Raw genomic sequence first — 51,099 nt, forward strand, 5'->3', positions numbered from 1 at the left:
TAAGAATCCTTTCTTTCCGGTTTGAATCTGCGTATTACCTCAAGTCGCATCGTGGGGTAAGGGGATGGTGGCTACATATTGATGTTGTGCTGTTGCTTTTTACTGAAAGCTACTACTAACGACTCATAAATCTACCCTTAATCGTGTATTGAATGATAGTTGCGGATTTGAGGAAAACCTTCTCTACTCAGGTGAAGAAGGTAAAGGGTGTTCATGATCTCTACTTCGTCTTTAAGGGAGGCGACATCCAGAAGCAGAACCTCTTCTTCCTGGACTGGTGGAAGTTTGGGGAGTAAGATAAACTTAATAAAGTTTTTGAAACATTCGATAAAGTCATTATGATTGTTTTTTCGTAATTTTGCAGCGTTAAACGAATAAACAATCATAATGATGAATACAAAGAAAATTTGGACTAGCAAAAAGCCGTTACTGATAAGCGCATGGCTGCTTGCCATGCAGGGGGCTACCTATGCACAGAACCCAATCGTGCAAACACAGTTAACTTCCGACCCAGCACCTCTGGTTGTCGGAGACCGCCTCTATGTATATACCGGTCATGATGAAGATAAGGCTGACTTCTTCTGGATGAACGAATGGCGTGTGTATTCCACCAAGGATATGGTGAACTGGACAGACCATGGTTCTCCGCTCGACCTCAGTTCTTTTTCCTGGGCAGACGACCGTGCCTGGGCAGCACAGACCATCGAACGTAATGGTAAGTATTACTGGTATATCTGTGCGCACTCTAAACTGACGGGCGGAATGGCTATCGGCGTAGCTGTGGCAGATTCTCCTACCGGTCCGTTCAAGGATGCGCTGGGCAAACCGCTTTTCGATAATGGAAGTTGGGACAATATCGACCCAACGGTTTGGATGGATGAGGATGGTCAGGCTTATCTCTATTGGGGTAATCCGCATCTTTACTATGCCAAACTGAATGAAGATATGATCAGCTTCAAGGGTGGTATAGATGCTAAGTCAGCTGTTGATGAAAAGCGTGAAGTGGGCAGAATCGTGATGACTGAGGAGGGATTCGGTTCGCCTGACGTGGAGAAGCGTGATTCTACCCGAAAATATAAGGATTGCTACACAGAGGGACCTTGGTTCATGAAGCGTGGCAAGAACTATTATATGCTTTATGCTGCAGGTGGAGTGCCTGAGCATATTGCTTATTCCATGAGCAAGAAGCCTTTCGGACCATGGAAGTATATGGGCGAAATCATGCCATTGGAAGATACGGGTTCCTTTACTAACCATTGCGGTGTGACCGACTTCAAGGGCAAGTCTTATTTCTTCTATCATACGGGTAAACTGGGTGGCGGTTTCGGACGCAGTGTGGCTGTGGAAGAATTCAAATACAATGCCGACGGCACTTTCCCTATCATCCATCATACCCAGGAAGGAGTGTCTCCTATCGCAACCCTCAATCCTTACAAGCGCCAGGAAGCAGAAACCATCGCTTTCTCTAAGGGAGTGAAGTCGGAGCAGACCGACGAGACGGGTGTTTATATCTCAGAAATTCATACAGGTGATTATATTAAGGTACGTGAGGTGGATTTTGGTGATGAAGGTCCAGATGTATTTGCCATCTCAGCAGCGTGCTCTTCGCTTGGAGGTTCGCTGGAGGTTCATCTTGATAAGGAAGATGGCGAACTGGTGGCAAAACTTGATGTTACCAAGACGGGTGGCTGGGAAAAGTGGAAGACTTTCTCGGCACAAATGCTAAAGAAAGTGACAGGAAAGCATGATATATACTTCGTGTTCAAGGGATTGAAGGGAAGCAAACTCTTCAATTTCGACTGGTGGAAGTTTGAGAAGAATTTCGCCAATCCTGTGGTTTGGGCTGATGTGCCTGATGTGGATGTAATCCGTGTGGGTGACAGCTTCTATATGGTAAGCACCACCATGCATCTGATGCCGGGTGCGCCTATCATGAAATCGAAGGATCTGGTGAACTGGGAAACCGTGAACTATATCTTCCCTAAACTTACCGATTCGCCTAAGTATGACATGAAGGAGGGTACGGTGTATGGTCGTGGTCAGTGGGCCACTTCGCTGCAGTATCATCGTGGCAAGTTCTATGCGCTCTTTGCTCCGAATGATAATCCTGGTGGAGAGACTTATATCTGTACAGCCGATGATATCGAGGGCAAATGGACTATCCACAGCCGTTTGCAGCATTTCCATGATGCCGCTCTCTTCTTTGATGATGATGACAAGGCGTATGTGGTTTATGGTACAGGAGAGATGGTGCAGCTGAATGCAGACTTAACTAATGTAGTGCCTGGCAGCCATCGTAAACTCTTTGAGCGTGATGCTGATGAAACGGGTTTGCTCGAAGGCTCCCGCATGATCAAGCACAACGGCAAGTATTATCTCCTGATGATTTCGTGGCCACAGGGACATCCTCGTCGTGAGGTTTGTTATCGTGCTGATAAGATAACGGGTCCTTACGAAAAGAAGGTAATTCTGGAAACGGAGTTTGCCGGATTCAACGGCGTGGGACAAGGTACGATTGTAGATGATAAGGATGGCAACTGGTATGGCATCGTATTCCAAGACCGTGGTGGTGTGGGCAGAGTGCTCACGCTGGAGCCATGTACCTGGAAGGACGGATGGCCTATGCTGACCGATGAGAAGGGCAATATTCCTGCCGAGATGCAGAAGCCTGTGCTGGGCTACGATGGCAAGGGACTCGTGTATAGTGACGATTTCTCGAAGGATAAACTGGAACTGCAGTGGCAGTGGAACCACAATCCTGTGGATAATGCCTGGTCGCTCACAGAGCGTAAGGGCTGGCTCCGCCTGAAGACATCCCGTATCGTTCCTAATATTTTCCTGGCTCCAAATACCATCAGTACCCGTACCGAAGGACCTGCTTGCGAGGGAATCATCAAGATGGATGTAAGCAAGATGAAGGATGGCGATGTGGCTGGTCTGTCAGCCTTCCAGGGTGATGCAGCCCTGCTTTCTATCGTAAGGGAAGGCAAGAAACTCTTTGTGGTAGGTACCAAGGAGAGTGTAGCTTTGACTGAAAAGGAAAAGGCTGTGACCGATGTGAAGCGTGAGGAGGTGTATCGCCAGCCTTTGAATCTGAAGCAGGATAAGGCAACGAAATCAAGCATCATCTATCTGAAGATGAGTTGTGATTTCCGTCTTCATCAGGATCTCGCCACCTTATTATATAGTATAGACGGCAAGACCTGGATTCCTGCCATCAAGGATTTCAAGATGCAGTATGATTATCGCCGCTTCTTCATGGGCACCCGTATTGCCATCTATAACTATGCCACAAAGGCTGCTGGCGGATATATAGATGTTGATTCTTTTGAGTATTCTAAAAGAAAATAGGTTTAAAGTTTGAGCTTTTTTAAATTTTAACGGCACAAAGTGAAGGAAAATCAAAAAGTTTCCTTATCTTTGTGCCGTTTTTAATAACTAATCAATGCTGATTTTATGAACAGAAATAAGATGATTTTGGGGGCTTGGGTCTTGGGACTCTTGTTTCCAATAGAGATGATGGCTAAGACAAGTTGCACAGATAATAGTACTCGACTTTGGTATAACGCCCCAGCCCAGCAGTGGCTGGAGGCTCTGCCTATCGGAAACTCACATCTGGGAGGTATGGTGTATGGCGGAACCACGGATGAGAATATCCAGTTGAATGAGGAGACTTTCTGGAGTGGCGGTCCCCATAACAACAATAGCAGGAAATCCCTGGAGAATCTGCCAAAGGTGAGGGAACTCATCTTCAATGGCAGGGAAGAGGAGGCAGCGGCTCTCATCAACCAGACTTTCATCCCAGGTCCTCATGGCATGCGCTTCCTGCCGATGGCAAATCTGCATATCAGCATGAAGAATCAGGGAAAGGCTGAGCAGTTTGTGCGCAACCTGGATTTGAAGAAGGCGATTGCCACGACTTCTTTCGTGATGGATGGCGTAAGATATACCCGCACCACCTTTGCTTCGCTGGCTGATGGCGTTATCGTTTGCCACATCAAGGCGAGCAGAAAGGGGGCTTTGAATATCGATGTTACCCTGGATTCGCCTTTTGAATATCAGACTCAGAAAACGTCTTCAGGGGTTATGCTGAAGGTGAAGGGACAAGATCAGGAAGGCATCAAGGCAGCTCTCGCTGCCGAATGTGTGGCAGATGTAAGGGCGGATGGCACCGAGGCAACCATCATCGTGAGTGCTGCCACCAATTTTGTGAACTATCACGATGTGTCGGGCAATGCAGCCCAGCGCAATGCTGACTATATAAATAAGGTGAAACTGATGAGCTATGCACAGTTGGAGAAACGCCATGTGGAGGCTTACCAGAAGCAGTTCGCTACTTCTTCCCTGGTTCTGCCAACCGATGCCAATGCTTCGTTGCCTACCAATCAGCGCCTGGAGAAATTTGCAGGCAGCAAGGATATGGCGATGGTAGCGCTGATGTATAATTACGGTCGCTATCTGCTCATTTCTTCTTCACAGCCTGGTGGACAGGCGGCAAACCTGCAGGGTGTTTGGAACAACAGCAAAAATGCGCCTTGGGACAGCAAATATACCATCAACATCAATACGGAGATGAACTACTGGCCTGCCGAGGTAACGAATCTCAGTAACACCACGGAGCCTCTGTATTCGCTGATTAAGGATTTGAGTGTAACGGGAGCACAGACGGCTAGGGAAATGTATGGTTGCCGTGGCTGGATGGCACATCATAACACCGATATCTGGCGCATAGCGGGTCCGGTGGATGGTGCGCAGTGGGGCATGTTCCCGAATGGTGGAGCCTGGCTCACCACCCATCTCTGGCAGCATTATCTCTATACGGGCGACAAGGCTTTCCTCAAGCAGTGGTATCCGGTAATAAAAGGTGCCGCTGAGTTCTATCTCGACTATATGCAGAAGTTGCCGGGCACCGAATGGAAGGTAACTGTGCCGTCGGTGAGTCCGGAACAGGGACCTATGGGTAAGAGAACTGCCGTAACGGCAGGTTGCACGATGGATAACCAGATAGCTTTCGATGCCCTGACCAGTGCCGTGAAGGCTTCTGAAATATTGGGTGTTGATGAGGCTGAACGCAAGGCGATGCAGCAGCTGATTTCTCAGATTCCGCCAATGCAGATAGGAAAGTACGGACAGTTGCAGGAGTGGCTTGTGGATGCGGATGATCCGAAGAATGAGCATCGCCATATTTCGCATCTCTATGGATTGTATCCATCCAATCAGATTTCTCCTTTTTCTCATCCGGAACTGTTCCATGCCGCAGCTACCACTCTGAAGCATCGTGGTGACCAGGCTACGGGCTGGAGTCTAGGTTGGAAGACGAACTTCTGGGCACGCATGCTAGATGGCAATCATGCTTTCAGAATCATCAGCAATATGCTTCGCCTGTTGCCATCTGATGCGCAGGCAAAGGAGTATCCTGATGGCAGAACCTATCCGAATCTCTTCGATGCCCATCCACCATTCCAGATTGATGGTAACTTCGGAGTAACAGCCGGCATCGCAGAGATGCTCCTGCAGAGCCATGATGGAGCCGTGCATCTCTTGCCTGCCTTGCCTGATGCCTGGAAAGAGGGATGCGTAAAAGGACTTCGTGCCCGTGGCGGTTTTGTGGTAGACATGGAATGGAAGAATGGAAAACTGAAGCAGGCGAAGATTCGCTCCACCATTGGAGGCATCCTGCGTCTTCGCTCATACGTACCGCTGAAGGCGAAAAAACTGAAGAAGGCAGAAGGAAAATGTCCAAATATCCTTTTTGCATCTGCAGAAGTGAAGCCTGTAATGGAACAGCATCGGATAGCAGAGGGAGTGAAGGTCCCTATTCCTGACGTATATGAATATGACTTGGAAACAGAACCAGGAAAGGCTTATCTGATTAAATAATGTCCTAAAATCACATTTGTTGCCATAAAAGTATCATTTTGTCCACCTCTGGTTGGATAATTATTCGTACTTTTGTGGCAATATTTTTTATAATAATCTTTTAGACCTATAAATGAGAATGAAGAAATTATTATTTGCAACCTGTTGCATCGCTTTTTTGAGCGGTTCTTTGGGAGCTGCGGCGCAGAAAAAATCTGCAGCCAAGAATGTTCTGACACAGACTTTGAAAGGGAAGTCTTGGTCGGCTGATAATGGTAATGGTACCTTTACAAACCCTTTGTTTTATGATGAGTTTTCTGACCCTGATATTATCAGAGTTGGGGAGGATTACTATCTGGCGGGTACCACGATGCACAGTGTTCCGGGACTGGTGGTTCTCCATTCCAAGGATCTTGTGAATTGGGAATTTTCTTCCTACTGTTTCGACCGATTCGATGATTCTGATGATTTCAATCTCAGAAACGGCAAGGAGGCTTACGGACAGGGTATCTGGGCGCCTGCCATCCGATATCATAACGGCAAGTTCTATATCTTCTCTAACATCAACGGACATGGTTTGCAGGTGTATATTTCGGACAGTGCCAAGGGACCTTGGACGCATCATAAAGTTAATGGTGATATCTACGACCTCTCTGTGCTCTTCGATGAGGATGGCAAGATTTATGCCGTGCACAAGTATGGCAACGTGACCGTTACGGAGTTGAAGCCCGATTTGAGTGGTCCGGTAGAGGGCAGCAGCAAGGTGGTGATTCCGGAAGGCAATGCGATGGGTGAGGGACATCATGTTTATAAAATCAATGGTATGTACTACATCCTCTCTGCCGATTATTCGCCGATGGGTCGTATGCAGTGTGCCCGAAGCAAGAGTATCTGGGGACCTTACGAAACCTGTGTAATCAGCGAGAGAGAATCGTATGGTTATGCTGCGGGATGGAGCGTAGGTAACATGGGCATCGGTCGTCCTTTGCCGGAAGATGGCTTCAAATTCCAAAACAACCAACCAAATGGCTTGAACCTGGGCTGTGCTACGATTCACCAGGGTGGCATCGTGCAGGCTCCTGACGGGAAATGGTGGGGCGTTTCGATGCAAGACTTCAATGCCGTGGGCAGAACCGTATGCCTGTCGCCTATCACTTGGGTTGACGGCTGGCCTTATTTCGGATTGGAGAAGAACCTGGGACGTTCGCCTCGTACCTGGTTCAAACCGAATGATGCGGTAAAAGCACCTCAGGCACCATACGAAAGATGTGATGATTTCTCTGGCAAGACTTTCAAGCCGGTTTGGCAGTGGAATCATAATCCGAACGACAAGATGTGGTCGCTGAATAAGGAGCGAAAGGGATGGCTCCGTTTGCATTCCATGCCTGCCAAGCAACTGCTTTGGGCAAAGAATACATTGACGCAGCGTGCCATCGGACCTGTTTCTTATACTTCTGTTAAATTAGATGCATCCCGCTTGAAGGTAGGTGATGAGGCTGGTTTGGGTGCCATCAATACGCCATACGCTTCATTGGGCGTTGTCAAGACGGATAAGGGGTTGAACTTGAGATGTTATGACCAGAATACCAACAAGGAAGTGTTGAAACCGTTGGCTAAAAGCAAGGTAGTTTGGTTGCGCCTTTGGGGTGATTATGACAAGAGCCAGTTGCAATATTCCTATTCTCTGGATGGCAAGACCTGGGAGAATATCGGCGAGCAGATGCTTTCGCCTTATCAGTTGAAGACCTTCCAGGGGGTACGTGTGGCACTTTATGCTTTCAATAAGAAGGATGTGAATGGCGGTGTGGCTGATTTCGATGATTTCAAGGTAGAGGAGCCGATGGCTGACAGAACAGACAATCTGCCTATAGGCAAGACCATAAGATTCTTTAATCTCGCTGATGCCAGTCTGATGGATGCTACCGGACATGGATTGATGCATAGTTCCGGTAACCGAAAGGACATGAGAAATCAGGTGAAGTTTGTTGTGGAGGATAGAGGTAAGGGAAAGATTGCTTTGAAGACGGCTGACGGACGATATGTTTATATTGCTGGTGCTGGTTTGTCTGGTGATGTTCGTCTGACTTCCGACTCTTCCAAGGCAGAGGAGTTTTTATGGCAGGATATGCTTTATAACCGCTGCATGCTTCTTTCTCTGAAAACGCAACGCTATGTGGGCAAGAATCCTGTGGATGGTAGTCCTTACTCTGCTGATTTTCAGGGTGCTGATGCAGGAATGAAAAATGGGTGTGTCTTCTCGTGGGAGATTGTAGAGTAATCTGTTCTTGAAAATATATAAAAAGAGCTTGACTCGTTTGGGTAGGAGTCAAGCTCTTCTTGTTTATCTTTTGTTTTATTTTTCTTACGTTCTATTCAAAATAGAAAGTCAATGCAATCATCTTGCTATGAGCACTTTTTGCCGCCTTCGTATAAGGCAACATGCTTTTGTCTTTCACTTTATTGATATAATTCTTGTCGTATGAGTCTGTTAATCCATACATAAACTTAAGTTCTGGTCTGAGCTTAAAGAATGGTAGGTAGAAATCGCATCCGGCACCAATTTCGAGGAACATTTCAGACTTCTTCAGTTTGATGTAATCATCGTTGTTTCCGCTAAGATTGATCATCGGATTCAATCCAGCCATGATGTAAGGTCGATGATTGTTAAATCTCTGTGCGCCAAAAATGAGGTTAAAAGCTGAAGAAATATATGCCGTTTTCATTTCCTGCTTTTCTTCTATGGGATTTCCTATACCATCTTTTTCCATCAGATTATGGAATGTGAGATGTCTCGTACCGAAGTACATGGCCGGAGCAATACGAAACTGGAAGTGGCTGTTTAGGCGGAATTCTCCCAAAACTCCTACCGTAAATCCCGCATCCCATCTGTCTTGATCTACCGTAACATTGGATTCCTTCTCATTACCATCTGCATCTATATAAGAAGTTAGTCCTGTATTCGTAAATTCTAAATCTTGGAAGTGGGTTCCAACCATAACGCCAAAATGGAATGGGCGCAAATCAGTATAAGGACGGTTTTCTACAGTCCTTTCTTGTGCCATGATTACTATGCTTATAGTCATGACTGCTAATATGGTCATTATCAATCTTTTCATATTATTATTAACGGATAAGTAGTCTACTTATTGCTTTGTTCTCTATTTCGATTATGTATAAATTGAAGTTTTCTCTTAAAAAACTTATACCTATTTGTAGGTATTCCGGAAAATATTATTATCTTTGCACCATCAAAATTAGGTATTAAACTATTGATGCGAATACATATTATTAACATTATAAAACATTAAGAATTATGGCATACGTAATTGGTGACGATTGTATCGCTTGCGGTACATGTATCGATGAGTGCCCATCAGGTGCAATCTCTGAGGGCGAGAAGTATTCTATCAACCCAGACCTCTGCACAGAGTGTGGTACTTGCGCAGATGTTTGCCCTAATGAGGCAATTAGTCTTCCTTAATTTTTAAGGATAGATACTTTTAGTTACATAAAACATTGAGAGCGGTTCCTCTGGAATCGCTCTTTTCTTTTATATGGACTTTGATTCACCCTTTATCCTTGCTTTGTGTAGAAAAACGGCTGTTTCTCGTTCTTATAGAGGTATATACAATTATATGTTGCAGTTTAATGTACGTAAAAAGGCGATGAAGCTAAGTACTTCACCGCCTTATATTTTTTCTAATCAAGATTTCTGTTAAAGAATTCTCTTGAGAAATTTCATATTACTGAGCTGCTTCCTCTTCAAGACCCAAAGCCTTCTTTGCAAGAGAGTTGTTAGGATCAAGCTTAATCAACTTCTCGAAGTATGGTCTAGCAGTGTCTAAGTCATTCTTAGAACCCCAGTAGATGTAACCAGCATTCTTGTATGCCTGCATCAAGTAACCCTTTTCATCCTCATCATACTGCTTGCTTTCGAGTTCCTTGATTACCTTTTCATAGTTCTCAAGAGCCTTGTCGTCCAACTCATTCTGGAATGCGATGTTAGCAGCCTGCAAGTCAGCGTATGCCTTAATCTGTGGATACTTTTCAGCGAAGATGTTGTAAACACCGATAGCCTTGTCTACCCATACAGCCTTATCTGCGCCACCCTTCTGAGCTTTAGCATTGTAAATCTCAGCCATCTTAACGAAGTCAGAAGGAGCAGCGTTAGGGTTCTTCTCCATATAAGTCTGAGCGAACTCGATAGCCTTATCTTCGTTGCCCATAGCCTTGTATGTTTCAGAAATGTACTGGTAAGGCTTAACGTCTTCCTTATTCATTTCCAATGCCTTGTTGTACTGCTCCAAAGCCTGATCATACTGCTTGTTGCCAGCAAGGGCCAAACCGTAGTATGAATAGATGCTAGAGTTCTTCTTTACATCAGCGTTGTTGATGATAGCTGTTGCATAATTCAATGCATCCTCGAAGTTCTGTGTATCTACAGCTGCACGCATTGCCAAAATCTGGAATGCTGTATCCTTTGGATATTTCTGCATACCTTCTTTGCACAACTGAAGTGCCTCATCCTTCTTGTTCAAAATGTAAGCAGTGAAGCAGTATTCATAGAAGATATACTCTTCCATGGTGCTATGTTTTGCTTTTGAGAAATTCTCATAAGCCTTCTCATAGTTACCATTAGCATAGAATGTATGACCAGTCTCTGCCTCTACAGGATAGTCAGGATTGATTGTCTTCAATTTTTGCAAAGCTTCTGCGCTACCATTTGGGTCAATCTTCTGGTATACACGAGCATAGCTGATATAACCCTGAGGATTCTTTGGATCCATAATCATACACTGCTTGTACCAGCTAGCAGCCTCACCACCGTTGTCCTGCATAGCGAAGATATCACCTTTCAAGATATATGCATCACCATAATTCTTGAATTTAGCGATAACAGCATCTGCTACTGCATTGCCTTCAGTATACTTCTTGTTGATAACAAGGGCATTACCTAATGCAACAAGAGCCTTAGGATCTTTTTTGAAGGTCTTCTGATAGGCCTTAACTTCCTTAGCAAATTCTTTAGCATCAACGTTGCCTGCTTTCAATGTAGTCTCAATTGGCTTAAGTGCATCCTTATAGTTCACTTCCTGAGCCATTGCAGGAGCTGCCAAACCCATGACGAGCAAACCTGCTACTAAATATTTAACTGCTTTCATAATTCTATTTTTAAATACTTTCCTTTATCAAAACATGCTTTGACTCCAGTTAGTAAGTTTTTATTTTAATTTTATCGTATATTTTCTTCGCTTTCTTTATCTTGTCTTGTTACCGTTTTACGTTAACAGTTCTTATAGTGATGTCACCTCTGTATGGCAGTAAACCCGACTTGAACACAATAAGCTGTCCTTTAGGGTTGGAAATGTAGTTGGCAAAACTCCAAGGCAAAGCCTTATGAGGGTCTACTACAATAGCATATATAGTTCTGACGAACGGATATCTTCCATCCAACAAGTATGCCTGATAAGGTTGCCAGCTATTTGAAGGCTTTGCCTCATCTTTCACGGATACTCTCATGACATGAATATTCTTTTTGAATGTGGTATTGGTTGAATCTCTACGATCATTTAACCAATTAGAACCAATCACACCAATAGACCCAGGATTTTGATCAACAAAGTCAATCACCTGTTTACTGGTTTTGGCAGCCATGATTTTGGCTCCCATTTTAGCTCCATGTAATACAGAATCTACCACGTAGTTAGTAGTAGCTGATCGGGTGTTGTCGAAAATGACTTCGATATCACCTCTTTTAGAGCCTGGTCTAATATCACTCCATTTTGTAACCTTTCCCGTTAAGATGTTCTTGATTTCATTTACCGTAATACAAGTATCCGTATTGTTCTTGTTTACAATGAATGCCAAACCATCGTAACCGATAGGGAATACAGAAGGAATAACATTACTTTTTGATTTCAAGTATGCTATTTCACTATCTTTCAAATTTCTTGTTGTGAATAATAGGGCTGTTTTGAAATCTTTAATCATCTGAAGTCCTGTGACTTCATCAGTATATTTTGCTTTGAGTTTGGCTTTTGGAAATTCAAACTCAAATTGACTCCTTTCTTCCTCAATGATAGGACTCAAACTTTCGTCAGCCACAAATTGTATTGTGCCTGAAGTAGGAGTGTCAGTTCTACCATCTTTGGCTTTCTTCTCGCCGCAAGACGAGAAGAAAGCCATTGATAGTACTGTTAATCCTATATAAATATAAGATATTCTTTTCATTCTATTACTGCAATCTAAATACAACTGGTACAGTATACTTAACACGTACAGTCTGACCATTCTGCTTACCAGGAGTCCATCTAGGCATGCTCTTAACAACACGCTGTGCCTCGCGGTCGAGTGAAGGGTCAACTGAGCGTGCAACCTTAACATCAGAGATAGAACCATCACGCTCTACCACGAATGATATGATTACACGACCCTGTACGCCATTTTCCTGTGCTACAACAGGATACTTTGTATTGCTATTGAGGTAAGACATCAAAGCTGCATTTCCACCAGGGAATGAAGGCATCTCCTCTACAACATCGAAGACCTTAGTTGCAACCTCAGGTTTTGGAGCTGGTGGTGGAGGTGGGGCTGCTACTGCAATCTCACTTCTTACAGCTTCCACTGTACGGTCCTTCACACCTTCCTTGTCTTCAGAACCTACAGCTACCTTATCGTCCAGTTTATCCATCTGCTTAACCTGGTTTTCCTCTTTTACGAGTTCATCCTTCTTGATGACAGGTGCAGTAAACTTCTGAGTTTCGCGAGCCACAGGTATCTCCTTCTTTGGTTCAATCTTTGGCTTCACTTGCTCCTTCTTCTTTTCTTCCTTCTTAGCCTGCTGCTGGAGTTTAGCCAACTCCATAGCTTCCATATATGCCTGCTGTTCTTCGGCCTGTTTCTGTTCGATGACTTTCCAAGCCAAGAATCCACCCACGAGAGCTGCAGCAATGACCAAGATCAGAAGAGCCTTGATGTTTCGACCAGAAGTACCCTTACGGAGCTGGTATGCACCATACTCCTTGTTCTTTCCGGCGAAAACCATATCGACCCATTTAGGATCGTAAAGATCTATTTTTGCCATTTCTTTCTTGTTTAAAATTGTTTGTTACTCATCTTACATCTTAACGTTTCTAGACTTGAGAAGTTTCTCGTCGTCTGCGTTAATCTTATCGATGACGTAAGTACCAATGTTTGAAATCTGCATTTCGTCGAGAGCGTCAACCATATTCTTGTAAGAAGCGTTGTCGGTAGGCTTGATGACGATGGTAAGAGTAGGAATCTTGCCATCCTTCAAAATACCTGCCTTCAAATCACTAAGTTTCTTCTGATAGATGCTATCAGGATACTGCTTAGGATTCTTCTGACGATCCATGTTCAACTCCTTAACAGCGAGCGAAATTCTTTCTACTGGTCTTGTACCATTCTCTGTAGCGTGCTCTCTCAAGACCTTACGGATTCCCTGGCTGCCCCATGTTGTTTCCTTGATCCATGTAGGATCATTGTATTGAGGGATACCAGCACCGTAGTAAATCTTGTTGTCAGCTGTTACATAGAGGGTAATAGTCTCAGAAGCTTTCGCCTCGTTCCTCTTGTCCTCTGGTTGCTGGTCATCATTACTTGGCATAGTCAGCTCCATTGTCTGAGGTTTGCTCAATGATGTACACAGCATGAAGAACGTGATAAGAAGCATGAGCATATCCACCATAGGCGTAAAGTCTACGCGGACATTCATTTTCTTTTGTTTGCTTTCTTTCTTTGCCATTTATTCGTCCCCCTGTTGTTTTAACTGTGTAATCATATAGTAATGACTCTCATCCATGTCCTGGAGTTCGTTCATCACTCTCTTCACTGTTTTATAAGGTGTAGAAGCATCTGCCTTGAGGGCTATCTTGATGTCCTCGTTTACGTTACGAGCAGCGTCTACCCACTGCTGGAATTCGCTCATACCACCCTTGATACTGTCGAGAGGAATACCCTTAGTCTGGAGATACTGTGGACGCTTTGCAGCGTTCATAGACAAGTAAGTGCTCATGTCACTCATAGAAACACCGAACATACCCTCGCTCTTGAAAGTTTCAATCTGCTTAGGAGTCAATGATACGCCGAAGTTGCCTGTCATTGTGCTCAGTGTTGCTCCCAACTGATCGGTATTATCAATACTCATAAATACTTGGCCCTCGCCGGTTGGTTTACCAGCCTTGTCCTTTTCAGGACTTACCAAGATAGTCAAGACGCCGTTCTCTGGCACCTTAATCTCAGACACAGATCCTGGTGTGTTAACCTTTACAGGCTCATTCTTTACGAATGTAGAAGTGAGCATGAAGAAGGTAAGCAACAGGGTCATAACGTCTGACATAGGAGTCATATCGATCCAGACGTCACTCTTCTTAATTTTTACTTTACCCATAGCGATAAAATTTTAAAGGGTTAGCAAAAATTAAGCCTCTTCTGCGTGGTTAGCTTCGTATGTCTGAGCAATTGAGTAACCTACCTCGTCGAGTGCGTATGTCAACTTATCAACCTTGTTTGTAAATGTGTTGTAAGATACTACAGCACACCAAGATGTCAAAATACCGAATGCGGTGTTGATCAACGCCTCAGAAATACCTACAGAAAGTGCTGCTGAGTCAGCGCCACCACCTTCACCCATGGCCTGGAATGACTTGATCATACCGGTTACAGTACCGAGAAGACCTGTCAATGTACCGAGAGTTACGATTGTAGCGATGATAGGCAAGTTCATTGTCAAAGTTGGCATCTCCAACTGAGTTGCCTCCTCGTGAGCCTGCTGGATCTTAGCTACCTTCTGAGCCTTCTTCAAAGATGCGTTAGCACCAGACTCCATAGACTTGTAAGCGTTCAAAGAAGCCAAAACAACGTTAGCTACTGTACCGCGCTGCTTGTTGCAGAGCTGCTCAGCCTTAGCGAAATCGTTAGCGCTCAAAGCTGCCTTGATGTTTGCAACGAACTTAGGAAGAGCACCTGTACCTGTAGCGGTCTTAAGAGCCAACCAACGCTCGATTGTCATAGCCAACACTGTGAGCAACAAAGTGTGGATAACTGGTACGATAACACCACCCTTGTAAATTGTACCCCAAATGTCTGCTGGGTGATCCTGGATGCCTGGATCCTGGAAGTGCATGTCGTTTCCGAACCATGTGAAGAACAATGTGAATGCGATGATAGCACAAACCACGATGATCCAGAATGCGCCTCTTACTCCCTGAAAGCCCTCAGACTTCTTAGCTGGGGCTGCTTGTTTTGTAGTTGCCATAATTTTACTTTTTTAAATTATTAGTTAATAAATTATTAATATTTTCTTGTTTCCTTGGTTGCTTTGTAGACCTTGTATGTGTTGTTGTCACGAAACACAGTCGGTTATTCAAATTCCAATGGCAAAGATAATAATTATTGGTTAACTATCACCCTAATTAAGAAGTTTTAACGAGATATTGACGCATTTTTTGTCAATATCTCGCTTTTTTCTTACAAAATTGCCAATATTTGGACGTTTTTTGCACTTCTTACTTGAGCTTAGCCAAAGCCTCCTTGATGCGTCGGATTGCTTCAACGATGTTCTCATCGCTAGTAGCATAACTCATGCGGAAACAGTCTGGGTCTCCAAATGCATCACCGCCTACAGTAGCAACATGTGCCTCTTCCAAGAGATACATGGCGAAGTCTGTAGAATTATTGATGGTGTGAGTACCGTTGCTCTTGCCGAAATAGCTGTTGCACTTAGGGAAGAGATAGAACGCTCCCTGTGGCATGTTGACTTCGAGTCCTGGTACTTCCTTTGCCAATTTTACAATCAGATTGCGACGGCGCTCAAATGCCTGGCGCATTTCTTCTACTGCACTCTGGTCGAGTGTATAGGCAGCCTCTGCAGCCTTCTGGCTAACAGAACATGTGCCACTGGTGTATTGACCCTGGAGCTTGTTGCAGCCCTTGATGATCCATTCAGGACCAGCCAGGAAACCGATTCTCCATCCTGTCATGGCGTATGCTTTAGATACACCGTTGGCAATGATGACCTGTTCCTTCATGCCTGGTTCCTGAGCAATGCTGTGGTGCTTGCCTATATAATTAATGTGTTCGTAGATTTCATCTGCCAACACGAAAACCTCAGGGTGCTTTCTGAGAACTTCTGCCAATGCAGCCAATTCTTCCTTGGAATATACGCTACCAGTAGGATTGCTTGGAGAGCAGAGGATGAGCATCTTGGTCTTGTCTGTGATGGCATTTTCCAATTGTTCCGCTGTCATCTTGAAGTCCTGGTCGAATCCTGCGTTTACGATAACAGGTGTACCACCTGCCAATTTTACCATCTGTGGGTAGCTTACCCAATAAGGAGCAGGGATGATAACCTCGTCGCCTGGATTAACGAGAGCAAGGACAGCGTTGCAGACACACTGCTTGCCGCCGGTACCTACAATTACCTCATTGGTTGTATATTCTAAGCCGTTCTCGTTTTTCAATTTGGCAACAATCGCTTTTCGCAAGTCTGGATAACCAGGGACTGGTGAGTAACGGGAGAAATTCTCGTCAATAGCTTTCTTTGCTGCCTGTTTAATGTTGTCAGGAGTGTTGAAGTCTGGTTCACCTACGCTCATGTTGATAACATCAATACCTTGAGCTTTCATTTCACTACTCTTCTGTGACATCGCCAGCGTTGCTGATGGTGCCAATCTGTTTAAACGATCAGATAATTGTGCCATAATTCTTTTTTACTATTTGTTTATCGTTTGCAAAATTAAGCAAATTATTTCTTTTTCGGAAGAAAATTGAGCATTATTTTACGTATTGTACCGAAATAATAACATAATTTTCATTATCCGAGGTGCAGAGTGTGCCCCATGCGGTCTCTCTTGGTCTTGAGATAACGTTCGTTGTACTCGTTTGGTGTTACTTCGATAGCTACGTTTTCTACAATTTCCAAGCCGTATGCTTCCAGTCCTACACGTTTCACGGGATTGTTGGTAAGCAATCTCATCTTGTGTACGCCGAGGTGGCGGAGCATCTGTGCGCCGCAGCCGTAGTCGCGCTCGTCTGGCTTGAAGCCAAGGTGGGTATTGGCGTCTACGGTGTCGTATCCTTCTTCCTGTAATTTATATGCGGCAATCTTGTTCATGAGTCCTATGCCTCGTCCTTCCTGCTGCATATAGATAACAACACCCTTGCCTGCTTTTTCGATGGCTTGCATAGCTTTGTGCAGCTGCTGTCCGCAATCGCATCGCTTGCTTCCCAGAATGTCGCCGGTAGCGCATGATGAATGAACGCGAACCAGGATAGGTTCATCTTCCTTCCATTCGCCTTTGATAAGGGCCATGTGTTCGAGTCCATTGCTAGCCTGACGGAAAGGAATGAGGCGGAAGTGGCCGTATTCTGTTGGCATATCCACCTCTTCACCCACTTCGATGAGTGATTCCTTCTTGAGGCGGTATTCTATCATATCTTTAATGGAAATCACCTTGAGGTGCCACTCTTTTGCCATCTCCATCAACTGTGGAAGTCGTGCCATGGTTCCATCTTCGTTCATGATTTCCATGAGTGCACCTGCTGGGTAGAGACCTGCCATTCTGCAGAGGTCAATGGCTGCTTCTGTATGTCCGCTTCTTCTCAACACACCGTTGTCTTGTGCATAGAGTGGGTTGATGTGACCAGGACGGCCGAATGTCTGTGGGGTTGATGCCGGATCAGCGAGTGCCTTGATGGTCTCTGCGCGGTCGTGAGCAGAAACTCCTGTTGTACATCCCTCCAGCTTGTCTACGGTTACGGTGAATGGAGTACCGAGCATGGAAGTGTTGTCTGATACCTGATGAGGCAGGTCGAGTTCGTCGCATCTACTGAGGGTGATAGGTGCGCAAAGTACGCCTCTTGCATTTTTGAGCATGAAGTTTACCTTTTCTGCGTCTATCTTTTCTGCAGCGATGATGAGGTCGCCTTCGTTTTCGCGATCTTCGTCATCTACAACAATGACAAATTTACCTTCCTTGAAATCCTTGATTGCATCTTCGATGCTGTTTAACTTATATTCTCCCATGTTTGTGATACTTTTTTATAGTTACATTTCTTTTATTCTTCTAATGATGTTGTCGTTGGTCTGAAGAATGAGCTTCAGGTCGCGATACAGTCGCATTCTGAAACGCCACATTCTCAGATACAGTCCCGTTCCGATTGGGAAGAGAATGGCTGCAGTGATGTTGAGCCATTTCTTTTCGAATGGTCGGGTATGTGCCTTGGTAGACAGGATAGGGTATTGGTTGATGGAATGGAGAAGATATTTGTCCTTCGTGTTGCTGAGGTCTTCAATGATTTTCTCCAGTTCGTTACTGATACGTTCTATCTCATGGTCTGGCTGGTACTTGAAGAATACGTTGATGAAGTTTGGCAGTCTTCTCAGTCTATGCACCTTATTATATATAGTAATGTCATTTGAGATTTGTGCCAAAGCTTCTGCGTCCTTCCGGTAATCCGGGTCTTCGATGATTACTTCTTTACCAAAGATGTGTCGTTTCATTCGCAGGCCGAAGAGATGCATGAAGAAATCGCGGTATGCTTCTATCTTGAATACGGCAGAATCGTTGGTGGCTTTGTAAGTCACGAAGATTGCCAGTGGTGATAGAACGGCAGGAGCAAGTCCCATGCCGAACCATACTGCCCACATTCCGCCTCGTGCCATTCTGAATCCAGTGTTGTCAAGGATGAAGAAGGCAATAAATACCAATACCGAGATGATGACAGGTATACCCAATCCTCCCTTTCTGATGATGGCTCCTAATGGAGCACCGATAAAGAAGAATATCAGGCAGGAGAGAGCGAGCGTGAACTTGCGGATTGCCTCGATATCGTGTTGTCTGATAATATAGTCGGCATCGCTGGTCATCATCGACTTGAAGTCCAGATCCGACAGCTCTTGCTGTACGGTCGACAAGGCATCGTTGGTTACGATTAACTTTCTGTCGCTAGGCAGTTTGTTGTAAATCGTGTCGAAGTTGACTTTGTCACCCTCCTTGATAGCCTTCAATGAATCAGCCTTGTTGTTAAGTCGTGCCAGATTGTAGTATCTGACGTTGTATTCTTGCAGGTAACTTCTGCTGATGGAGTCATAGGTGTGATTGATAGAGTCTACATCGTGTTTGATTTTGGACAGACTCTTTGCCTTTGCATTATTGGATAAAGAAGAAGCATCTGCCAAGTTGAAGCCACCGTCAAAGTCGAGAATGATTTTCTTGGATACAAATGTTTCTCGGCGATAAGGCACAGCTGCACTGTTTCCCAATTCGCTGCTTTGCATATTCTCAAACCATTCTCCGCTATACAGACTAAGCACCAGGTGTTTTTTTTCTGCAGTACTTTGCAGCATACCCGAGTCGGCAAGGATGATGGCGGCATCTTCGTAGCTGTCGGTCATACGGTAAATCATGATACCGTAGAGTTTGCCTGTCTTCAGGTCTTTCTTCTGTACATAGAGGTTGCAGTTAGGAATGCCATCATAGAAGATACCTTCAGGAATTTCGAGTTCCGGGCTCTTCTGTTTCATGGAGATGAGCAGTTGGGCAAGTTTCTGGTTGGAATCAGGCCCCACGTTGTTCTGAAAATAGAAAGAGCCAAACATGATGATGAAGGTGATGACGATGAGAGACCGGAACGCCTGCATCAAAGATATGCCGGCAGCCTTGATGGCTGTAAGCTCTGAACTTTCGCCCAGGTTTCCGAAAGTCATGAGCGAGGCGAGGAGGATTGCCAATGGCAAAGCCTGTGGAACCAGCATGAGTCCCATGTACCAGAAGAACTGTGCCATGACGTCAATCGTGAGTCCTTTGCCGATCAAGTCATCAATGTATCTCCACAAGAACTGCATCATCAGCACAAACTGGCAGATGAAGAAGGTTCCCAGGAAGAGCAGGCCAAATTGCTTGGCGATGAATATGTCTAATTTTTTAATTCTAAGCATTTTTATAATTGTTGTTCTGTGCCTTTATCCATGAATTGGAATGAAGTGCATACTATTTCAGAGTGCAAAGGTAACACAAAAAAATAAGAATCTCTTCATTTTTCGTTTTTTTATATTAATAATAGGTGAAAAAAGGTGATGAATGCGATGTGAAATAAGAAAAAACATTTTTTTTTGAAAATTTCTTCGAAAAAATTTGTTCAATTCAAATAAATGTATTACCTTTGCACCCGCAAATCAGAAATGACTTGTAAGGATGGCGGGATAGCTCAGCTGGTTAGAGCGTCGGATTCATAATCCGGAGGTCGAGGGATCGTGGCCCCCTCCCGCTACTTCATGAGACACTAACTTTTTAGTTGGTGTCTTTTTTATGCTCTGAACTTTTCTGTACTTTTCTACAAATGTCTTTATAAAAGTTATCAACAGGATGTTGATAAGTGTGGATAACTATCTTAACTTTTTGATATTCAGCAGATATTTGGTTGGAAAACTATTGTTGATAACATTCGGATATCAAGTTCTTCACATTTTTTATCCCTTTTTCTATTGTCCTTTTCAAAATAAAATAGTAAATTTGTGCCCAACTAAAAATATGAGTCTAATGAAGCAGCAAGTATATAATTTAAAGGAGTTTGCTGCTCGACACCATCTTGAAAGCATATATGGGGCTTATGCCTCACACATTCATATAGACGATTTATGCGAAAAGGATTTTATAGAGATGGCTCTAGAGCGCACCTTGTTCACTAAACTGATGTTGGTGAATAGGGGAAGTATCAGAATGGGTATTCTTCAGCATGGGGTTGAAACGGAAAAATCCGACAGAATGCTTTCGGCTAGCGAATTGCTGGTCGTATCACCCAAGCATATCGTTACTTTTTCTGATATGTCTGATGATTTTGAGGCCGAAATCATCTTTGTGGACGAGGAGATTGCGGCCGATGTTGTGTATCAGTTATCTGATGACAAACAGAAGTCTGCACTTGATATCTTCCACATGATTGGCGACATTGTGCGTCAGCAACATATCAATAAGGTGGAGATGATACAGTCGATGGTAAATGTTTTAAAGCTTTTGGTATCAGAATTACCTTACGAGAATGTTACCATCACCCGTGATTTGAAGCATAAGAAAGATGTTTATGAGATATTTCTGCATCTTTTGTATCGACATTTCAGAACAGAACGTCAGATTCGCTTTTATGCTGATAAGTTGAATGTTTCTGCTCCTTATCTTTCAAGAATGATAAAGGAGATCTCTGGTACTACGGTGAATGATCATATCTCTTCCTTACTTTACAAGGAGATATGTAATCTCTTGCACCAGACGGATATGTCGATGGGAGAGATATCTACCTATCTGAATTTCAGCGATCAGAGTGCGATGACGAATTTCTTTAAGATTCGTGCCGGGATGACCCCGTTAGCGTATCGTAATCAATTATAAAATGTTAGAATGATAGCATAAAAAAAGCCTGTAAGCATTATTCCCAAAAAGGAATACGCTTACAGGTTTTTGTATTGTCAACTAATCAGCTGACTTGGTTATGGAAAAATTTATTTCAGCGTAAACTTGTGTGACTGCAACATCTCCTTAGGATCGAGCGCCTTGTCAAGCTCTTCCTTGCTCAGAATGCCCTGCTCGATGACGATATCGTATACCGAACGTCCGGTTGCGTGAGCTTCCTTAGCTACCTTAGAACTCTTCTTGTAACCGATGATAGGATTGAGGGCAGTAACGATACCGATACTGTTCTTTACCATTTCGTAGCAACGCTCCTTATTGACTGTGATGCCGAGGATACACTCAGATGTCAAAGTCTCGATAGCATTCTTCAACCATGTCAAGCTCTCGAAGAGGCTCTCTGTGATGATTGGCTCCATTACGTTCAGCTCCAACTGTCCTGCCTCTGCGGCGAAGCTTACGGTAGCATCGTTACCGATTACCTTGAAGCAAACCTGGTTAGTTACCTCAGGGATAACTGGGTTTACCTTACCTGGCATGATAGAAGAACCTGGTGCCTTAGGAGGAAGGTTGATTTCATTCAAGCCGCAACGGGGACCAGAAGCCATCAGACGGAGGTCGTTGCAAATCTTTGACAACTTGATAGCCAAGCGCTTCAAAGCAGAAGAGTAGCTTACGTAAGCACCTGTATCAGGTGTAGCCTCTACCAGGTCGGTTGCTGTCTCGAAGTTTTCGCCTGTCAGTTTGCTGAGGTTAGCTGCGCAGAGCTTAGCGAAGCCAGGAACAGCGTTCAGACCTGTACCGATGGCTGTACCACCCATATTGATTTCGTGTAAGAGTTTCACGTTACGCTCCAAATTGAGGATTTCCTCCTCCAGGTTGTTGGCATAAGCATTGAACTCTTGACCGAAAGACATAGGAACAGCATCCTGTAACTGGGTACGTCCCATCTTGATAACGTCTGCATATTCGTCTGCCTTATAGCGGAATGCGCTGATCAAACCAGTCAAGGCACCTATCAGATGGGTATTCATGCGAATCAAAGCCAGGCGGATAGAAGTTGGGTAAACGTCGTTGGTGCTCTGACCGCAGTTGCAATGGTCGTTAGGAGAGCAGAACTGATAATCAGCCTTCTCGTGACTCATAATCTCGAGGGCACGGTTAGCGATTACCTCGTTGGCGTTCATGTTGACAGATGTACCAGCACCACCCTGTACCATGTCGATAGGGAAGTTCTCGTGCCACTTGCCTTCGATGATTTCACGGCAAGCCTGAGAGATTGCACCTGAAATTTCATCATTGATAACACCAAGAGTATGGTTTGTCTCGATAGCAGCCAACTTCACGTAAGCGATAGCGATGATGAAGTCAGGATAGCTGCACATTGTCTTGCGTGAGATGTGATAGTTATTGATACCGCGCTGTGTTTGTATACCATAAAGTGCTCCAGCAGGAACTTTGAGTTCACCTAAAAGGTCAGACTCTACTCTAAATTTTTTCTCTTCAGCCATAATATTGTCAGTTTTGATGTTAATATTCTTGTTATTACTATTCTTGTTTTTCTGAAGAAGGAGTAGTTTCCTTTATCCGCTGCAAAGATACGATGTTTTTTGTATATTTCATTTATAAAAAATGAACCAGAATTTGTAAAAAACGAACCAAAAGTAAATAATTTCAAAAAAAAAATGTAAATTTGCACCGGAAAGTCTTATTTTTAGATTTTTTCAAGGTGAACAATCTTTTAAATGTCAAAAATAGATAGATAAGTAAGTATGAAACGATATCTATACCTTTATATATATATAGTGTTTGGGATGTTGCTGACCGGTTGTCATCAGCAGCCAAAGAAGTTTGTCATTGGTGTATCACAATGTTCTGAGGACATTTGGCGTGATAAACTCAATGACGAGCTGAAGATGGGTGAATATCTCAACGATTCCATTATCGTGAAGCTTGCTTCTTCCAACGATGATAATGTGTTGCAGAATAAGCAAGTTAACCAGTTTATCGATGAGGGCGTAGATCTGCTTATCGTATCTCCTAATCAGCTGAGTGCTATATCCAAGTCGGTAGAGCGTGCTTACGATAAAGGTATTCCTGTGATTCTCTATGACAGGAAGACCAATTCTGATAAGTATACGGCATTTATCGGCTGCGATAACTATACGATTGGTAAATCGATGGGAACTTTTATCGCCCAGCAGCTTCAGGGAAAGGGCCGCATCGTTGAAATCAGCGGTTTGGAGGGTTCTTCGCCTGCTTTGGAGCGTCATCGTGGTTTTATGGATGCTATCAAGCCTTATCCTGGGTTACAGGTTGTAGCCTCGGAGGAAGGAAACTGGAAAGAAGAGGGTGGAATCCAGGCGATGAAACGCATATTGAAACAGACACAGGACTTTGATTATGTCTTTGCCCATAATGACTGTCTTGCCTGGGGAGCTTATGTGGCTGCCCGACAGATGAGGGTAAAGCGTAACTATAAGTATACCGGAGTAGACGGCATGGCTACCGAAGGTGGTGGTTTGGAGTTGGTACGTGATGGCATCTTTGAGGCATCTTATCTTTATCCAACCAAGGGAGATGAAGTTATAGCCTTGGCTATGAAGATCTTAAAACACCAGCCATATAAGAGGGACAACTATCTGAGCACCTCTATCATTACTCGGGCAAATGCCGAACTCACCCTGATGGAGGCTAGAGATGCTGAGCGTCAGGCGCATAATCTGAAGCTGTTGCATAAGCAGGTGGACCGATACCTTGCTGATTATAACTCTCAGAAAATCATGCTGATAGGTTTGGCTCTATTCCTTCTGGTATGTATTGCTGCTGCTGCTATGATATTCCGGGGTTATGTAGTCAAGGTGAAGCTGAACGAGGAATTGGCTAAGACCAATGGGGAATTGAAGAGAGTGAATGAGGAATTGGAAGATAAGAACAGCGAGCTGAAGCGATTGAATGAGGAGGTTTTGGAGCTGACTCATTCCCGTCTGGTGTTCTTTACGAATATCAGTCATGAGCTTCGAACTCCATTAACCTTGATAGCTGATCCTGTAGAGATGCTTTTAGAGGATAGTGGAATCAAGGGAAAAAGTCGCGAACTGTTAAAGATGGTACAGCGAAATGCCGTTGCCCTACAGCAGTTGGTGAGCAGTATTCTTGATTTCCGCAAGATACAGAATGGTAAAATGGATTTAGAGCTCTATCGTTTTGATATCGTGAAGGCTCTAGAGATATGGGTGGGGGATTTCCAGCTCACAGCCGAACGCAAACGTATCAAGCTCCATTTGGATATGGCAGATTTTTCGGGTAGTCACGAGGTGATTGCAGATAAGGAGAAGATTGCCCGTGTAGTTTTCAATCTCTTGAGTAATGCCTTGAAATATACCCCTGCAGGCGGTGATATCTTCGTTTCTTTAAAGGACGAAAATGAAAAGCTGCGCCTTGATGTTCGGGATACTGGTAAGGGGATTTCTCAAGATGAAGCAACTATGATTTTCGAACGATTCTTCCAGGCTAAAGGGGCAGCCAGTGGTACTGGTATCGGTTTGGCATTGGTCAAATCCTTTGTGGAACTGCATCATGGTGAGGCTTGGGTTGAGAGCGAGCTTGGTAAGGGTTCCGATTTTGTCGTGGTGATTCCGCGCCAGCAGGAGGGAGATTCACAAGTTATCCACACTGATGTGGTAAATGTGGATAACTCTGTAAGTAACTCTCTGTCAGGTAATAATCATGTGATAAACGAGTCCGTTTTGCAATATATCGACGATGGAGAACGTAAAAGTGGAAAAGTTCAGCAATTGGTTAGCGAGACAACCAATAAACCTACTATCTTAGTCATAGATGATAACAATGATATTCGCCAGTATGAGCATACACTCTTGCAGGATGATTATATCGTTATGGAAGCAGTAGATGGTAAGGAAGGATTGGAGATAGCCAAAAAGGAAGTTCCTGATTTGGTGATTTGCGATGTGATGATGCCTGTGATGGATGGCTTGGAGTTCACAGAAAAATTGAAGACGATAACGGCAACCTCTCATATTCCTGTAATCATGCTTACCGCCAAGAATCTGGAGGAACATCGTGCCGAGGGTTATGAACATGGTGCCGATTCTTATATAACAAAACCATTCCACAGTAAGGTACTCCTTGCTCGTATTGAAAACCTGTTGAAGCAGCGAAAGCTTTTGAAGAAACTGTTCCAAGGTTCTCAAGAGGCAGAGCAGGAGATTGCAGAATCTCATCTTGAAGATCGTGATAAGCAGTTCCTCAAGCAACTTCATGCTATCATTCAGCAGAATCTTTCGGATAGTGAGTTCAGTGTAGAGGATATCGGTAAGCAGATAGGCTTGAGTAGAGTTCAGCTTTATCGTAAGGTGAAGGCGATGACGGGTTCTTCTGTCGTTGACTTGCTCCGTAAGGCTCGTTTGGCTAAGGCTAAGCGTTTGCTCGAAACTCGCAGTATGAGTGTTTCTGAGGTTGCTTACGATGTCGGTTTTTCTGCGCCTTCTTACTTCACGAAATGTTTCAAAGAAGAATACGGAATATTGCCGGGCGACGTTGGAAATAATTAAGCTGTCGGAAATTTATTTATGAGGAAACAATACTTATTTTCTAAAAATATAGTAGAATTGATGTAAAAAATGCGATAAGAAGGATAAAAATCGTTCATTTTTTAACATAAAGGGGAAATTGTATCATTTTTGTCACTGTTTGAACGATAATTGTCCAAGGGTTTCGAAAAAACTTTGTACTTTTGCACCAGAGTTTAAAAGTTAAATAATTGTTTCGTGCATTAGTTGTTGCATTTTATAGGTTTATGTTTTTAGGTTATAAGATTGAGTGTCAAGCGGTAAGTAGTTTTCTTTAAGGTAAAAAGTTAGTTTTGGGAAATAGAGTAAAATCAGGAAAAGCAGCTGGGGCAAAAATGCCGTCAGCTGCTTTCTTTTTATCTCTCCCAATCCTTAAACTCCAGTTCAAGCTCTTTGTATTCAGGCTTTTGTGTACTGTTTTCTTTATCCTCCATCCTTGCTTCTTCGGATGTAGCATTGCTTACGGATAGACCGATAAGACGGATGGGATGGATTGAAGAGTAATCTACCTGTTGCAGTAAACGCTTCGCCAGGGGCAGGATGTCTTCCTTCTTTTTCAGAATCTTTTCTTGCGAAATGCTGCGGGTAATCTGAGTGAAATCGGCAAACTTTATTTTTAAGGTTAAGGTTCTCCCTTCGAATCCACTCTTCTCGATACGTCCTGCTAGTTCAAGAACTGCGTGATATAGTTCGATAACTACCGCCGATTTGGTATAGATGTCTTCCAGGAAGGTCTGCTCGCAGCCTACCGATTTGCGTTCCCGATAGGTGATGACGGGGCGTTCGTCTATTCCTCTGGCAAAATTGTAGAAGATGTGTCCGGCTTTCCCGAATACTTCAACAAGATGTTCTTCGGACACTTTCCTCAAGTCATCACCGTTATAGATGCCCATGAAGTGCATCTTCTGAAGGGTTTTCTTGCCAACGCCCCAGAAATCCTCTACCGGAAGTTTGGCGATAAAATCGAGTGCTTTATCGGGATGAATGGTACAGATTCCATCGGGTTTCCGGTAATCGGATGCCACTTTGGCTAGAAATTTGCAGTAGCTGATTCCTGCCGAGGCGGTGAGCCCGGTTGTTTCCTTGATGCGAGTCTTGATTTCCCTGGCGATGTCAACCGCCAGTTCTATCCCTTTCTTGTTGTGAGTGACATCCAGAAAGGCTTCATCAATGGAGATGGGTTCAATGAGATCGGTGTATTCCTGGAATATCTGATGTATCTGATGAGATATTTCTGCATAATAAGAATGCCGGCACGGCACGATGATGAGATCTGGACAGCGCTGCTTGGCTTGAGCGATGGATTGCGCCGAGTGAACGCCCCATTTTCGAGCTTCATAGCTGGCTGTAGAAACCACACCGCGAGGTCCGTCGAAGCCTACCGCTACCGGTTTGCCCCGAAGTTCTGGATTGTCTCTTTGCTCTACAGCCGCAAAGAAGGCATCCATGTCGATATGTATGATTTTTCGCTCAGTCATTGTTTGATATATTATACTCTTTTTATTAAAAGTCTGTTTTATGTATCTGCAAAATTACGAATTTTTTCTTTTTTATGCAAATCTTTCTTCTTGTTCTTGATAATAATCGTTCATCAGCTAGTAAGTATGTTACAATGAACGTTTTTTTTATTTAATGATATGAATTTTAAAGCCTTTGATGATACTATTATATAATTTTGCAGCAGAAATAAAAAATAACGCTAACAAATTAAACATTTAAAGTATGAACAACTTTTTAAATGGAAAGAGCGCAGCCATGGTGCTTGCCCTTTCAGTGGTAAATGTTACAGCAGCTTTAGCACAGGTGATAATTCAAGTGCTAAGGAAGAGGGTAATCGTAATGTGATGCTCAATGCAGCCAGTGCGATTGGTCCTCGTGAGATTCAGATCGGCTTGCCTTCTGCCGATGTCAACGTTTTGGAGAATGGTTTGCCTGTTACTTACGCTACCAATCCTCATTCTGTCAATACCATCTGGCGTGGTGATGCAAGTTTGAGCCATCAGGGATTGCTCAAGATTGCAGAGACAGCTATCACTACCGGTAATATCGGTTATGCCGTGAACTCTTTCACCCAGAAGGGTCAGAAAGGATTCAATGGTACTCTGAACTATAAGAGCAATCATTTCGGATTGCAGGAATTCTCTTTGAATATGAATGGCGATTTGGGAAGCGACTGGTACTACAGCTTTAATATGTATCAGGATTTCGACCCAGGTACCTTCAAGATTAAGTCTACTCCTTATCAGGACCGTACTCAGATTTACAAGGCGCTCCTTACCAAGAAGTATAACGGCAACCGTGGTGAGTTTACTGCCATGTATAGATATGCCAACAGCCATAGCGATTATTGCTCAAATACAACCATGTATGATCAGAGTGTTCCTGCAGATGGCAGTTTTGCCCTGCGCGTTTGGGATGCCAACTAGCGCAACAGCTACTTCTACGATCTCAACAAGAATGCATCTGAGTATTACAAGGGAAGCGAAAACAAACTGGCTCTCTACTTCACTCACGATTGGGATGTTACCAACAAGTTGAATCTCTACTATGGTGCCCGTCTGGAGTGGCAGAAGCTGAAGGGTGAAAACGCTGCAGTGAAGAATGCGCAGGGGAATTACGTTGGTCGTTTCACTGATTACTATCTCGGTGCTACGGCAGCAGATGGAACCAAGATTGCTCCGGTAGATTTGAGTTACAACTGGTTGAACTACGATTTCTCAGTTGCAGCAACTTATAAGTTGACTGATAACTTCGGCTTCACTGGCGATTTCACTTACATCGTTCAGCATCCAAAGTTTGAGGCATTCTCTCCAGTTACATTGCCAAATACAGGTAAGATTTCTGTGCCACTCGGTCGTGCAGGTATCTACTACAACAACTCTTGGCTGAGTTTGTCATCGTTGTTCTCTTACATCTCAAAGACCAACAACAACTCAACTCTGAACCTGCAGCATGGTAGGGAGATCAAGGCAGCGCCAATGACTTACGATATCCAGACATGGGGATGGACAACCGATGCTGTGGCTCATCCATTCAAGGGATTCGATTTCCACTTCCTCTTCACTTATCAGAAGCCAACTTACAAGAAGTATGAAACCAGCATCAACTTTAGCGATGGCTATGTTGGCAACATCAATGCCACAGGCAATATCGTAGCAGAGATTCCTCAGATTCTCATCGAGTTGGATCTAAGCTACATGATTACCAAGGATATCAAGCTCTGGACCAGCTTCCGTTACTTCAGTAAGACCTATGCCAACATCAACGAGGCATATTACTTCAACGGTCACTGGGAGACTTTCGGAGGTTTGAACTGGCCGGCGACCAAGCGTCTGGCTCTCGGCTGCACCGTAGTCAACTTCCTCAACCAGACTGGTGCCAAGGGTAGTATCGCAGGTGCCGAGCTGATTACCAAGGATGAGGCTAAGGGAATCAAGAACCAGATTATGACGGGTAGTTATCTCCGTCCATTCACAGTAGAATTTACAGCATCGCTGAAGTTCTAATTAGTTCAAACATAATAAAACATAATAAGATAAGGCAGTGCTATATAATAATGTATAGTGCTGCCTTTTTCTTGTTTTGGTTTGGAAATGCACAAAAAATTATTAGTTTTTGGTTTGGAAATGCACGAAAAATATGCGATTTTTGGTTTGGAAATGAAGTTATACTTCATAAACCAGCAAAGTAGTACTTCGATGGAGGATGAAGTACTACTTCGTTGGTCTGTGAAGCTATATTAGAAGTTTTAGTGTTTGTCTTCCTAAAAACGTCTCTAAAAGAAAAGTTTTAGGAATTGATTCCTAAAACTTTTTAAATAATCGTACTTTTAGTATGTAGATTCCTAAAAAATATGTATATTTGCAGCGTGACATGTAAAAATACGAAAATGAAGAGAATAGAACGACATAACTATCTGCAAAAGCTGATAGCTTTCAAGGATAAAAAGCTTATCAAGGTGATAACAGGCATCCGCCGTTGTGGTAAATCGACCATTATGGAGATTTATCGTGACTGGCTGATAGCTCATGGAGTAATGCAAGAGCAAATCATCTATCTCAATTTTGAGGACTATGACTATTTTGAATTGCGAGACCCAAGAAAACTGTATTCTTATGTCAAACCTTTGATACAGCAAGATAAGATGACTTACATCTTTTTTGATGAGATACAGCATGTCACGGATTTTCCGGATATCATCAATAGTCTTAATTTGAAGCCAACAGTTGATTTATATGTGACGGGTTCGAATGCCTACATGCTTTCTAGCGAGATAGCTACACTCTTGTCTGGCAGGTATGTAGAGATTGCGATGCTTCCGTTGTCTTTCAAGGAGTATGCGGAAGGTATCGGTGGTACGGACCATCTTTCACAGACATATATAGAATATGTGAGCAAGAGCAGTTTCCCATATACATTGGAGTTGGATACGGCGAATGAGATTAGCGATTACTTGAATGCTGTTTACAATACGATAGTGGTAAAGGATATCATGAGTCGAAATAAACTTTCCGATGTGATGATGTTGGAGAGCGTGATACGTTTCACGGCAGATAATATCGGCAATATTCTCTCGACGAAGCGTATTGCAGACTTGATGTCGGCTGATGGGCGAAAGATTGACCAAAAGACAGTTGAGAAATACCTGTCAACCCTTTGCGAGTCTTTCTTCTTGTATGAAGTGAAGCGATATAACATCAAGGGTAAGCAACTCCTCAAAACTTTGGGAAAATACTATCTGGTAGATATTGGTTTGCGACGTATGTTGCTTGGCTCTCGCTCTTTTGATGCAGGGCGCATTTTGGAAAATATCGTTTTTCTGGAACTCTTGCGTCGGCAGAAGAAAGTGTATATAGGCAAGATGGATAACTTGGAGGTTGATTTTGTTGCTATCGACGAGAATGACTTAACCTATTATCAGGTAGCTGCAACGGTAAGGGATGAGAAGACCTTGAAGCGTGAACTCGCTTCGCTTCAGCAAATCAAGGACCAATATCCCAAGTATATCTTGACGCTCGATGAAGACCCAACGGCAGATTATGATGGTATCAAGCGAATCAATGCGTTGAAATGGCTGATGGGGGAAGTATAGTCTTGTTGCCTCCAAGGAGGTGTGAGGAAAAGAATCGTTCATGCACTGCAAAAGATGTTGCATGATGTACAAGTCAAAGAATCTCAAGAAGTGGAATTATGTTAGTGCTTTCGGCAAAGGAATGGGTCAGCAGCCATGCCAGTATGAGTGTCCAGACTTCTTCCAGTTGCCTGTAAATGGTGATAAGAAGAAGATGAAGTGGGTGATGACGATGAATATCAACCCTGGCTGCTGGTTTGGTGGAAGCGCTACCGAGTATTTCGTAGGCGATTTCGATGGCAAGAAGTTTACTTGTCCTGATGCCAACGAAGTAAAGTGGCTTGATTGGGGTAAGGATCACTATGCTACCGTTACCTTCTCAAACACAGGCGACCGAGTTCTGGGTATCACCTGGATGAGCAACTGGCAGTATGCCAACCTTACTCCGTTCAAGCAGAATCGTGGTGCCAACGGTTTGCCTCGTGAGTTGAAGCTTTACGAGAATAACGGCAAGTATTATGTTTCTGAGAATGTAGCTCCTGAAGTATATGCTTTGAGAAAGGATACCAAGAATCTGGCAGATGCTTCTGTAGCCGATGCCAAGGATTTGAAGGGTGTTGCAGCCAATATGGAAGGTGCATTCGAGATTGAGGCCGATGTAACTCCAGATGCCAACGGCATTGCCGGTATTGAGATTTTAAACAACAAGCGTGAGCGCACTATGATTTATTTCGATATGAAGCAGGGCAAGGTGGTAATGGATAGAACAGAGAGCGGTTTGACCGATTTTGGCAAGCAGGCAGTTCCTCACGATATCGAGTTGGCTTGGGACAAGCAGCGTGCTGCAGAAGGCAAGGAGCCTGCCCGCATCGCCATGACCAACCTCGTGTTCCCTGTAGCTCCATACGAGAATGTGAAGCTCTACACCCAGGGTGGCAAGGCAGAGTTCAAGAATCTGAAGGTTCATAAGCTTAGTTTGTAATCACGTAGATATTGTATGGTCGAATTGTAGGTTTAAATGTAAATAGTAATGAGTCGCAACCTGATAATATTTTAGGTTGCGACTCTTTTTTGGGGCTCAGGGGAGATTGTCCGTGGATAAAACAACCTCTGTTTCTTATTTACCGGTTTGCTGTTTCATTCCCTCAAAAAACTTTTGCTGCAATTGTTTGGCCAGTTGATTATCAGGGTTGAGTTTGAGAGCTTTCTCGTAATCCTGCATCACTTCCAGATAATAGCGTTGACCGTTTTGCCCTGGATTCTGTACGATGCGTACCATATAGAGAAAACCGCGAAGGGTACAGATGTCAGACGGGTCAGCATGCTTTATATTCTCCATCTTGGCAATGGTTTCTTCAGTCTCTTTTAGAAGATTTTCTGTTTGTGGAGCATGCGGATTCATCACGGAATAATTGAGACTTTGCAAAGCTATCTGAAACTTGGGCTGGATGCTATCAGGAAACATATCATCAATACGCTTCATCTCTGCAATACAATTAAGTATGCTCTCTGATGTCGGTTGCTGAAGTTTAGCAAGCGACTGTCCGATAAGCCCCTGCATTGTAGATTGCTGGGCATAGATAACTACAGATGTTGTCATGAAAAAGACAGACATCAATACGAATCGTTTAAAAGTTTGAAATGTCATATGTTTTATTATTTTTAAGTGAAACAAATATGCCTATATATAAAAATCTGTCTCTAGATGGAACTATCGAACGTCCGTTAGTTTTATATCCGAAAATGTTTGTACGGCCGAGGATGTTGTTCAGAGAAGAATAGATAATGACCTTGGGACTTAGCAGATAAGTAAGGTTTATATCTACGCTATTATAATGTGGTGTCTTGCCAATAAGAAAATGACGTCCGCTTGCATACGATTCTGTCAGCCCGATGATTGCTTTGCCGAATGAATATTTTGCTGTCAATCTCAGATTATGCCTTGAGACGTAGTCAGGTATTCGCTCTTCTGTGTATTCGTGATAGAATCGCTTGGAATCGTTGTAGGAATATGAAAATGCTGTGGTCAGATGTTTGAACAGCGAATGCTCTTCTACAAAAATGTCTATACCTTTACTCTTTCCATATCCTTTCGGTTGGTAAATACCCTTTTCCCATAAAGGCAATCGCTGATATTTTTTCCAGTAGGGTTCTATTCGTATGAGTGTACCAGGCGACTTATATTGTATGGATAGGATAGCATGATCTGCCGTACTTTGTCCAAGAGATTTCTTGTTTGTTGCAAGACAGTCATCTTCTGGAGTCTGGCTATACCGACCGGTAGCAAATGAAAGCTGAAAATTCTTGTTAGGAATATAACATAGTGTAGCCCTTGGCATAAACAGCCAGTTGGCATGAGCCATATATTCTGTCCTTGTCGAAATATTCAGGAACACATGGGGCATCATCCTCCATTGGGCATCAATATGAGCAGCAAGAATATTATAATCCAACTTGTAGCAATCGTTTTCGTACTCCATGAGGCTGTTTCGCTGATAGTCCTCCATTCCTGCCGATATTTTTAGTGCATCCGAGCAATTTTTGCGTATTCCTGTTTTCAGATGTATCTCATTCCTGAAGTTGTAATATCGGTCACCAGCAATCTTCGCATCTTCTATATCGTTGAATACCGATGAGCTTGCCATACCACAAAAGAGCGTGTAGCCAGCACCCCACTGTGCCTTATAGGTTGTGTTGGCATAGATATTATTCTCTTTGAGCGAAAGGTTTTGGTTGTCTATATGCTGTCCTACAGATGTAAAATCATAGCCAACGTATGTTTTCAATATTCCGGCATTTCGGAACTCATTCTTGTATTGTGATTCGCCAGATAGTTTTAGATAAGGCTTGTTGAAATCAAGCCTTTCTGAAAATAACTGATTGTAGATTCCCAAACTTGTCAGTGCGGCATTAAAGGATAAGCTGCTGTGGGAATATGCCTTGGTGCCACCGATGTTCCAGTCAACCAATGATGCGCTGACTCCATATTTGTCACTTGTTGCAGCATCTGATGTTTCCATAGGGAGAACGGAGGAAAGTGCTTGTCCATATTCTCCGCTATATCCACCAAGAGAAAAGTTGATACCTTTAAATATAAAAGGAGAGAATCGTCCACGTACAGCAGTATTTTCTGTGTTTGTACTATATGGAACAAGGACGTGCATTCCGTTAATGAAAGTCTGGCATTCTTCGCTTTCTCCACCACGGACATAGAGCTTTCCATTTTCTCCCACTTTTTGAGTGCCGGGTAAAGTTTGCAGGGCTGCAACAATGTCCCCGCATGAATTACCTGCCATCACAACATCTAAGGCATCCATAGTCTTGAAGTTGTCACTTTTCCCGAAACTGTAAGTGCTGGCAGATATTACAACTTCTTGGATTGCCGTAGCTTTTTCTTTCATTTGGATAGAAAGATTATGTAACTTGCAGGCATCTGTAGTCTGCATATATTCTTCAAAACCAATCATGGTAATCTTGATAGACGCTTCTCCGGTTTTTGATGTGGAAAAGGAAAACCTGCCCAGAGAATCTGTCAGGCATCCATCAATTGTGCCCATGATGTAAACATTGGCACCAGCAAGCGGTTCCTGACCGCTTTTTACCATGCCTGATATGATGGTCTGTGCAGCCAGGTTGCAGACAGAAGTCAGCAGCAATGCGATATGTATTATTCGATGTTTCATGCCGCAAAGATACTGCATGAAACTGGAGTTACCAAATTCTTAGGATATACAACTAAAACTTATGATAGAAAGCTAGTTAAGATGCCGAATAACTAAGTTGAAGGACAAATAACTATGTAAGATAAGTCTTTAACTTGGGCACAAATCTTCGGGAAACGGGTATGATGTTTGTGCAATTTCCGAGAGTCAGTTGATAACCATTTGAGTTGCCTCGTGCCGAAGTGATATTATTCACATTGACAGCAAAAGAACGGTGACATTGGAAAATGTTCTCAAACTCTTTCAACTCTTCAAGAGCATGGGTTAGTGTTGTATGGATATCAACAGCAACAACATTACCTTCTTTTAGAAAACAGACGGATACATTGTTTTTCTGTGCTTCCATATAAAGTAGATCGTTGATGGCAATCGACAGATCGTTTCCTCTTACGTTAGTATCATGGATGGTAATAGATACTTCTTCCTGTTCCTTTGTTGTATTGCGCAACAACTCTTCCATTCTCTCTCGTAATGTTCTGTTGTATTGCATTCCGATAGATAATGTCGTAAGAAATATGCCTATGATAATAGTCCAATTTAGAAACAAGAGAAACAGACTGAATGTAATCGTATAATGAAACAAGTATGAGAATAGGAGGAAATTACCGAAGGCAATGATGAAAATCAGTCCGAGTATAGCTACTCCTTCATGCCAGATACGCCAGGGCTTGATAGTTTGATGCAAATACTTCAATATCGTTGCAGCGTATGTTATGTGGCATCCAAAAGTTACCAGTCCGAATAATGTAGCAACAAAGCATTTGTTACCTTGATATAAGCAGAGTCCAAATGGCTGCAGAAAATATAAAATTACCCAAATGATGAAGCCAAAGATGCTACTATCTTTTAGCAAGTGTTTACTCTGTTTAAAAGGATATGTTCGAGTTAGAAACGACATGTTGAATCTGATTTATTTAATTAACGCAGCACTATCATTTATCTTCTTTATCAGGGTGTACCTAAGCTACTCTGTTGGTGCACCGGGATGCTTGCCATATCCAGACATTTTGTTTATTATCGTGCTGTAAAAATAAAACAAAGTTCTGAATGACACTGCAAAAGTACAAATAAAATTTGAGAAACGCACTTTTGGAGACGTTTATTTTGGTAATGAAGCATTTTCTTATGATGTCTCAGGACTTTTTTTTCTTGATGACATCTGTAACTTTCTGCGCCTTTCCCAGGTCCGAAGGTGTAATAGATAGCCTCTTCCTCATCACATACCTCGCCTTGCGAATTGGCAAGAGTGAGATGGATGATAACAATAACGCAACTTATATGATGCAAGGAAGCAATTTTATATTATGGGCAACAAGAAAGTCGTATGGTAGGAACGTGTATTTCGGATAAAATATAATAAAAGCCGCAGTTTGTAAACGCAAACTGTGGCTTTTTCGTTTTTTTATGCTATCTTTGCACACAGATAGTGTTTTTAAGGATAGATCATGATGGAACAGCAAGTTAAACAAGTACCTTATGGGGTGGCAGATTTTGCTACGGTAATAGAGCAGAATCTATATTATGTGGATAAGACGATGTTTATCCCAGAGCTGGAGAAGCAGCCTCGCAATCTCTTCTTCATCCGCCCTCGTCGTTTTGGTAAGAGCATATTCTTGAGTATGCTCTATTCTTACTATGACTGTACGCAGAGCCATAAGTTCCAGAGTCTTTTTGGAAATCTGTGGATAGGCCAGCATCCTACACCTTTGCAGGGAAAGTATCAGGTGCTGTTCCTCGATTTCTCCCAGATTACGGGTAATATCGATAAGCTTGAGACTAAGTTTAATTCTTATCTCAGCATCAACCTTGATGCTTTTGTCCGTCAATACTCAGAATATTATCAGGCAGAGATGGAAGAAATCCTGGCGCAGGAAGATTTTGAGGAAAAGATGGAACTGATATTCAAGGCTGCCAAGGCGCACCAGTATCATCTGTATCTCATCATCGATGAGTATGACAACTTCACGAATGTCATACTCAACGAACGTGGTGAGAATGTGTATCATGCGATTACCCATGCCGACGGCTTTTATCGTGATGTCTTCAAGAAGTTCAAGGGTAATTTTGAGCGTATCTTCATGATGGGTGTGAGCCCTGTAACCCTGGATGATGTGACGAGTGGATTCAATATAGGTTGGAACATTTCTATCAAGCCGGAGTTTGATGAGATGCTGGGCTTCTCTACCACTGATGTGGTGGAGATGTTTACCTATTATAAGGAGCATGGTAGTATTCCTGTCGATAGTGATATTGATGCCATCGTCAATGATATGAAGCCATGGTATGACAATTATTGCTTTGCAGAAGAAGCATTGAAGAAGAAAACTCGTATGTTTAATTGTGATATGGTTCTTTATTACCTTCGTAATTACATGGATAACGGATGTTCTCCTCGTCAGATGATAGACCCGAATACCCGTACCGATTACGGCAAGATGAAGAAACTCTTGCAGTTTGACAAGCTGGATGGAGAGCGTAAGGGCATTATCCGCAAGATAGCAGAAGAGGAGCAGATTGTTACCCAGCTTTATGAGTCGTTTTCTGCGTATCAGATTCCAAAGGCAGAGATATTCCCAAGTCTTCTGTTCTATTATGGCTTGTTGACCATCAAGGGAACTCGTGGCTCCAAGCTCATTCTGGGCATTCCAAACAATAATGTCCGCAAGCAGTATTATGGTTATCTGGAAGAGGAGTATCAGGCAAAGGCTTATGTGGATGTCAACCAGCTCACCGATTACTATTATGATATGGCATACGATGGTAAGTGGGAAGAAGGATTGCGCTTTATGGCGGATGCCTATGCCAAGGTTTCTTCGGTGCGTGATGGCATTGAGGCTGAGCGAAACCTGCAGGGATTCTTTATGGCTTATCTGAATCTGAATGATTATTATATCACGGCTCCAGAGTTGGAGTTGAATCATGGCTATTGTGATTTCTTCCTTTTGCCAGACCTTACCCATTATGCCAGTCAGCATAGCTACATTCTGGAGTTGAAGGTTCTTTCGAAGAAAGATTTCTCTGCGATAGTTGAAGGTGAGTTCACGGAAGATGGCAAGCCTATGACCAAGGCAGAGAAACAGTGGCGTGAGGCTCTAGATCAGATTCATCGATATGCCGAGGCTCCAAGGGTTGAAGCTTTGCGCCAAGGTACAAAACTCCATCTCATCATCATGCAGTTTGAGGGGTGGGAACTTAAACGGATGGAAGAAGTATAAATTCAATGAAAAGAATCAATATTATCTTAATAGTACTATCTTTTAGTATGCTCCTTCTTCTTGGTGCTTGCACCCAGAAGAATGTGGTGATAGGTGTGTCGCAATGTTGTAGCGGAGTTTGGCGCGAGAAGGTGAATAATGAGATGCGACTGGCGCAGTATCAATATAAGAATGTGGATTTGCTGTTTACTACTGCAGAGAATGACGGGCAGCGCCAGGCTCGTCAGATAGACAGTATGATAGCCAGGAAGGTAGATCTGATCGTTGTTGCCCCTGATAACGTGAATGATGTAACACCTGCCATCGAGCGAGCTTATCGTGCTCATATCCCGGTTATTCTCTTCGACAGAAAGGTAAAGACATCCCATTATACAGCTTCCATCGGTGGCGATAATGTAGAAGCGGGTAGGGAAGTAGCTCGCTTTCTTGCCAGGAAACTGGATGGAAAAGGTACCGTTGTTGAGATTACGGGCTTGAAAGATGCTTCTCCTGTCATTGAGCGCCATCGTGGTTTCCATGAGGTGATGAAGAATTATCCGGGAATCAAGGTGGTTACTCTGGACAGTAACTGGAAGATGGAGCGTGCCCAGGAGTTGATGAAACAATATCTGGATAAGGGCGGACATGCGGATGGCGTGTTTGGACATAGCGACCTAGGTGCCATAGGAGCCTTTCTGGAAGCTGAGAGACGAGGCATTGATAAGCAGATGGTGATAGTAGGCATTGATGGATTGCCTGGAGAATGGGAAGGAGTGGATAGAGTGAAGAGAGGACAGTTTGCTGCTTCTTATGTCTATCCTACCCAGGGCGAGAAGATTATGGAATTGGCGATGAATGTCCTTCAGGGTAAACCCTATAAGAAGGATAACGTGATGAAATCATTCCTTGCTACCTCTGAAAACTGTGATGCCATCGCCCTACAATATCAGGATTTGGAAGTCAAGATGAAGAATCTGGATCAGATTTCTGACAGTCTTGATTCTTATTCAGAGGTATCCCGCATCCAGCAATGGATGATTATTGTTGCCGTCGTTATCGTCCTAGTTCTGCTCATTGTCATCTTCTATATATATAAGGTATATAGAAAGAAGCTGCAGAAGCAGAAAGTTGTGGCTCGTGGCTTCATCGAGAACAAGGAGGGCTGGGCTGCTGAACTGAATCACCTGGATGAGAGTGATCGTTACTTCATGGACCGTTTCAAGAAGAAGATACTTGAGAATATGGGCAATGCTGATATGAAGATGGATGATTTGGGAGCCCAGATGCAGTTGAGCAAGGTGCAGCTCTATCGCAAGGTGAAGGCTATGACAGGAAAAACGCCAGCCGAGCTCCTGAAAGAGATGCGCCTGCAGAGAGCCTATACCCTCTTGCAGCAAACTGACAAGACAATCTCTGAAGTTTCGGCAGAAGTAGGCTTTGCTGCTCCTGGCTATTTTTCATCATGCTTCAAGAAGCAGTTTGGTGTTCTTCCTACCGATTTTAGAAATGAACAGGCATTTAATAAGGAATAGTTTTCTAACTCCTTTAAAATAAGTACTTTAAAATCTTGACGAAAGATTCGAAAATCGTTTCATGTAACATAATTACTGTTACAGGAACGATTTTTTCTATTTATATAACAGTCTTTTCTCTAATTTTGCGGCAGAAATCAAGCAATAACAATTTTTGAAACTTAAAACGTTATAATAGTATGAACAATCTTTCAAAATTACTAATGAGCTCTGCGCTCTGTGCTGTTTGCACCGTAGCTAGTGCACAACAGGTAAATGTAAATGGCATCGTAAAGGATGCTGCCGGTGAGACAGTCATTGGAGCGTCTGTTATGGTGAAAGGCACAAAGACTGGTACTGTTACCGACTTTGATGGTAACTTTCATGTAGAATGTGCTCCTGGTTCCACACTTGTTATATCTTATATTGGATATAAGACGCAAGAAGTAAAGGCTTCAGACAATATGGAGGTAACACTTCAGGAAGATGCCAACGACTTGCAGGAAGTAGTTGTAACAGGTTATACCACTCAGAAGAAGGCAGACTTGACCGGTTCCGTGGCTGTGGTTTCAACCAAGAACCTGAAGACAAGTTCAGAGACAGACCCGATGCGTGCTTTGCAGGGTCGTGTTCCTGGTATGACTGTTACTACTGATGGTTCTCCTATTGGTTCTGGAACCGTGCGTATCCGTGGTATCGGTTCTTTCAACTCTTCTCAGGATCCTCTTTATATCATAGATGGTGTGCCTACCAATATGGCATTGAATACCCTCAATACGAATGATATCGAGAGTATGCAGGTTTTAAAGGATGCCGCTTCGGCTTCTATCTATGGTTCCCGTGCATCGAATGGTGTCATCATCATCACCACCAAGAAAGGTAAGAAGGGTAGCAAGGTTGCTGTTGACTTCTCTGCCAACCTGACTGCACAGTTCTATTCCAACCAGTCGAAGATGAAGCTGATGAACTCCAGCCAGTATGCTACTGCGATGGCTCAGGCAGCCCTGAACGATGGACTCGATCCTGTGGCTTATGCAGCCAACTACGGCATCGACTTGAATGCGGCCTCTGGAACTCCAATCACCGTTTGGAATCCATCTACCAACCAGTATCAGAACTATACTATCAATGGTCGATACGACGGCTACATCAATGCCAAGAAGACCATGCGATTCTCCGATACCGACTGGCTCGATGAAATCTCTCGCACAGGTTTCTCGCAGAACTACGACCTCTCTGTATCTCATGCCAATGACAAGCATAGCGCTATGTTCTCCTTGGGATACAAGAACAATGAGGGTGTCTTGAAATATACCAATTTCGAGAATATCTCAGCTCGTTTGAACACCTCTTGGAATTTAAACAAGATCGTAACCGTAGGTGAGAATTTGACATTGACTTATACCTCTCAGGTAGATTGCCATCCGATGGAGAATGCCTTGAAGATGCCTTCTATCGTTCCGGTTTACGAAGAAGATGGCAAGACCTTCGCAGGTCCTGTGGGTAGTATGGCCGACCGTCAGAACCCTTGTCGTGAGCAGTATCAGAACCGCAACAATCACCTCGACTACTGGCGCATCTTCGGTAATGCTTTCGTAGAATTGAAGCCTGTCAAGGGATTGACCCTGCGCTCTAACTTCGGTTTGGATTTCAAGACATCGTTTATCAATGCGATGACGAATACTTATCATTCCGATATCGTCAACAACGACATCGCGAAGACAACCTTGTCAAACAACAATGAGACTAACTGGACATGGTCTAACACAGCCCAGTACGTTGCCCAGATTGGTAAGCACAACATCGATGTACTCGGTGGTATGGAAGTTTCCAAGCAGTCGTGTATCGATTTCTCTGCCTATTCAGAAGGCTATGCGCTGGAAGATAAAGATTATATGTGGCCAAATGCTGCCACGGGAACGATGCGTAACTCGGGTGCAAAGTTTGGTTATCGCCTGGCTTCTTTCTTTGGAAAGGTGAACTACAACTGGGATGATCTCCTCCTGGCTTCCTTTACTATCCGTCATGATGGTTCATCCCGATTTGGTAAGGCACATCGCTGGGGTACTTTCCCTGCTGCATCACTCGGCTTCAGATTCTCGAATCTCCTGAAGAAGGATTGGTTGGATGATGCCAAGCTGCGTCTTTCCTGGGGTCAGACGGGTAACCAGGCTATCGACAACAATGCACAGTTTGGTCTTTATGTAGTGGATTACGGATTAGACCGTGTAACCTCTACTGCATACGATCTCTTCCTGCAAGGTTCAGGTACCTTCCCTTCTGGCTATCGTGCCACACAGTTGGCTAACTCTAACTTGAAATGGGAGGCTGCTACCCAGTATAACGTAGGTTTGGATTACACCCTGTTTGGCAACACCCTCTATGGTACAGTGGATGCCTATATTAAGAATGTAAAGGATATGTTGATTAATCCTGCTTATCTGGGTGCAACAGGTGAAGGTGGAAATTCATGGCAGAATGGTCCTTCGCTCCGCAACTGGGGTATGGAGTTCACCGTGGGTTATCGCAAGACCTTGGCTAATGGACTTGGCATCGATGTGAACGGCAATCTGGATTTCTTCCGCAACAAGGTTACTTATTTGCCAGAAACAACAACAGGTGCTTACGCTCACACATCTAAGGAAAACCTGGTGCAGAGTGGCAAGTCATATGGTTCTATCGTAGGTTATGTAGCCGATGGAATTTTCCAGACTCAGGAAGAAGTAGATAAGTCTGGACAGCCAAACGCACGTGTCGGTGGATTGAAATACAAGGACTTAGATGGTAAAAATGGAATTACTTCAGATGACCAGACTTGGATTTTCGACCCAGTGCCTGCCTTCTCTTATGGTTTGAATATTGCTCTCAACTACAAGGGCTTTGATTTCAGTATGTTCTGGCAGGGTGTCTATGACCAGGATGTGTATAACAACCAAAAGTTCCAGACCGACTTCTGGGCTATTACTGATGGTGGTTCTAACAAGGGAACCCGTTTGCTCGATGCCTGGAATACCAACAATACCGGTTCTTCCATCCCACGCTTGAGCACCATGAATACAGCCGATGAGGGTCGTGCTTCCTCTTACTACGTTGAGAATGGATCTTACTTGAAGTTGCGCACCTTGCAGGTGGGTTACACCATCCCAAGCAGCATCCTCTCTAAGTTGAAGATGACCAGTGCCCGTGTCTATCTCTCAGGTCAGAATCTTTTGACCATCAAGAGCAATAGCCTGACCTGTTCAGACCCAGAGAATCCAAACTGGAACTATCCACTTTCAACATCCGTATCATTCGGACTTCAGGTAGGTTTCTAAAATGTTTCATATTTTTAAAGAGAATTTTAAGATGAAAAAGTTATATACAATGGTGCTTGCAGCAGCACTGGTAGGAACATTCACCAGTTGTGATGATTTCCTGGATTACACCCCAACAGCTGTGGTTGATGAAGACAAGGCTTTCAGCGAGCCAGACAAGATGGTAAACAGTGCCTATGCGATGTTGGGCGACTGTTGGTATTCTTACCCATTCAACCTTTGGCCATACGGTGACCTTTCTTCAGACGATTGCTTGAAAGGCGGTGGTGGTACCGGTGACACCGGTTATCACGATGTGGAAATCTGGAGTACCTTAACCTCTACTAAGGGCGAACTCGACGAGTTATGGTATCGACTCTATTGTGCCGTTTCCCGTTGCAACCGTGCCTTGGTTTCTTTACAGCAGAATGGTGAGAGCACACTGGGTGCTGAGGTAACCAAGCAGCGTGAGGCTGAGGTTCGCTTTCTCCGTGCTCATTTCTATTTCAAGTTACTTACCATGTATCGCCAGATTCCTTGGATAGACGAGAAGGTTTATGAGGATAAAGCAACAGAAAGCACATCAAACACTCAGTTTACTTACGAGGAATTGTGGCAAAAGGTGATTGCTGACTTCCAGACAGCATACGATGTACTTCCTGCTAAGCAGAAGGATGGCGGTCGTGTCAACAAGATTGCAGCCGCAGGTTATCTGGCTAAGTGTTATCTTACCATTGCCTGGGGTGATGGCTATGAGGCAACCGATGGTGTTGACCATATTAATAAGGAGTATATGCAGAAGGTTGTCGACTATACTGATGTGGTGAAGAATTCAGACTATGGTTACATGGCAGACTTTGGCGATATCTTCCTGCCTGACAATAAGAACAGCAAGGAGTCAGTTTTTGCTGTCCAGACTTCCGACTATAGCGAGGACCATACCAACTTCGGACGTGCCAACTGGTCTAATATGCTGAATGGCTGTTGGGGTATTTGGTCTTGCGGATGGGATTTCCACAAGCCTTCACAGGACCTGGTGAATGCCTTCAAGACCAAGAACGGACTTCCTGAGTTTGATGACTACAACAAGACTTGTGATTATCCTGTAAACGGTGAGCCTAATAGTCAGAAATGGGATCCACGTTTGTTCCACACCGTTGGAATGCCTACCTTCCCATATAAATATGAGTCAGAATACACGATGACTACAGCCAACTCTCGTACACCAAACGTTTACGGTTACTATACCTCTCTGAAGGAAGTACCACAGCGTTCAAAGGGTGAAACTTACAATGGCTCTTGGCAGGCGTTTGCGATGAACGACTATGTGCTCCGTTATAGCGACATTATGTTGATGCGCGCTGAGGCTTTGATAGAGTTGGGCCGTCTGGCTGAGGCTCGTACCATCATCAACGATATCCGTCAGAGAGCCAAGAATTCTGTGGATAAGCATATTGAATATGCCAAGGATCAATGTGATATAGCCCTCTATCCGGAGTCTTATTTCCAGGATAAGGAGACGGCAAGAAAGTGCCTGCGCTGGGAACGTCGTCTGGAAATGGCTATGGAGAACGGCCGCTTCTTCGACCTGCGCCGCTGGGGCATTGCTTCTGAGACATTGAACAAGTATTTTGCATCAGAGCAGAACGATAAGTATGGAGAGCAGACATACGCTCAATACCTGAAGGATGCCAAGTTTACTCCAGGCAAGAACGAGTTCTATCCGGTTCCATATAACCAGCTGTATTACATTCCTGGTCTGTATAAGCAGAATAAGGGATACGAGTAATTACCTATCGGTATTTTTAGATAATAATTTCAGACACTTAGACAATGAAAAAGATATTTATTTCGGCGCTTGTTGCTCTTTGCGGTTTCACCGCCAGTTATGCCCAGCAGGCTTCCTTCTTGAGCAATAACCACTGTCTCTACCGCATCAGCCAGGAGAGTCAGAACCAGAAGTGTCTCTTGCTTCCTGTGCAGGAAAATGCAGAGATAGCCAATATTAAGGTGATTGCTGACAACAAGCAGGTGAAAGCACTCAATGTGAAGTTGGCTAAAGACCACGTAGATTATTTCGTACCTCTCTATATGGATGAGTTTGCTGGCTTGAAAGGCCTGGCTCTCGATATCCATGTCAATGGCGATTATAGCAAGGAAGGACTGAATGCCCTCACTTGCTGGAAGGAGATGAAGTTCTCTGATGCTTTCGATATGAAGAATCGCGAGCAGTATCGTCTGGATTTCCATCACACTCCTACTTACGGATGGATGAACGACCCTAATGGTATGTTCTATAAGGATGGTGTATGGAATCTCTATTTCCAGTATAATCCTTACGGATCACAGTGGGAGAATATGACCTGGGGACATTCTACATCTACCGACTTGGTACATTGGAAGTTCCAGGGTGCCCCTATCCAGCCAGATGCAATTGGTACCATTTTCAGCGGTTCTGCCGTTGTGGATAAGAATAATACCGCTGGTTTGGGCAAGGGTGCTGTTGTGGCTCTCTACACTTCGGCTGGTGAGAACCAGACACAGAGCATGGCTTACAGCACAGATGGTGGCAAAACCTTTACCAAATATGAAGGAAATCCTATTCTTACCAGCAATGTGCCAGACTTCCGTGACCCACACATGTTCTGGAACGAGGACATCAAGAAGTGGAATATGATTCTGGCTGCCGGTCAGCACATGGAAATCTATACTTCTGATAATTTGAAGGACTGGAAACTTGAAAGCTCTTTCGGTGAGAAGTATGGCAACCATGGCGGTGTTTGGGAATGCCCAGACCTGATGAAGTTGAAGGTTCGTGGCACCGATAAGGAGAAGTGGATGCTCATCTGCAACATCAATCCTGGTGGTCCATTCGGCGGTTCTGCTACCCAGTATTTCGTAGGTGATTTCGATGGACACAAGTTTACTTGCGACAGCAAGCCTGAGGTAACCAAGTGGATGGATTACGGAAAGGATCATTATGCTACAGTTACTTTTGATAACGCCCCGGAAGGTCGCCGTGTGGCTATCGCCTGGATGAGCAACTGGCAGTATGCCAACCAGGTTCCTACCCAGCAGTACCGTTCAGGCAACTCTATTCCTCGCGACTTAGGTCTCTTCGAGTATAAGGGTGAAACTTATTGCAGTGTGGTTCCATCTCCAGAGATGACAGCTGCAAGAAGCAAGAAGGCTGGCAAGAAACTCACAGAATCTTGCGAGATGGTAGTAAACCTGAAGGGAAATGCCACTATCACCCTGAGCAACGACAAGGGCGAGAAGGTAGTGATGAACTACGATGCCAAGGCAGAAACCTTCTCAATGGATAGAACCAAGAGCGGTAAGATGGATTTCAGCAAGGACTTCGCTGCAGTCACCAAGGCTCCAACCTATGGCAATATCAGCCAGCTGCGCATCTTCATCGACAAGAGCAGCATCGAGGCACTGGATGCTGACGGCAAGATGTCCATGACCAATCTCGTATTCCCAAGCAAGCCTTACAACAAGGTTACTGTAAAGGGAAAGGGTAAGTATCAGATTTACGACATCAAGTAACCTCATCTGTTAAGAACTGAATCTATAAGATAATTGTTTCTTAGCGTGTTACTGATGTAACAATGCAACATAAATGGTAGCCGATGAACGATATTTTATGATATATAGTATCGTTTATCGCTACCTTTGCACCAGCAAAATATAGAAACAATAACGCTAACAATTATGAATAAATCATCAAAATTGACAATCATCCCGGTGATGCTCTGTTTCTTCGCCATGGGATTTGTAGATTTGGTAGGTATCGCCTCCAACTACGTAAAGGAAGATCTCAACCTCAATGATTCGACAGCCAATCTGTTCCCTTCATTGGTATTCTTCTGGTTTTTGATATTTTCGGTTCCAACAGGAATACTGATGAATAAGATCGGTAGGAAGAAGACAGTAGTCCTGTCTTTGCTCGTTACCGTCATCTCACTCCTTTTGCCCATTTTCGGCGAAAACTTTGAGTTGATGCTCGTGTCGTTCTCATTGCTCGGCATCGGAAATGCCTTGATGCAGACCTCCCTGAACCCTCTGGTTTCAGTGGTTACATCAGGTCAGAACCTGGCATCCACATTGACCTTCGGTCAGTTTGTCAAGGCGATAGCTTCCTTCCTGGCTCCATACATCGCTATGTGGGGCGCCATGGCAAGCATTCCAACCTTCGGTCTGGGCTGGCGCATTCTCTTCCCAATCTATATGATTATCGGTATTGCTGCCACCTTCTTCCTGGCTGGCACACCCATCACCGAAGAGAAGCAGGATGGAGGAGCTTCGGGTTTCATGGATTGCCTTAAATTGCTTGGTAAGCCAATCGTATTACTTTCTTTCATAGGTATCATGTGCCATGTGGGTATTGATGTAGGTACCAATACCACAGCTCCTAAGATTCTGATGGAGCGTTTGGGATGGAGTCTAAATGATGCAGCTTTCGCCACATCGCTCTATTTCATCTTCCGTACCATCGGATGTTTCACCGGTACAGCCTTCCTCCGTATGATGAAGACCCGCACTTTCTTCATCATCAGCGTTGTGATGATGGCTTTGAGTATGATAGGCATGTGGGTAGGAACAAGCCATTATGTGCTCTACATCGCTATTGCCCTCGTGGGATACGGCAACTCTAACGTCTTCTCCATGATTTTCTCTCAGGCGCTGCTTGCTTTGCCTGATAAGAAGAACGAGGTGAGCGGATTGATGATCATGGGACTCTTTGGTGGTACCATCTTCCCATTGTTCATGGGATTCGCCAGCGATGCTATCGGTCAGACTGGTGCCGTGGCTGTCATGGCAGTAGGTGTAGTTTATCTCTTCACTTATATCCGCAAGTTATAATCATCTTCATTCGCAATTTTTTATACTATATCTAATATTCATTCGCAATCTTTTATACTATATCTAATAATAAGGTGTAATTATGGAAACAAAGAATTTAAATACAAAATATTGTGTAGGTTTGGGTGAGATACTTTTTGATGTTCTCCCTAGTGGTTCTCAACTCGGCGGTGCTCCTGCCAACTTCGCTTACCACGCTGGTCAGCACGGCTTGCATTCTGTAGCCGTCAGTGCGATAGGTAAGGATGTCTTGGGCGATACAGCCCTTCGTATTCTCGATGAGAAGAAGTTGAAGTATGTGATGCCAGTGGTAGATTATCCTACCGGTACCGTTCAGGTGCAGCTTGACAAGGAGGGTGTTCCTACATACGATATCAAGAAGGGTGTGGCTTGGGACAATATCCCATTCACTGATGATATCAAGGAGATTGCTGCCAATGCCGGTGCTGTTTGCTGGGGCTCTCTGGCTCAGCGCAGTGAGGTTAGCCGCAAGACCATCTATACATTCCTTGATCATACTCCAGAAGATTGTCTGAAGATCTTCGATATCAATCTCCGTCAGAACTTCTATACTCCTGAGGTGATTACCGAGAGCTTGAAGCGCTGCAATGTTTTGAAGATTAACGATGAGGAGTTGATTACCATCGGCCGCCTCTTCGGTTATCCAGGTTTGGATATCGAGAACAAGTGCTGGTTGATTCTCGGCAAGTACAATCTCGATATGCTCGTATTGACCTGCGGTGTGAACGGCAGCTATGTCTTTGCCCCAGGCGTGAAGTCATTCCAGGAGACTCCAAAGGTTGAGGTGGCTGATACCGTAGGTGCAGGCGATAGCTTCACCGGTACTTTCTGCGCCAGCATCCTGAAGGGCAAGACCATCCAGGAGGCACACGAATTGGCTGTAAAGGTGAGTGCATACGTTTGTACCCAGAATGGTGCAATGCCTCAGATTCCTGAGGAGTATATCAAGTAAGCCCCCGTGTTGGTCAAAACATAATAATATATAGGTAGAGTTAGTAATGAATAGTTGATAACAGTTAGTTAACTACAGCTGCAACCTGCTCGCGAAGAGTAGGTTGCAGTTTTTTATTATGGTGTGTGAGCATGATGGCGAAGTTTGTTTTGCCAAGGCATGAATAGCAACGGATATAGTTTAAAAAAGATAAATAAACCGAAAAATTTGGTTTTCTGAAAGAAAATCGATATATTTGCACTTTCTAAGATAGCATAATAAACTTAAGTAAAAGTATTTTTTGATTTTGAGGCAGTTGTTTTTTGTAATGATATTCTGGTTGGTTGGCATCCCCGTTTTCTGCCAGACCCCAGTGCGTTCCGATAGTACTGAAATCCCTGATTTCGAGAGGTGTTTCAGACTGTTGGAAGAGAATCGCAGTGTCTATAACCGATACAATGACAGCATCTTCCTGTTCAAGGACCATGTGGCATGGACCAATTTCTTCAAGCGCCGTGCCCTGAAGAATACGCATCTCTTCCTGGTTAACAGGGAGATTATCAACATCGTTTTCGATTACTTCAAGCAAGACCGTAAGCAGATTCCCCATGAAGCTTACCAGCAGTTGTGCGACGGCTTGCAGCGTCTGTATATGGAGGAAAAGGTAGATCCGTTCCTGGGCAATCAACTCTGTGATATTCTTCTGGAATATTATGGAAGCGGAAGATGTCCCGAGGCATCGAACTTTGCCGGATTGGTAGATATCTTCAAGGGCGAATTCCTTTATGAGATCCATACTCTGGGTAAGGAACCTGATGCCTTGAAGAAATCCTACGAGTATCTGAAGCGTGCCGTGGCGGAAGACCGGTATCGCTCGCCTAATCCTGTGGAGTCTTCCCTGATGGCGCTTGAAAATCTGACGGTTACCAACTGGCTGATTTACAAGATGCAGACCGTGAAAGAACGTCGTGCCTATGTGCTTGAACTCAGGAGATTGCTCAGCTTGCCCCATACCTGCCAGCTGATGAGTGAGGAGGATTACGGTCGCTTGAACGAAAAGGCGAAAAATACTGAGGAAAGTCTGGTCCGTAATGTTTATCTGGCTGATTCTACCGTCCTGGAAAAGCAGTTTGCCGACTCCCTGATGCAGGTGATTGTTGCACGGAATCTTGCCAATCCTCATCTGTCGGAGCTCTCCTATTCCCGTACCCTGGTGATGCAGGTGAAGATGGGACAGATCACGGCGACGGAAGCGATGGGAAAGGCTGTCAGGAGAAACCGTAATGGTATGAAGAAGAAATTCAGTACTGCCCGTTATGACTACCGTCAGCTTCAGACCGCCCTGCAGCCTTTCATGAACTATTTCTATCTGAACGACCTGTCTGATGTTTCCTACCGCAGGAAGCGTGCTGCCGTCAAGCGGATGTATCGGGACATCATCACCATCTATCACCATCGTCTGGACCAGCAGATGGAGAATTCGTATGTGAAATATCTGAATGTCCTTGCTACCTATCCCCGTGCCATCAAGTACCTGAAGGAAGTGGAGCGCATCCGCAACTTCAATGAGTTGAATGTGGCTACCCAGGTCACCACCTATGCCCATTCCGTACATGTGGCGATGATAGCCAAGAAGCTGATGGAGGGCATTCTGGCCTATCAGCCCAATTTGTTGGGAGGAGCGCTTGGTGAGCGCCATCATGGTAAAGTCTTCCTGGATCCTAAGGAGTGTCTCAACTTCATCTATCAGGCAGCCCTCTATCATGACATTGGCAAGAATGGCATCATCTCGGTGGTGAACAACGACTACCGTCCGTTGACGGATGAGGAGTTCTCCATCATCAAGACCCATCCTTCTTTGGGAGCCGAGTTGCTGAAGATTGCTCCTTCGCTCTATGAGAAGTTTCGAGATACCACCTTGGGTCATCATAAGTGGTATAATGGCAAGGGCGGCTATCCTGAGGATTTCGACAACACGAAGTTGCCTAAGCGCATCCTGATAGACATCATCACTCTGAGCGACTGCATGCAGGCTGCTACCGAGCGCGTAGGCAGGAATTACAAGGATGGCAAGACCTTCGACATGGTGATGGAGGAGTTCCGCAGGGATGCCGGTACGAAGTATAATCCCGACCTGGTGAAGTTCATCGATTCCCATGAGGACGTGGCCCGTGATCTGGCAGTTCTCGTCGGTGATGCCTGGGTGGATATCTACTTCAACATCTATAGTAAGTATATGAGATAATGTCCATTTAGCTTCACTCCTCAGATTGGCGCCTTGTCCTCCGAATGATGGTGCAGGAAAAAATCCCGTGCTTTCTCTAAAACACAGTGCAAAGGTACGACTTTTTCCCGGTACTGCCAAAAAACGGCCTGCAGAGTTCTGTTAAACGGATTTAACATTTGTGGAGAATCCTGTTAATAACGCGAATTCAACAAGCAAGTGCAAAATTACGAAATGTTTTTGTAAAAGCACTCCTTTGGTGTTGAGAAATTCAATTTCTTTCTTGGTCTCTCATTAATTTTTGCCGTAAACTTTGTTATTTTCTGCTGACTGAAGTTTGAAAACGCAGCAGACTTAGGAATGTACTGCCTAACGAGTCCGTTTGCA

Annotated in this window: 32 protein-coding genes, 1 tRNA gene and 2 pseudogenes; 19 read left to right on the top strand and 16 right to left on the bottom strand. The window is 44.0% G+C overall.

The genetic code is table 11. The annotated features are described in order from the left end of the window. The first annotated feature begins 152 nt into the window (after positions 1-152). From ACTQ16_RS13160 to ACTQ16_RS13175, 4 genes are all read left to right on the top strand, one after another. Positions 153-296: a carbohydrate-binding protein gene (locus ACTQ16_RS13160; RefSeq protein WP_441937805.1), complete on the top strand. Its 144-nt coding sequence runs from the start codon at positions 153-155 to the stop codon at positions 294-296. A gap of 94 nt (positions 297-390) precedes the next feature. Then, positions 391-3,351 (top strand): family 43 glycosylhydrolase, encoded by a 2,961-nt coding sequence (locus ACTQ16_RS13165; RefSeq protein ID WP_441937807.1) that lies wholly within the window; start codon positions 391-393, stop codon positions 3,349-3,351. Between the two features lie 105 nt (positions 3,352-3,456). Further along, positions 3,457-5,880: a glycosyl hydrolase family 95 catalytic domain-containing protein gene (locus ACTQ16_RS13170; protein ID WP_441937809.1), complete on the top strand. Its 2,424-nt coding sequence runs from the start codon at positions 3,457-3,459 to the stop codon at positions 5,878-5,880. Positions 5,881-5,998: 118 nt separating this feature from the next. Next, the gene (locus tag ACTQ16_RS13175; protein ID WP_441937810.1) at positions 5,999-8,137 is read left to right on the top strand and encodes a family 43 glycosylhydrolase; all 2,139 of its coding nucleotides are present in this window, start codon (positions 5,999-6,001) and stop codon (positions 8,135-8,137) included. 91 nt (positions 8,138-8,228) lie between these two features. On the opposite strand, the gene porT is transcribed toward ACTQ16_RS13175, so the two are convergent. Next, entirely contained in the window at positions 8,229-8,975 is a 747-nt protein-coding gene (porT, locus tag ACTQ16_RS13180) for a type IX secretion/gliding motility protein PorT/SprT (RefSeq protein ID WP_218416888.1), read from the bottom strand. 197 nt (positions 8,976-9,172) lie between these two features. On the opposite strand from porT, the gene ACTQ16_RS13185 reads away from it, so the two are divergent. Further along, positions 9,173-9,340 carry a 4Fe-4S binding protein gene (locus tag ACTQ16_RS13185; protein WP_006849139.1) on the top strand — a complete coding sequence of 56 codons (168 nt, stop codon included), beginning with the start codon at positions 9,173-9,175 and terminating at the stop codon, positions 9,338-9,340. A gap of 262 nt (positions 9,341-9,602) precedes the next feature. Here the strand turns inward: ACTQ16_RS13185 and ACTQ16_RS13190 are convergent, their stop codons facing one another. The 9 genes from ACTQ16_RS13190 to ACTQ16_RS13230 all read right to left on the bottom strand — a co-directional run bounded on the left by ACTQ16_RS13190 (position 9,603) and on the right by ACTQ16_RS13230 (position 19,819). Beyond that, positions 9,603-11,021 (bottom strand): tetratricopeptide repeat protein, encoded by a 1,419-nt coding sequence (locus tag ACTQ16_RS13190; RefSeq protein ID WP_441937811.1) that lies wholly within the window; start codon positions 11,019-11,021, stop codon positions 9,603-9,605. Between the two features lie 109 nt (positions 11,022-11,130). Further along, entirely contained in the window at positions 11,131-12,090 is a 960-nt protein-coding gene (locus ACTQ16_RS13195; protein WP_294970706.1) for a substrate-binding domain-containing protein, read from the bottom strand. Positions 12,091-12,094: 4 nt separating this feature from the next. Beyond that, a complete protein-coding gene (locus tag ACTQ16_RS13200) occupies positions 12,095-12,943 on the bottom strand; it encodes an energy transducer TonB (RefSeq protein ID WP_295348052.1) in 849 nt (282 codons plus the stop codon). Positions 12,944-12,976: 33 nt separating this feature from the next. Next, the gene (locus ACTQ16_RS13205) at positions 12,977-13,624 is read right to left on the bottom strand and encodes an ExbD/TolR family protein (protein WP_293630521.1); all 648 of its coding nucleotides are present in this window, start codon (positions 13,622-13,624) and stop codon (positions 12,977-12,979) included. Then, a complete protein-coding gene (locus tag ACTQ16_RS13210; protein WP_294970702.1) occupies positions 13,625-14,269 on the bottom strand; it encodes an ExbD/TolR family protein in 645 nt (214 codons plus the stop codon). 30 nt (positions 14,270-14,299) lie between these two features. Then, on the bottom strand, positions 14,300-15,136 hold the full coding sequence (locus ACTQ16_RS13215) for a MotA/TolQ/ExbB proton channel family protein (protein WP_294970700.1): 837 nt from the start codon (positions 15,134-15,136) through the stop codon (positions 14,300-14,302). 250 nt (positions 15,137-15,386) lie between these two features. Beyond that, positions 15,387-16,580, bottom strand: coding sequence for a pyridoxal phosphate-dependent aminotransferase (locus ACTQ16_RS13220; protein ID WP_264950796.1), 1,194 nt, complete (start codon positions 16,578-16,580; stop codon positions 15,387-15,389). Between the two features lie 113 nt (positions 16,581-16,693). Further along, on the bottom strand, positions 16,694-17,905 hold the full coding sequence (locus tag ACTQ16_RS13225) for a bifunctional 3,4-dihydroxy-2-butanone-4-phosphate synthase/GTP cyclohydrolase II (protein ID WP_153124579.1): 1,212 nt from the start codon (positions 17,903-17,905) through the stop codon (positions 16,694-16,696). Positions 17,906-17,926: 21 nt separating this feature from the next. Next, a complete protein-coding gene (locus ACTQ16_RS13230; protein ID WP_295348048.1) occupies positions 17,927-19,819 on the bottom strand; it encodes an LptF/LptG family permease in 1,893 nt (630 codons plus the stop codon). A 258-nt stretch (positions 19,820-20,077) separates the two neighbouring features. On the opposite strand from ACTQ16_RS13230, the gene ACTQ16_RS13235 reads away from it, so the two are divergent. Then, positions 20,078-20,151 (top strand) — tRNA-Met (locus tag ACTQ16_RS13235). A 260-nt stretch (positions 20,152-20,411) separates the two neighbouring features. Continuing rightward, a complete protein-coding gene (locus ACTQ16_RS13240) occupies positions 20,412-21,266 on the top strand; it encodes a helix-turn-helix domain-containing protein (RefSeq protein ID WP_441937813.1) in 855 nt (284 codons plus the stop codon). 110 nt (positions 21,267-21,376) lie between these two features. On the opposite strand, the gene ACTQ16_RS13245 is transcribed toward ACTQ16_RS13240, so the two are convergent. Next, entirely contained in the window at positions 21,377-22,795 is a 1,419-nt protein-coding gene (locus ACTQ16_RS13245; RefSeq protein WP_441937815.1) for an aspartate ammonia-lyase, read from the bottom strand. A 261-nt stretch (positions 22,796-23,056) separates the two neighbouring features. Between ACTQ16_RS13245 and ACTQ16_RS13250 the strand changes: the two genes are divergently transcribed. After that, complete coding sequence (locus ACTQ16_RS13250) at positions 23,057-25,858, top strand: substrate-binding domain-containing protein (protein ID WP_441937817.1); 2,802 nt, start codon at positions 23,057-23,059, stop codon at positions 25,856-25,858. 374 nt (positions 25,859-26,232) lie between these two features. Here the strand turns inward: ACTQ16_RS13250 and dinB are convergent, their stop codons facing one another. Then, complete coding sequence (gene dinB / locus ACTQ16_RS13255; RefSeq protein ID WP_294970689.1) at positions 26,233-27,354, bottom strand: DNA polymerase IV; 1,122 nt, start codon at positions 27,352-27,354, stop codon at positions 26,233-26,235. Between the two features lie 375 nt (positions 27,355-27,729). Between dinB and ACTQ16_RS13260 the strand changes: the two are divergent. The 3 genes and pseudogenes from ACTQ16_RS13260 to ACTQ16_RS13270 all read left to right on the top strand — a co-directional run. Next, positions 27,730-29,382: pseudogene (locus tag ACTQ16_RS13260) on the top strand (TonB-dependent receptor); the annotation flags it as partial. A 383-nt stretch (positions 29,383-29,765) separates the two neighbouring features. Continuing rightward, a complete protein-coding gene (locus tag ACTQ16_RS13265) occupies positions 29,766-30,968 on the top strand; it encodes an ATP-binding protein (protein WP_418330567.1) in 1,203 nt (400 codons plus the stop codon). 61 nt (positions 30,969-31,029) lie between these two features. Continuing rightward, the gene (locus ACTQ16_RS13270; RefSeq protein ID WP_441937819.1) at positions 31,030-31,929 is read left to right on the top strand and encodes a glycoside hydrolase family 32 protein; all 900 of its coding nucleotides are present in this window, start codon (positions 31,030-31,032) and stop codon (positions 31,927-31,929) included. Between the two features lie 135 nt (positions 31,930-32,064). Here ACTQ16_RS13270 and ACTQ16_RS13275 read toward each other — a convergent pair whose 3' ends face one another. The 3 genes from ACTQ16_RS13275 to ACTQ16_RS13285 form a co-directional block, all read right to left on the bottom strand. After that, on the bottom strand, positions 32,065-32,595 hold the full coding sequence (locus tag ACTQ16_RS13275) for a hypothetical protein (protein WP_153082304.1): 531 nt from the start codon (positions 32,593-32,595) through the stop codon (positions 32,065-32,067). Then, positions 32,576-34,630 carry a TonB-dependent receptor gene (locus ACTQ16_RS13280; RefSeq protein ID WP_441937821.1) on the bottom strand — a complete coding sequence of 685 codons (2,055 nt, stop codon included), beginning with the start codon at positions 34,628-34,630 and terminating at the stop codon, positions 32,576-32,578. Before ACTQ16_RS13280 ends, ACTQ16_RS13275 begins: the two co-directional genes overlap by 20 nt. A 112-nt stretch (positions 34,631-34,742) precedes the next feature. Beyond that, positions 34,743-35,129 (bottom strand): LytTR family DNA-binding domain-containing protein, encoded by a 387-nt coding sequence (locus tag ACTQ16_RS13285; protein WP_181976471.1) that lies wholly within the window; start codon positions 35,127-35,129, stop codon positions 34,743-34,745. Positions 35,130-36,117: 988 nt separating this feature from the next. Between ACTQ16_RS13285 and ACTQ16_RS13290 the strand changes: the two genes are divergently transcribed. From ACTQ16_RS13290 to ACTQ16_RS13325, 8 genes are all read left to right on the top strand, one after another. Beyond that, a complete protein-coding gene (locus ACTQ16_RS13290) occupies positions 36,118-37,884 on the top strand; it encodes an ATP-binding protein (RefSeq protein WP_441937830.1) in 1,767 nt (588 codons plus the stop codon). Positions 37,885-37,889: 5 nt separating this feature from the next. After that, entirely contained in the window at positions 37,890-39,395 is a 1,506-nt protein-coding gene (locus ACTQ16_RS13295) for an AraC family transcriptional regulator (protein ID WP_441937823.1), read from the top strand. Positions 39,396-39,574: 179 nt separating this feature from the next. Next, entirely contained in the window at positions 39,575-42,688 is a 3,114-nt protein-coding gene (locus ACTQ16_RS13300; RefSeq protein ID WP_441937824.1) for a SusC/RagA family TonB-linked outer membrane protein, read from the top strand. Between the two features lie 31 nt (positions 42,689-42,719). Continuing rightward, positions 42,720-44,456, top strand: coding sequence for a RagB/SusD family nutrient uptake outer membrane protein (locus ACTQ16_RS13305; protein WP_294967926.1), 1,737 nt, complete (start codon positions 42,720-42,722; stop codon positions 44,454-44,456). Between the two features lie 44 nt (positions 44,457-44,500). Further along, complete coding sequence (locus ACTQ16_RS13310) at positions 44,501-46,219, top strand: DUF4980 domain-containing protein (protein WP_441937826.1); 1,719 nt, start codon at positions 44,501-44,503, stop codon at positions 46,217-46,219. Positions 46,220-46,384: 165 nt separating this feature from the next. Continuing rightward, positions 46,385-47,536 (top strand): MFS transporter, encoded by a 1,152-nt coding sequence (locus tag ACTQ16_RS13315; RefSeq protein WP_294967923.1) that lies wholly within the window; start codon positions 46,385-46,387, stop codon positions 47,534-47,536. Between the two features lie 82 nt (positions 47,537-47,618). Next, positions 47,619-48,509 carry a carbohydrate kinase family protein gene (locus ACTQ16_RS13320; RefSeq protein WP_294967922.1) on the top strand — a complete coding sequence of 297 codons (891 nt, stop codon included), beginning with the start codon at positions 47,619-47,621 and terminating at the stop codon, positions 48,507-48,509. Between the two features lie 403 nt (positions 48,510-48,912). After that, positions 48,913-50,733 (top strand): HD-GYP domain-containing protein, encoded by a 1,821-nt coding sequence (locus ACTQ16_RS13325; RefSeq protein ID WP_441937828.1) that lies wholly within the window; start codon positions 48,913-48,915, stop codon positions 50,731-50,733. A gap of 206 nt (positions 50,734-50,939) precedes the next feature. Here ACTQ16_RS13325 and ACTQ16_RS13330 read toward each other — a convergent pair. Continuing rightward, positions 50,940-51,099, bottom strand: a pseudogene (locus ACTQ16_RS13330) (IS30 family transposase); the annotation flags it as partial.

The organism is Prevotella sp. LCP21S3_D2 (assembly GCF_052118345.1).
In the GTDB taxonomy this organism is placed as follows: domain Bacteria; phylum Bacteroidota; class Bacteroidia; order Bacteroidales; family Bacteroidaceae; genus Prevotella.

What these genes read in the sequence shown, in the direction of transcription:
- ACTQ16_RS13160 (WP_441937805.1), top strand. Translation starts at nt 153, where the DNA reads ATGATAGTTGCGGATTTGAGGAAAACCTTCTCTACTCAGGTGAAGAAG.
- ACTQ16_RS13165 (WP_441937807.1), top strand. Translation starts at nt 391, where the DNA reads ATGAATACAAAGAAAATTTGGACTAGCAAAAAGCCGTTACTGATAAGC.
- ACTQ16_RS13170 (WP_441937809.1), top strand. Translation starts at nt 3,457, where the DNA reads ATGAACAGAAATAAGATGATTTTGGGGGCTTGGGTCTTGGGACTCTTG.
- ACTQ16_RS13175 (WP_441937810.1), top strand. Translation starts at nt 5,999, where the DNA reads ATGAAGAAATTATTATTTGCAACCTGTTGCATCGCTTTTTTGAGCGGT.
- porT (WP_218416888.1), bottom strand. Translation starts at nt 8,975, where the DNA reads ATGAAAAGATTGATAATGACCATATTAGCAGTCATGACTATAAGCATA.
- ACTQ16_RS13185 (WP_006849139.1), top strand. Translation starts at nt 9,173, where the DNA reads ATGGCATACGTAATTGGTGACGATTGTATCGCTTGCGGTACATGTATC.
- ACTQ16_RS13190 (WP_441937811.1), bottom strand. Translation starts at nt 11,021, where the DNA reads ATGAAAGCAGTTAAATATTTAGTAGCAGGTTTGCTCGTCATGGGTTTG.
- ACTQ16_RS13195 (WP_294970706.1), bottom strand. Translation starts at nt 12,090, where the DNA reads ATGAAAAGAATATCTTATATTTATATAGGATTAACAGTACTATCAATG.
- ACTQ16_RS13200 (WP_295348052.1), bottom strand. Translation starts at nt 12,943, where the DNA reads ATGGCAAAAATAGATCTTTACGATCCTAAATGGGTCGATATGGTTTTC.
- ACTQ16_RS13205 (WP_293630521.1), bottom strand. Translation starts at nt 13,624, where the DNA reads ATGGCAAAGAAAGAAAGCAAACAAAAGAAAATGAATGTCCGCGTAGAC.
- ACTQ16_RS13210 (WP_294970702.1), bottom strand. Translation starts at nt 14,269, where the DNA reads ATGGGTAAAGTAAAAATTAAGAAGAGTGACGTCTGGATCGATATGACT.
- ACTQ16_RS13215 (WP_294970700.1), bottom strand. Translation starts at nt 15,136, where the DNA reads ATGGCAACTACAAAACAAGCAGCCCCAGCTAAGAAGTCTGAGGGCTTT.
- ACTQ16_RS13220 (WP_264950796.1), bottom strand. Translation starts at nt 16,580, where the DNA reads ATGGCACAATTATCTGATCGTTTAAACAGATTGGCACCATCAGCAACG.
- ACTQ16_RS13225 (WP_153124579.1), bottom strand. Translation starts at nt 17,905, where the DNA reads ATGGGAGAATATAAGTTAAACAGCATCGAAGATGCAATCAAGGATTTC.
- ACTQ16_RS13230 (WP_295348048.1), bottom strand. Translation starts at nt 19,819, where the DNA reads ATGCTTAGAATTAAAAAATTAGACATATTCATCGCCAAGCAATTTGGC.
- ACTQ16_RS13240 (WP_441937813.1), top strand. Translation starts at nt 20,412, where the DNA reads ATGAGTCTAATGAAGCAGCAAGTATATAATTTAAAGGAGTTTGCTGCT.
- ACTQ16_RS13245 (WP_441937815.1), bottom strand. Translation starts at nt 22,795, where the DNA reads ATGGCTGAAGAGAAAAAATTTAGAGTAGAGTCTGACCTTTTAGGTGAA.
- ACTQ16_RS13250 (WP_441937817.1), top strand. Translation starts at nt 23,057, where the DNA reads ATGAAACGATATCTATACCTTTATATATATATAGTGTTTGGGATGTTG.
- dinB (WP_294970689.1), bottom strand. Translation starts at nt 27,354, where the DNA reads ATGACTGAGCGAAAAATCATACATATCGACATGGATGCCTTCTTTGCG.
- ACTQ16_RS13265 (WP_418330567.1), top strand. Translation starts at nt 29,766, where the DNA reads ATGAAGAGAATAGAACGACATAACTATCTGCAAAAGCTGATAGCTTTC.
- ACTQ16_RS13270 (WP_441937819.1), top strand. Translation starts at nt 31,030, where the DNA reads ATGATGTACAAGTCAAAGAATCTCAAGAAGTGGAATTATGTTAGTGCT.
- ACTQ16_RS13275 (WP_153082304.1), bottom strand. Translation starts at nt 32,595, where the DNA reads ATGACATTTCAAACTTTTAAACGATTCGTATTGATGTCTGTCTTTTTC.
- ACTQ16_RS13280 (WP_441937821.1), bottom strand. Translation starts at nt 34,630, where the DNA reads ATGAAACATCGAATAATACATATCGCATTGCTGCTGACTTCTGTCTGC.
- ACTQ16_RS13285 (WP_181976471.1), bottom strand. Translation starts at nt 35,129, where the DNA reads ATGGAAGAGTTGTTGCGCAATACAACAAAGGAACAGGAAGAAGTATCT.
- ACTQ16_RS13290 (WP_441937830.1), top strand. Translation starts at nt 36,118, where the DNA reads ATGGAACAGCAAGTTAAACAAGTACCTTATGGGGTGGCAGATTTTGCT.
- ACTQ16_RS13295 (WP_441937823.1), top strand. Translation starts at nt 37,890, where the DNA reads ATGAAAAGAATCAATATTATCTTAATAGTACTATCTTTTAGTATGCTC.
- ACTQ16_RS13300 (WP_441937824.1), top strand. Translation starts at nt 39,575, where the DNA reads ATGAACAATCTTTCAAAATTACTAATGAGCTCTGCGCTCTGTGCTGTT.
- ACTQ16_RS13305 (WP_294967926.1), top strand. Translation starts at nt 42,720, where the DNA reads ATGAAAAAGTTATATACAATGGTGCTTGCAGCAGCACTGGTAGGAACA.
- ACTQ16_RS13310 (WP_441937826.1), top strand. Translation starts at nt 44,501, where the DNA reads ATGAAAAAGATATTTATTTCGGCGCTTGTTGCTCTTTGCGGTTTCACC.
- ACTQ16_RS13315 (WP_294967923.1), top strand. Translation starts at nt 46,385, where the DNA reads ATGAATAAATCATCAAAATTGACAATCATCCCGGTGATGCTCTGTTTC.
- ACTQ16_RS13320 (WP_294967922.1), top strand. Translation starts at nt 47,619, where the DNA reads ATGGAAACAAAGAATTTAAATACAAAATATTGTGTAGGTTTGGGTGAG.